Source organism: Streptomyces sp. NPDC008137, assembly GCF_042957035.1.
Lineage (GTDB): Bacteria > Actinomycetota > Actinomycetes > Streptomycetales > Streptomycetaceae > Streptomyces.
Map to the genome: position 1 here is coordinate 1 of NZ_JBIBHN010000040.1, position 55,104 is coordinate 55,104.

Genomic DNA, 55,104 nt, shown 5'->3' on the forward strand with positions numbered 1-55,104 from the left:
TCCGCCTTGCAGCTGCACGCACCAGGCCCCGCTCACCGGCGTCGAAGAAGTGCTGCCGATTCCCTGCGCCGTGATCCAAACGACAGGCCCTAGGCCGGGCAGAGTCGGGGAGGGGGCTGTGGGGGCCTTTCGGGGCCCCACCCTTTACTTTCATTTGGGCGGAACCGTCAGCGCCTCGATATCCTCCTAACCCTTACGGGGGCGTGTGCCCCGCTGTCCTGAACCTTGCGATGGGTGCGGAGCATGATCGAAGCAGTCGGCCTGACAAAGCGCTACGGCGACAAGACCGCTGTGTACAACCTTTCCTTCCAGGTGCGGCCCGGGGCCGTCACCGGCTTCCTCGGGCCGAACGGCTCGGGCAAGTCGACGACGATGCGGATGATCCTCGGGCTCGACAACCCGACGGCCGGGCAGGTGACGATCGGGGGCTATCCGTACCGCAAGCTGCCCAACGCCGCCCGCCAGGTCGGCGCCCTGCTGGACGCCAAGGCCGTGCACGGCGGCCGGGCCGCCCGCAACCACCTGCTCTGCCTGGCCCAGCTGTCCGGCATCCCGGCCCGGCGCGTGGACGAGGTGCTCGGGGTCGTCGGTCTGCAGGAGGTGGCCAAGAAGCGGTCCAAGGGCTTCTCCCTCGGCATGGGTCAGCGGCTCGGCATCGCCGCCGCGCTGCTCGGCGACCCCCAGGTGCTGCTGTTCGACGAGCCGGTCAACGGCCTCGACCCCGAGGGCATCCTCTGGGTGCGCAACCTGATGAAGGCGCTGGCGGCGGAGGGCCGTACGGTCTTCGTCTCCTCCCATCTGATGAGCGAGATGGCGCTGACCGCCGACCACCTCATCGTCATCGGGCGCGGACAGCTGCTCGCCGACATGAGCGTCACGGACTTCATCTCCGCGAACTCCGCGGACTTCGCGCGGGTCCGCACGCCCGACACCGAGCCGCAGCAGCGCGAGAAGCTGTCGGCCGCGCTCACCGAGTCGGGCGGGCACGTACTGCCCGAGCAGGACGGCGCGCTGCGGGTGACCGGGCTGCCGCTCCCCCGCATCAGCGACATCGCGCACACCGCCGACGTACGGCTGTGGGAGCTGTCGCCGCACCAGGCCTCGCTGGAGGAGGCGTACATGCGGATGACGCAGGGCGCCGTGGACTACCGCTCGACCATCGACCAGAAGGAAGGCCTCCAGCAGCCGCTGCCGCCCGGCGCGCAGCCGCCGATGCCGGTGCCGGGGCAGGGCCAGCCGGGCTGGTACGCCCCGCCGCCGCCCCAGCAGGGCGGGCAGCCGCTCCCGATGCCGCCGCAGGGCGCGCCGGTTCAGGCTCCGGCGGGCCCGTACGGCGCACCCGGGGCTCCCGGGGCCCCCAGCGCGCCCGGGTCCGCTCCGAGCGCCCCTGGCGCCTCCGGCGCGGGAGCACCCAACCCCTACGCCCAGCCCGCGCCGCAGGCCCCCGCCGCTCCGGCCCCGTCGGCGGCCGCCCAGCCGCCCGTGCCTCCGCAGGCCCCCGCCGCCCCGCCGGCTCCCGCCCCGACCTCCGACCTGACCAAGCCCGAGGACGCCCGATGAGCAGCCCCCAGTCCCAGACGCCACAGGCCGCGCCCACCTGGCAGGCGGCGGCCCCCGGATCTGCTTACCCCGCCTCCGGCTCGGCGGCCCCCGGCTACACCTCACCGATCCCGGTCGTGCGCACGCACCTCGGGCACGCCATCGCCTCCGAGTGGACGAAGATCAGGTCGGTGCGCTCCACCATGTGGACGCTCGGCGTGTTCGTCCTGCTCGTCGTCGGCATCGGCGTGCTGACCGGCGTCGTGGTGGCGAACTCCGACCCGGCCCTGGAGGGCGAGAGCCCGCTCGGCCTGGGCTTCTTCGGGCTGCTGCTGGGCAGCATGTGCCTCATCACGCTGGGCGTGCTGACCACGGCCTCGGAGTACGGCACCGGCATGGTCCGCACCACGATGGTCGCCTGCCCGAGCCGCGGCCGGGTGCTGGCGGCGAAGGCCATCGTGTTCTTCCTGGTCGCGTTCGTGGTGACGCTGGTGTCCTCGTCCCTCGTCGCCTCCCTGCACGTCAGCATGCTGGAGGGCGACGGCGCCAAGTCCCCCACCGGCGGGGAGTGGCTGAAGGCCACGGTCGGCATCTCGGCCTACGTCGCGCTGCTGGGCCTGCTCTCGCTCGCCGTCGGCTCGATCATCCGGCACTCGGCGGGCGCCATCACCATCATGATCGGCGCCGTGCTCGCCCCGCTGGTGATCGCGCTGTTCATGTTCTCGGAGTCGCTGGTGGCCGTGCGCGACGCGCTGTTCGAGTACTCCATCCCGAACCAGCTGAGCATCTTCTACGCCAACTCCCTCAGCGAGTCCGGCCCGTCCGGCTGGGACCCGCTGTGGATCATCCTCGGCGCGACGGCCGTCGCGTTCGCCGCCGCCTTCGCGCTGCTGGAGAAGCGGGACGTCTGAGTCCCCCTGAATCTCCGGGTTTCCTCAGAATCTGGGCGAGTTACGGGACCGCCGCACCCCCGGGGTGCGGCGGTCCCGCGCGTTCCAGCAGGCCTTGTGCCAGTGCCGGCGGTCGTCGACGCCCGTGTGCTCGGACCAGGCCACCACGTGCGGCACACCGTCGGGGATCATCTGGTCGCAGCCGGGGCAGCGGTACGACTTGCCCTGCGCGCTCGCGCCGGCCACATGCCGCACGCTCCAGTTCTCACCCTGCCAGTTCTCCGAGGACTGCCAGCCGCCGTAGCGGCCGGGGCTGTCGTCCTCGGCGCTCCGGCCGGACGAACCGGCATCCTTGGGTCGGTTACGACGCGGGGACACGGGACACCTCTCGGGGATATACAGGGAGCACGAGCCGTGTCCAGCCTACGCGGCGCGGACGAGGGTACGCGTACGGCACCAATCGCCACAAGTCCCTCTCCGGGCGAGGCGGGTGCTCCCCGGCCCCCAGCGGAACGCCCCATTCTGCAGACAATCCGCAAAATACTCCGCCCGGCCGTGTCCTCGGCACGTGTCAGACGGTTATGCCCTGTGGGGGAGCTCCGTGTCGGAGCCAAGGAAGCAGGAAAGCAATGCACGTTGGAAGTTTCGTGTTGGCGGCCCAGTTCCCCGGCCAGGGCGAGGGAGAGGCGCTGCACCGCGCGGTCCGCTCGGCAGAGGTGGCCGAGGAGTCGGGGCTCGACGCGGTCTGGCTGGCCGAGCACCACTTCGTGCCGTACGGCACATGTCCGTCGGCCATCACCCTGGCGGCGTTGCTGCTGGGCCGCACCCGCCGCATCCGGGTCGGTACGGCGGTGAGCGTCCTGCCCACCGCCCACCCCGTGGCCCTCGGCGAACAGGCCGCGCTGCTGCACCACACGAGCGGCGGCCGGTTCACTCTCGGTGTCGGGCGCGGCGGCCCGTGGGTCGACCTGGAGGTGTTCGGCGCGGGCCTGGAGGCGTACGAGAAGGGGTTCCCGGAGGCCCTGGACCTCCTGGAGCGCTGGCTGCGCGAACCATCCGTGGCCGCCGAGGGGGAGCGCTTCCGCTTCCGTGAAGTCCCGGTGGTCCCCAGGCCGTCGGAGGCACTGACGGACGTCCAGGGGCCCGAGCTGGTCGTCGCCTGCACGTCCCCGGCGAGCGTGCGGCTGGCCGCCGAGCGCGGTCTGTCCATGCTGCTCGGGATGCATGTGGGGGACGAGGAGAAGGCCGAGATGGTCGCGCTGTGGCGGCAGCACGCGCGGGCGTGCGGCCGGCCCGCCGAGGAGATCCACGGCGCGTCCCATGTGTCGGCGGGCGTCTGCCAGATCGCGGACCGGCGGGTCGACGCGGCGGAGACGCTGATGAAGGCGATGCCCGGCTGGCTGAAGCAGGGCCTGGAGGCGCATGTCACGGTCGACGGGCGTACGCGCCGGATGCGCGACCCACTGGCGTACACCGAACTGCTCTGCGGGCTGCACCCGGTGGGGACGCCGCGGCTGTGCGCCGACCGGCTGGCGGCGACCAGCGAGCGGACCGGCATCTCCCGCTTCGCCCTGCTGGTCGAGGGCTCCGGGGACCTGGCGGCGACCGAGGAGAACGTCCGGCGGCTGGGGACCGAGGTACTCCCCCAACTCGTCTGAGCCCGCGATGAATTCCTGGGGGCTTGCCGCTCCGGTACAAAAGCGCACCTCCCGCGTACGGAGCGGCAAGCAAGCGGCGCCGCGTCAGCAGTCCCGGAACTCGGGCGACTGGTTCAGCACCTGGCTGCGGACCGAGGTGAAGCGGTTCAGCTTCTCGTCGACCGAGGAGTCAAGCGGGAACACCGCTACCCGGTGGCAGTTCTGGAAAGCCAGCCGCACACCGAAGTGCCGTTGCAGCGCGCCGCGTATCGCGTCACTCGCAAGCGCACGCAGCAGCTGGCCGCGTGCCCGCTCGTCCGGCGGAGGCGTCTGGTTGTCGGCGAACGCACCGCCGTCCACCTTCAGCTGGGCCACCAGGGAGCTGATCATCTCCCACGCATAGGGCAGGGAGGTCCGGACGCAGTCGACGAATTCCGCTTCGTCGACCTCGCCTCGCTCGGCCTGTTCGAGTAGGGCCGGTGAGACGTCGAGCGACATGAGTTCTCCTCTCGCACCCCCGACGAGCGGGGGTTGCCGGACAGATGAGGGAGATTCGCGATACCGGACACGCTGCGTACACACCTCGCGACCTCCCGTTCATACCGTAAGCAACCGGCGGGGGCGGCACCAGGAGAATGCGCAGATGAGACACTCTCAATGAACACACCGTGCACACAATCGGCCATTACCGAACACGCGTTTTCCAGGGCGAATCGCGTCGGCAGGCGCCCGTCGAGTAGCGTTGCCGACCATGCGTCTCGTCATTGCCCGCTGTTCCGTGGACTACGCCGGGCGGCTCACCGCCCACCTTCCCTCGGCCCCGCGCCTGATCCTGGTGAAGGCGGACGGCAGCGTCTCGATCCACGCCGACGACCGGGCCTACAAGCCCCTGAACTGGATGTCGCCGCCCTGCACGCTGAAGGAGGGCACCGGGGAGGAAGAGGGCGTCTGGACCGTCATCAACAAGGCGGGCGAGAAGCTCATCATCACGATGGAGGAAGTCCTCCACGACTCCTCGCACGAACTGGGCGTGGACCCCGGCCTGATCAAGGACGGCGTGGAAGCGCACCTTCAGGAGCTGCTCGCCGACCGTATCGAGACACTCGGCGACGGCTACACCCTGATCCGCCGCGAGTACCCGACCGCCATCGGGCCGGTGGACATCCTGTGCCGGGACGCCGACGGCAAGACCGTCGCGGTGGAGATCAAGCGGCGCGGTGAGATCGACGGCGTGGAGCAGCTGACGCGCTATCTGGAGCTGCTGAACCGCGATCCCCATCTCGCGCCGGTCCGCGGTGTCTTCGCCGCCCAGGAGATCAAGCCCCAGGCCCGCGTCCTCGCCACGGACCGGGGCATCGGCTGCCAGGTCCTCGACTACGACGCGATGCGCGGCATCGAGGACGACAAGCTGCGGCTGTTCTGACCCACTCCCCGTCCGACGAATGAGGGCCGGGTCCGCGCATGCGGACCCGGCCCTGCTGTGTGTACGGGGTGTCAGATCACCTGGTCCGAACTGCCGGGCGTGCCCGGGCCACTGCTCTGCGGCGCGCTCGCGGTGGTGCTCGTGGGGGCGCTCGGTGCCGGACCGCTGGCCGTGTCGGAGGTGGTCGGGCTGGTCGTCGGCGGGGGCGTCGTCGGCGTGGGCTCCCCGCTGTCCGTCGGCGTAGGCGTCGGCGAGGGCGTGGAGCTCGACGGCGGCTTGGTCGATGAAGACGGCGGCTTGGTCGGGGTGGTCGGGGGCTTCGACGATGTCGGCGGCTTCGAGGTCGTCGGCGGCTTGGACGTAGCCGCCGGATCACTCGGGTCCTGCGAACCGCTCGGGTCGTCCGTCGGCGTCGGATCGTCCGATGTGCCGGGCGTGCCGTCCGGACCCGGGTCCGTCGGGCGGCTGGTGGCCGCGCCGGTGTCGCCGCCGCCCTCGTTCGCCGCCGGGTCGGCGCCCAGGCTGCCGTCGCCCACGCCCTGGCTGGCCGAGGGGTTGACGCCGACCTGGTCGGAGGGCGGGTTCCGGTCCTTGTCGGAGGTGGCGCCGAGGGTCACCACCGTGCCGAGCACGGCGACGAGCAGGGCACCGGCGCCCGCGGCGACGAGGTTGCGCCGGGCCAGGCCCTTGAGTCCGCCCCGGGCCTTGTGCGAGGCCGCGGTCGAGCTGTGGTGGGTGACCACGGTCGGCGAGGAGGGCTGCTGGAGCGTCGGGAAGGCCGCCGGGACACCGCCGGCCGGGGACGCCGACTCCTCGTACCGGGCGTCGGGCACCTCCTCCCCCGCGGTCGGGCCGAGCCCGATCGGGGTGCCCGAGCGGTCGGAGACCAGGGCGAGGGCGCGACGGCCGGCGACGGTGCCGCGCTTGTCGGCCAGGGCGCCGCGCAGGCCGATGGCGGCCTCCAGTTCGGCCCGGGCCCGGTCGAGCCGGCCGCCGCACAGGGCGAGGATGCCGAGCTCGTGGTGGAAGTAGGCCTCCTCGGCGACGTCCCCGGCGAGCCGGGCGGCCTCGGCGCCGGTCCGCAGCGCGCGTTCCCAGGCGCTCCACCGCAGTCCGGCGGCGAACGCGGGGGCGGCGGTGCGGGCCAGGTGGACGGCCGCGCTCTCCTCGCCCTCGGCGGGCGGCTCGGTGACCGGCCCGAGGACGGCCAGGGCGGCGAGGAGGGCGTCGGACTCGGCGGACACCCGCTCCGGGGTGACCGAGGGGTGGCCGGCCCACCAGGAGTAGTGCTGGGCGGCGCTGCGGGCCCCGGCCTCGGTCTCGTCGGCGTATCCGGCGGCCTCCAGCTGGGCCGGCACGCCCGCGGCGAGCCGGTAGCGGGAGCCGACCGGGGAGACCAGGCCGCAGGCGGCCAGTTCGCCGAGTGCGGCGTCCGCGTGGGTGTCGCCGACCAGGGCGGGCAGATGCGCCTGGTGCGGGACCTCGCCGCCGAGGGCGACGGCGAAGCGCAGGGTGGCGCGGGCGGAGGCGCTCAGCCGGGAGGCGAGCAGCGGGGCGGGGGCGGCGGCCTCGCCGAGCGAGGGCAGCGGTACGTCGTCCCCGTCGGCGGCGTCGTACGCCTCGGCCGGGGGCGCGTCCTCGAAGACGCCGAGCTCGTCGACGGCGCTCGTCCCGGCACGCAGCCGGTCGCGCTGCCGCAGCAGGGCGCCTGCCTGGACGAAGCGCAGCGGCAGGCCCTCGGACTCGAACCAGAGGTCACCCGCCCAGTTGGACTCCTCCTCGGTGAGGGACCGGCCGACGGCGTGCTCCAGCAGGTCGAGTCCGGCCGCGCGGTCCAAACCGCCGAGGACGACCTCCTCGACCGCGGAGTCGGCGGAGGGAGCGGGCACGTCCGGGGTGGCGCCGAGCAGGAAGGCGCACTCCGGGGTCGCCGCCAGCAGCTCGTCGAGCGCGGCGCCGCCGAACTCGATGTCGTCGAGGACGACGACCGCGCCGATCTCACGGAGGTGGGTGAGCAGTTCGTCCTGGTCGGGGCGGTACAGGGGGGCGTTGAAGACGGCGCGGAAGAGCTCGTGCCGCAGGTCGCCGGAGGTGCGGCCGTAGCCGTTGAGGCGGACGACGCCGTCGGGGGCGAGGTCCGAGCAGTCCTCGGCGACGAGGTCGAGGAGGCGGGTGCGGCCCGAGCCGGCGGGTCCGGTGAGGCGGACGGAGCGGCCGCGGGCGAGCAGGCGCACCAGTCGCTCGCGTTCGTCCTGGCGGGCCAGCAGCGGCAGGGCGGGACGCGCGGGGCCGGGCGGGACGGGCGGCCGGGCCGCGCGCTCGGCCTCGGCGCGTTCGGCCGGGGTGAGCTTCACGGGCCGGTCGGGCCGTTCGGCGGGCGGGCAGGCCTCTATCTCGCTGCCGTCTACGGGGTTGACGGTCAGCAGGAAGTCGCCGGCGACGAGCCGCACCGTGCGGGCGAGCGCGGGCGCGTGCTGCGCGAAGTCGGGTGTGAGGGAGTCCCGGGGCGGGCGCTGGCGCGGCCCCTGGCCGTCGCCCTCGTGGCCGTACTCCTCGGGTCCCCGGGTGTTCGGGTCCATAAGTCAAGCCCCCCAAAAGCGGGTGTGTGCTGTGAAAGCCCTTCCCGGCCTTGCTGCACACCGCGCTGTCGCTTCTGGTCCGGGCCCGCTCGAAGGGTGGCAAGGCAGCGGGCAGCCGAACCCTAAACCTTCGCACAGTATCTACGACAGTCCGGGGTACCGCGGCGTCCGAGACGTCACGGTCTCGTGAGGATTGTGCGCGTCGCACGATTCGACGGCGTCCGTCCGGGTCCTCCCCGGTCTCCCGGTTCTCACCCGTACGTCGGAGTCACACGCGCGGGAGTGTCTCCACCCCGATGCCCCCTTCGATCGCCAGGATCCGGTGCAGGCGGGTGGCCACCAGCAGGCGCTGCATCTGCGGCGGTACACCGCGCAGCACCAGGCGCCGGCCGCAGCGGCCGGCCCGCCGGTGGGCTCCCATGATCACGCCCAGTCCGGTGGCGTCCCAGGAGTCCAGTTCGGACAGGTCGAGCACGAGGTCGCCGACTCCGTCGTCGACGGCCGAGTGCAGGACCGTTCGGGCGTCCGCCGCGCTCCGGACGTCGAGGCGGCCCCCGACGACCAGCTCGGCGTGGTCGCCCCTGATGTGCATATGCGCTCCCCGTGCGTGCGAATCGTGCTCCGCGTTCTGATGTGGGTGATGCAACCTCTGACTGTGTGGAGGCGGCAGAGGTTGCTTCCTGTAAGCGAACCGATACCGAATTCACCCGGGGGTGTGATGCCCCCGGGGCATGTGCGGTTTCAGTGCTTGTAGAAGCCCTGCCCGCTCTTGCGTCCGATGTCACCGGCGTCAACCATCCGGCGCATCAGCTCGGGAGCCGCGAACTTCTCGTCCTGGGACTCGGTGTAGATGTTGTTCGTGGCGTGCAGCAGGATGTCGACGCCCGTCAGGTCCGCCGTCGCCAGCGGTCCCATGGCGTGGCCGAAGCCCAGCTTGCAGGCGAGGTCGATGTCCTCGGCGGTCGCCACGCCCGACTCCTGCAGCTTCGCGGCCTCGACGACCAGGGCGCAGATGAGACGGGTCGTCACGAAGCCGGCCACGTCGCGGTTGACGACGATGCAGGTCTTGCCGACCGACTCGGCGAACTCCCGGGCCTTGGCGAGGGTTTCGTCGCTGGTCTTGTAGCCGCGGACCAGTTCGCACAGCTGCATCATCGGCACCGGCGAGAAGAAGTGGGCGCCGACGACCCGCTCGGGGCGCTCCGTCGCGGCCGCGATCTTGGTGATCGGGATGGCGGAGGTGTTGGAGGCGAGGATCGCCTCGTCCTTCACGAGCTTGTCGAGCGCGCGGAAGATCTCGTGCTTGATCTCGAGCTTCTCGAAGACGGCCTCGACGACGACGTCCGCGTCGGCCACGGCGTCCAGGTCGGTGGTGGCGGTGATCCGGGCGAGGGCGGCGTCGGCGTCGTGCGCCTCCAGCTTGCCCTTGGCGACGAACTTGTCGTACGAGGCCTTGATTCCGTCGGTGCCCCGCTTCAGCGCTTCGTCGGTGACGTCGCGCAATACGACGTCCCAGCCCGCCTGCGCCGAGACCTGGGCGATACCGGCTCCCATGAGGCCGGCTCCGATGACGGCGAGCTTCCCTGCCACGTTACGACTCCCTGCTGACACGGCTCTTATGTATGCCTCTCGGGCGGACACTAGCGCCCGTGAGGCGCTGTGTGACCGCTAAGTAACGCGCGTCACGTCTCACATGACGGACATCACACCGGGCAGGGTCATGGGGCGGCTCGTACGGCGTAGTTGAGCACCTTCTCGCTCAACAGCTCCTCGATGTCGTCGAGGAGGACGAGCATCTCTCGTGATACTTCGTCCGGGTTGCGCCCCTTGACCATCTCGCGGCCGACGGCGACGAAGACGGTGCCGTGGATCCAGCAGATCTGACCGGCGATCAGCCCCGGCAGCGGGTCGCCGTCACCGGCGCCGGTCTCCTCGCGGAGGGTCGCCTCCAGGTTGTCCTGGACCTCCTGCTGGATGCTCCACAGCCGGGAGCGCAGCGGCGGCGCCTCGTCGATGCAGCGCATGAAGCGGTCGTAGCCCTCGATGAGGCCCATCCGGGGCGAGACGGCCTCGGTCTCGGCGCGCAGCTCGCGCAGCACCGCCCGCGCGGCCGACTCCCCCGCGTCCCGGCCGCGCACCCAGCGGGAGAGGCGGTCGACGACGCCCTGGGAGCGGTCGAAGAAGAGGTCTTCCTTGGCCGGGAAGTAGTTGTAGACGGTGTTCACGGAGACGTCGGCCGCCTCCGCCACCTCCGCGATCGTCACCGTCACGAACCCGTGCTCCAGGAACAGTCCGGTGGCGATGTCGGAGATGCGCTGCCTGGTCTCGCGCTTCTTCCGCTCCCTGAGCCCCTCAGCCATGTCCGAATCCTAGCTTCCGTGGACCCGATGAAAACTTGGGGTCATTGCAAACTTTAAGAGGCTCTGTTTTTCTATAGCCATGAAGAACAGGGGCATGGAGCAGAGGGGCATGGAGCAGAGGGGCATGGCAATCATCAGTACGGCCGGTCTGGCCCGTACCTTCCAGACGAAGCGGGGCCCGGTCCAAGCCGTGCGCGGCATCGACCTGACCGTCCGCGAGGGCGAGATCCTCGGCTTCCTCGGCCCGAACGGCGCCGGCAAGACGACGACCCTGCGGATGCTGACGACCCTGCTGGAACCGACCGGCGGGGCCGCCACCGTCGCGGGCCACGACCTGGCGACCGACCCGGCCGGGGTGCGGCGGGCCTGCGGCTACGTCGCGCAGTCCGGCGGGGTCGACCCGCAGATCACCGTGCGGGAGGAACTGGTCACCCAGGGGCGCCTGTACCGCCTGACCAGGGCGCGGGCCGCCGAGCGCGCCGAGGAACTCGCCCGAGACCTGGGCCTCACGGAACTGCTCGACCGCAAGTGCGCCGCGCTCTCCGGCGGGCAGCGACGGCGTCTGGATATCGCGATGGCGCTCACTCACCGCCCGAAGGTGCTGTTCCTCGACGAGCCGACGACCGGTCTCGACCCCGGCAGCCGTGCCGACCTGTGGGACCTGGTGCGCCGGCTGCGCGACGAGCACGGCACGACCGTCTTCCTGACCACCCACTACCTCGACGAGGCCGACGCGCTCTCCGACCGGCTGGTCGTCGTCGACCAGGGCGTGGTGGTCGCCGAGGGCACCCCGAGCGCGCTGAAGCTCCGGTACGGCGGCTCGCTCGACGCCTCACTCCAGGACACGTTCCTCGCCATCACCGGACGCAGCGCCACCCCGGCCGACGCCGAACCCGTAGCCGTATAGGAATCCCAGAGATGATCTTCCACGACACCGCGCTCGTCTACGGGCGCTATCTCCGCCAGTCCCTGCGCTCGCGCTTCGCGCTGCTCTTCGGTGTCCTGATGCCGCTGCTGTACCTGCTGTTCTTCGGTCCCCTGCTCACGGACCTGCCGCTCGGTGAGCAGGGCAGCTCCTGGCAGGTGCTCGTCCCCGGCCTGCTGCTCCAGCTGGGCCTGTTCGGGGCGTCGTTCGCCGGCTTCTCGATCATCATCGAGAAGGGGCACGGGGTGGTCGAACGCATGCGCGTCACCCCGGTCAGCCGACTGGCCCTGCTGCTCGGCCGGGTGCTGCGGGACGCCACGGTGTTCGTCTTCCAGGCGGTGCTGCTGGTGCTGGCGGCGCTGGCGATGGGGCTGCGGGCCCCGCTGGGCGGCATTCTGATCGGCTTCGGGTTCGTCGCCCTGCTCTCGCTCTCGCTGGCCTCGCTGTCGTACGCGCTGGCCATGAAGCTGAGCACCCCGCAGAGCTTCGGCCCGGCGGTCAACGCGCTGACCATGCCGTCCATGCTGCTGTCCGGCCTGATGCTCCCGATGACCCTGGGCCCGGCCTGGCTGGACGTCCTCTCGCACCTCATGCCGTTCCGCTATCTGGTGGACGCGGTGCGGGACGCGTACGTCGGCGGCTACGCGACGGCGCCCATGCTGTACGGCGTCCTGGTGGCCGTCGGCCTCACGGCTCTGTCCGTGACAGTGGGCACACGCGTGTTCCGAACCGCCGGAGCGTAACTACGCTGGCCACATGGTCAATCTGACGCGCATCTACACCAGGACCGGCGACCAGGGCACCACCGCCCTCGGCGACATGAGCCGGGTCGCCAAGACCGACCTCAGGATCTCCGCGTACGCCGACGCCAACGAGGCGAACGCGGCGATCGGCGCGGCCATCGCCCTGGGCGGCCTGGACGAGGAGGTCGTCAAGGTCCTCACCCGTGTGCAGAACGACCTGTTCGACGTGGGCGCGGACCTGTCGACGCCGGTGGTGGAGAACCCGGAGTTCCCGCCGCTGCGGGTCGAGCAGTTCTACATCGACAAGCTCGAAGCCGACTGCGACCGCTTCAACGAGCGGCTGGAGAAGCTGCGGTCCTTCATCCTGCCGGGCGGTACGCCGGGCGCGGCCCTGCTCCACCAGGCCTGCACGGTCGTACGCCGGGCGGAGCGCTCGACGTGGGCCGCCCTGGAGGTGCACGGCGAGACGATGAACCCCCTGACGGCGACCTACCTCAACCGCGCCTCCGACCTGCTGTTCATCCTCGCGAGGACGGCGAACAAGCAGGTCGGAGACGTGTTGTGGGTGCCGGGCGGAGAGCGCTAGGTTCTCCCCCGGGCGGCATGCCAGAGGCTGTTGGCGGAGAGGACCCCGCCGACGATCATCATCACGATGCCGACCTTGGTGAGGGTGACGACGGGGACGTCCACGTCTCCGGTGAACCGCCACAGCAGCAGGCCGATCAGGAAGGTGACGACGCCTTCTGTCAGGTACTGCTTCGCCTTGGTGGTCATGACTGGATCCTTTCCTTCGAGGTGACGACGGGGGTGTCCTGCTCCCCGGCGGAGGGCTTGCGCGGCCAGACGAAGTAGCTCAGCGCGATCAGGCCGTGGATGCCGGCCGCGCGCCAGGCGCCGTAGCGCCAGTTCTCCAGGGAGGTGACGCGGCTCGGGTCGTCCACGTACCAGATGGCGGCCTGGAGCAGCACGGTCGCGACGACCGCGCCGATCAGCGTGCCCAGCCAGATCCTGGCCTCGTGGCGGGCGCGGGCCATGCCGCCCCGCGGGGGCTTCTGCGGCGGCGGGGCACCGCCCAGCCGGTGGGCCGCGTGGCCGTCGAGCCACTTCACGGTGCGGTGTCCGTGCCCGACGGTGTAGCCGATGTACAGCGCGGCCAGGCCGTGCGTCCAGTTCGGGTCGGCACCGTTCTTCAGGTCCAGCGTGGTGGCGACCAGCAGGACGACCTCCAGCAGCGGCTCGCACAGCAGCAGCGCCAGGCCGGTGCGCGGCATCTTCAGCAGGTAGCGGGCGCCGAGTCCGGCGGCCAGCAGTACCCAGAAGCCGATCTCGCAGGCGGCGATCAGTGCGACGATCACGGTTCGCTCCTCTCGGTCACCTTCAAGGCTCCCGGCCGGGGCGGCCGGAATCGTCGTCGCGACTGACGAACCCGCCGTACATCGAAAGATGCAGCCAGGGACCCTACGCGCGGATCACGCGTGTGGCGCCGGGGCCGTGTTGGATGGAGCCATGGCCGAACGACTCCCCCGCCCACGCCGCTTCGACGTCTGCATCGCGACGGGCGGTCTGCTCGGTGGACTGCTGCTGTGGGGAGTCGGGCTGGCCACCCGGCCGCACACCGAGCCGATCGTGCTGCTGCCCGGCCGCTGGCCGGTGCTGCTGCCGCTCTTCGTCATGGCCGGCTGCGAGCTGCTGCGCCGGGCCGCCCCGCGTACCGCCCTGCTGACCGGCACGGCCGCGATCGTCCTGGACGTCTTCACTCAGGGCAACCTGGTCACGATCCTGATGTACACCGACCTGATGTACGCGGCCGTCCTGTACGGCACGCCCGCCTCGGCCCGCCGCATCCCGAGGATCACCGGGCTGCTCTCGGTGATCGGGGCCGTGGTGCCGTTCGCCCTGTGGCGCGAGCCCGAGGCGCTGCTGATCGGCGTGGTCACGGGCATCGTGGCCTTCGGCCCCGCCGCCACCGGCCTGATCGTCCGCAACCACCGCGACGCCGCCGAGTCCGCCCGGCTGCGCGCCGAACAGACCGCGCTGCTCGCCGAGATGGACCGCACCCAGGCGGTGACCGCCGAACGCGCCCGGATGGCCCGCGAGCTGCACGACATGGTCGCCAACCACCTGTCGGCGATCGCCATCCACTCCACCGCCGCGCTCTCCCTCGACGACCCCAGGACCTCGCAGGAGGCGATGGTGGTCATCCGTGAGAACAGCGTCGCGGGGCTCTCGGAGATGCGGCGGCTGATCGGCATCCTGCGCGACTCCAGCGGTGACACCGAGCCGGTCGCCGCCCCCACCCTCGACGGGCTCGGCGCCCTGGTCGAGGGGGCCCGCACCAACGGCCTCGACGTCACGCTCGACGCCTCCCACGGAACGGTCCCGGCGCCCGTCGAACTCGCCGCCTACCGCATCGTGCAGGAGTCCCTCACCAACGCCCTCAAGCACGCGGGCCCCGGCCGGGTCGCCGTGTCCCTCGCCCAGCGGGACGGGCTGCTGACCGTCGCGGTGACCAGCCCCTACGGCGACCGGGACGGGCCGAGCGCCCCCGGCTCGGGCGCCGGTCTGGTCGGCATGCGGGAACGCACGGCGCTGCTGGACGGCACGTTCGAAGCCGGCCCCGAGGACTCGCCGCAGGGCAAGATCTGGGTCGTACGCGCGACCCTGCCCGTCACCGAAGGAGAACCCGAATGATCCGCGTCCTGGTCGCCGAGGACCAGTCCGCCGTCCGCGCCGGCCTGGTCCTCATCCTGCGCAGCGCGCCCGACATCGAGGTGGCCGGCGAGGCGGCGGACGGCGAGCAGGCGGTGGCGCTGGCCCGCGAGCTGCGGCCGGACCTGGTGCTGATGGACGTTCAGATGCCACGCCTGGACGGCGTGTCGGCGACCCGGCAGGTCGTCACGGAAGGGCTCGCCGACGTACTGGTGCTGACCACTTTCGACCTCGACGAGTACGTCTTCGGGGCGCTGCGGGCGGGCGCGGCCGGCTTTCTGCTGAAGAACACCGAGGCGAGGCAGCTGCTGGAGGCCGTACGGACGGTCGCGCGCGGGGAGGGGCTGATCTCCCCGGCGGTCACGCGGCGGCTGATCGCGGAGTTCGCCGCGAAGCCGACCCGGGAGCCCACGGCCGACCCGGCCGTCCTTGACCGGCTGACCCGGCGTGAGCGCGAGGTGCTGTCCTGCCTCGGCGAGGGCCTGTCCAACGCGGACATCGCGGACCGGCTCGACATGGCCGAGGCGACCGTGAAGACCCATGTCAGCAGGCTGCTGGCGAAGCTGGAGCTGCGCAGCCGGGTGCAAGCGGCGGTACTCGCACAGGAGTTGGGTGTCTGACCCGACTCGGAGTGCGGTGGTCCAGACCTATTGACCGGTGGTCCAGACCTTTCTATTCTCACCGCACCATGAGGGGCGTGAGGCTCAGTCACGCCCCGACCACCCCACAAGGGAGGCGCAGCATGCGCTTCAGACACAGAGCCGCGGCAGGGTTCGCGACCCTGTTGCTCCCGCTGGCCGGTCTCGTCGGCCTCGCGAGCCCCGCCGAGGCCGCGACATCCGCGACCGCCACCTACGCCAAGACCCAGGACTGGGGCTCCGGCTTCGAGGGCAAGTGGACGGTGAAGAACACCGGCACGACCGCCCTCAGTTCCTGGACCGTCGAGTGGGACTTCCCCTCCGGTACCTCCGTCACCTCCGCCTGGGACGCCGACGTCACCTCCTCCGGCACCCACTGGACCGCCAAGAACAAGTCCTGGAACGGCACCCTCGCCCCCGGCGCCTCCGTCTCCTTCGGCTTCAACGGAAGCGGCTCCGGCTCCCCCTCCAACTGCAAGCTCAACGGCGGAAGCTGCGACGGCGGCAGCACTCCCGGAGACACGGCTCCGTCCGCCCCCGGCACCCCCAGCGCCTCGGACATCACCAACACCTCGGTGAAACTGTCCTGGAGCGCCGCCACCGACGACAAGGGCGTCAAGAACTACGACGTCCTGCGCGACGGCACCAAGGTCGCCACCGTGACGACGACGTCGTACTCGGACACCGGCCTGACCGCCGGCACCGACTACTCCTACACCGTCCGGGCCCGCGACACCGCCGACCAGACCGGCCCGGCCAGCGGCGCCCGCGCGGTGCGCACGACCGGCGGCGGCACCGACCCGGGACCCGGCCCCGGCTCGAAGGTCAACCTCGGCTACTTCGTCGAGTGGGGCGTCTACGGCCGCAACTACCACGTCAAGAACCTGGTGTCCTCAGGCTCTGCCTCGAAGATCACCCACATCAACTACGCGTTCGGCAACGTCAAGAACGGTCAGTGCACCGTCGACGACACCTACGCCGCCTACGACAAGGCCTACACCGCCGACCAGTCCGTCAGCGGCGCCGCCGACACCTGGGACCAGCCGCTGCGCGGCAACTTCAACCAGCTCCGCCAGCTGAAGGCCAAGTACCCGCACATCAAGGTGCTGTACTCGTTCGGCGGCTGGACCTACTCGGGCGGCTTCGGCCAGGCCGCGCAGAACGCCGCCGCGTTCGCCAAGTCCTGCAAGGCCGTCGTCGAGGACCCGCGCTGGGCCGACGTCTTCGACGGCATCGACATCGACTGGGAGTACCCGAACGCCTGCGGTCTGACCTGCGACACCTCAGGACCGGCGGCCTTCAGGAACCTGATGTCCGCGCTGCGCACCGAGTTCGGCTCGAACTACCTGGTCACCGCGGCCATCACCGCCGACGGTTCCTCCGGCGGCAAGATCGACGCGGCCGACTACGGCGGCGCCGCGCAGTACCTCGACTGGTACAACGTGATGACGTACGACTACTTCGGCGCCTTCGACAAGGACGGCCCGACCGCCCCGCACTCCCCGCTCACCTCGTACCCCGGCATCCCGCAGGCCGGCTTCAACTCGGCCGACGCGATCGCCAAGCTGAAGGCGAAGGGCGTCCCGTCCGCCAAGCTGCTGCTCGGCATCGGCTTCTACGGCCGCGGCTGGACCGGCGTCACCCAGTCGGCACCGGGCGGATCGGCGACCGGTGCGGCTCCCGGTACGTATGAGGCGGGCATCGAGGACTACAAGGTCCTGAAGAACTCCTGCCCGGCCACCGGCACCATCGCGGGCACGGCGTACGCCCACTGCGGCAGCAACTGGTGGTCCTACGACACCCCGTCGACCATCGCCGGAAAGATGAGCTGGGCCAAGAACCAGGGCCTCGGCGGCGCGTTCTTCTGGGAGTTCAGCGGTGACACCGGCAACGGAGAGCTGGTGACGGCGATCGACAACGGCCTGTCGTAGAAAAGTTCGGCGAGTTACGCCACATTGACGCTCCCCCAGACTTCGTCCGGGGGGGGACCCCCACCCAGCGAGTGAACGCGGCTACGCCACGTTCACTCGCTGTCCGGGCGGGGCTGCCTCAAGCCACGCGAGGAAACCGGTCAGCGCGTCTTCGCTCATCGCGAGTTCGAGACGCGCGCCCCGGTGCAGACAGGCCAGGATCACATGGTCGGAGAGGAGCGCCAGCTCCTCCTCGCCCTCCGGGACGCGGCGGCCGGCCACCTCGATCGCGGAGCGCTCCAGGGTGCGGCGCGGGCGCGGCGAGTACGAGAAGACGCGGTACCACTCGACACGGTCGCCGTTGTACCGGGCCACCCCGTACGCCCAGCCTTTGCCGTTGGCGTCACCCTGCGCGGGGGCGTCCCAGCGCAGGCTGGCGTCGAAGGTGCCGCCCGAACGCTGGATGAGCCGGCGGCGCAGACCGAAGACGAACAGCCCCACCACCACTAGAGCCACCACGATTCCGCACACAGTCAGAGCGAGGACCATCGACACCGACCTCCTCGTCTCCTAGGTAACGGAACGGAAAAATCTCCCACATCTGCCTCAGCCGCGACCGGGTCCGGATCTCTCCGGTACCCAGCCGCGGCTGAGTGACGACTTCACACGGCGGACGGGGTCAGCGCGCCGCCGTGGCCGCACGCAGACGGACGTCCGCGCGGCGCTGGGCGTCCGCGTCGTCCTCCGCCTTCGCGCGCTCCAGCTCCTGCTCCGCGCGCTGGACATCGATCTCGTCCGACAGCTCGGCGACCTCCGCCAGGAGGGAGAGCTTGTCGTCCGCGAACGAGATGAATCCGCCGTGGACGGCGGCGACGACCGTCCCGCCGTCGCTCGTACGGATGGTCACCGGGCCCGACTCCAGCACACCGAGCAGCGGCTGGTGACCGGGCATGACGCCGATGTCGCCGGACGTGGTGCGCGCGACGACCAGGGTGGCCTGGCCGGACCAGACCTCACGGTCGGCCGCGACCAGCGCGACGTGCAGCTCAGCAGCCAAGGTGGCTCCTCGGGTCACCACCCGGCGGTAGTGCCGGGTGTTGGTTACAAGTCTAGTAGGCGTGACAGAGGGGGCGGGACGAGCCCCGCCCCCTCATGATGACTCGAGCGCTGCCCGGGTCAGGAGACGCCCAGCTCCTTGGCGTTGTTCTTCAGGTCCTCGAGACCACCGCACATGAAGAACGCCTGCTCCGGGAAGTGGTCGTACTCGCCGTCGCAGATCGCGTTGAACGCGGCGATCGACTCGTCCAGCGGCACGTCCGAACCGTCCACGCCGGTGAACTGCTTGGCGGCGTGGGTGTTCTGGGACAGGAAGCGCTCCACGCGACGGGCACGGTGGACGACGAGCTTGTCCTCCTCGCCGAGCTCGTCGATACCGAGGATCGCGATGATGTCCTGCAGGTCCTTGTACTTCTGCAGGATGTTCTTCACGCGCATCGCGGCGTTGTAGTGCTCCGCCGTGATGTACCGCGGGTCGAGGATGCGGGACGTCGAGTCCAGCGGGTCCACGGCCGGGTAGATGCCCTTCTCGGAGATCGGACGGGAGAGCACCGTCGTCGCGTCGAGGTGGGCGAAGGTGGTGGCCGGGGCCGGGTCCGTCAGGTCGTCCGCGGGGACGTAGATCGCCTGCATCGAGGTGATCGAGTGACCACGGGTCGAGGTGATGCGCTCCTGGAGGGTGCCCATCTCGTCGGCCAGGTTCGGCTGGTAGCCCACCGCGGAGGGCATACGGCCGAGCAGGGTCGACACCTCGGAACCGGCCTGGGTGAAGCGGAAGATGTTGTCGATGAAGAACAGCACGTCCTGCTTCTGGACGTCACGGAAGTACTCCGCCATCGTCAGGCCGGCCAGGGCCACGCGCAGACGGGTGCCCGGGGGCTCGTCCATCTGGCCGAAGACCAGAGCGGTCTTGTCCAGAACTCCGGACTCTTCCATCTCCGCGATGAGGTCGTTGCCCTCACGGGTGCGCTCACCGACGCCCGCGAAGACGGAGACGCCCTCGTGGAGGTTGGCGACACGCATGATCATTTCCTGGATCAGCACGGTCTTGCCGACACCGGCACCACCGAACAGACCGATCTTGCCGCCCTTGACGTACGGGGTGAGCAGGTCGACGACCTTCAGACCCGTCTCGAACATCTCGGTCTTCGACTCGAGCTGGTCGAACGCGGGGGCCTTGCGGTGGATGGACCAGCGCTCGCCCTCGTGGACCTCGTCGGTGTTCAGCACCTCACCGAGGGTGTTGAACACCTTGCCCTTGGTGAAGTCGCCGACCGGGACGGTGATGCCCGCACCGGTGTCGGTCACCGGGGCCTGGCGGACCAGACCGTCGGTGGGCTGCATGGAGATGGCGCGGACCAGGCCGTCACCCAGGTGCTGGGCGACCTCGAGGGTCAGCGTCTTCTTCTCGCCCGCCAGCGCCGGGTCGGCGACCTCGACGTGAAGGGCGTTGTAGATCTCCGGCATCGCGTCGACGGGGAACTCCACGTCGACGACCGGGCCGATGACCCGCGCGACGCGGCCCGTCGCCGTGGCCGTCTCAACAGTGGTGGTCATTTGTCAGTCACTCCCCGCGGTCGCGTCGGCCAGGGCACTGGCGCCACCGACGATCTCGCTGATTTCCTGGGTGATTTCGGCCTGGCGGGCCTGGTTGGCAAGCCGGGTGAGGTTCTCGATGAGATCACCGGCGTTGTCGGTCGCCGACTTCATCGCGCGCCGCGTGGCGGCGTGCTTCGAGGCGGCCGACTGGAGCAGCGCGTTGTAGATGCGGCTCTCGACGTAGCGCGGCAGCAGGGCGTCCAGGACGTCCTCCGCCGAGGGCTCGAAGTCGAACAGCGGGAGGATCTCGCCCTTGCTCGGCTTCGCCTCCTCCGCGACCTCGTCGAGGCTGAGCGGCAGCAGCCGCGCCTCGACGGCCGTCTGCGTCATCATCGACACGAACTCGGTGTAGACGATGTGGAGCTCGTCCACGCCGCCCTCGGCCGTCTCCGTCTCGATCGCCTCGATCAGCGGGGCCGCGACCTTCTTGGCGTCCGCGTACGAGGGGTCGTCGGTGAAGCCCGTGAACGACTCCGCGACCTTGCGCTCGCGGAAGTTGTAGTGGGCGAGACCGCGGCGGCCGACGATGTAGTTGACGACCTCCTTGCCCTCACCCTCGAGCCGCTCGGTGAGCTTCTCCGCGGCCTTGATGGCGTTGGAGTTGAAGGCGCCGGCCAGCCCGCGGTCGCTCGTGAGGAGCAGGACCGCGACGCGGGTCGGGTTCTCCGCCTCCGTCGTCAGCGGGTGCTTGGTGTTCGACCCGGTGGCGACCGCGGTGACCGCGCGGGTGAGCTCGGTCGCATACGGGGTGGAGGCCGCCACCTTGCGCTGCGCCTTGACGACGCGCGAGGCGGCGATCATCTCCATCGCCTTCGTGATCTTCTTGGTCGCGGAGACGGATCGGATGCGACGCTTGTAGACCCGGAGCTGGGCTCCCATGAGTCAGGTCCCTTCCGTCGTCACTTACCGGCAGCCGGGGTGTCCTCGCCGAGCAGCTTGCCGTCGGAGGTCTCGAACTGCTTCTTGAACTCCGCGATGCCGTCGGCGACAGCCTGCAGGGTGTCGTCGGACATCTTGCCGCCCTCGCGGATGGAGGTCATCAGACCCTGCTCCTTGCGGTGCAGGTACTCCAGCAGCTCCTTCTCGAAGCGGCGGATGTCGGCGACGGGGACGTCGTCCATCTTGCCGGTGGTGCCGGCCCAGACGGAGACGACCTGGTCCTCGGTGGCCATCGGCTGGTACTGCGGCTGCTTCAGCAGCTCGACCATGCGCTGACCACGCTCCAGCTGCGACTTGGACGCGGCGTCCAGGTCGGAACCGAAGGCGGCGAACGCCTCCAGCTCGCGGAACTGGGCGAGGTCCACACGCAGACGGCCGGAGACCTGCTTCATCGCCTTGTGCTGCGCGGAACCACCGACTCGGGAGACGGAGATACCGACGTTCAGCGCGGGGCGCTGACCGGCGTTGAACAGGTCCGACTCCAGGAAGCACTGGCCGTCGGTGATGGAGATGACGTTGGTCGGGATGAACGCCGAGACGTCGTTGGCCTTGGTCTCGACGATCGGCAGACCGGTCATCGAGCCGGCACCCATCTCGTCGGAGAGCTTGGCGCAGCGCTCCAGCAGACGGGAGTGCAGGTAGAAGACGTCACCCGGGTAGGCCTCACGGCCCGGCGGGCGGCGCAGCAGCAGCGACACGGCGCGGTAGGCGTCGGCCTGCTTCGACAGGTCGTCGAAGATGATGAGGACGTGCTTGCCCTCGTACATCCACTGCTGACCGATGGCCGAACCGGTGTACGGCGCCAGGTACTTGAAGCCGGCCGGGTCGGACGCCGGGGCGGCGACGATGGTCGTGTACTCCAGCGCGCCGGCCTCCTCCAGAGCGCCGCGCACGCCGGCGATGGTGGAGCCCTTCTGGCCGATGGCGACGTAGATGCAGCGGACCTGCTTGTTCGGGTCGCCCGAGCGCCAGTTGTCGCGCTGGTTGATGATCGTGTCGACGGCCAGGGCGGTCTTGCCGGTCTGGCGGTCACCGATGATCAGCTGACGCTGGCCGCGGCCGACGGGGGTCATCGCGTCGACGGCCTTGTAGCCGGTCTCCATCGGCTCGTGCACCGACTTGCGCTGCATGACCGTGGGGGCCTGCAGTTCGAGGGCACGGCGGCCCTCGGACTCGATCTCGCCGAGGCCGTCGATCGGGTTGCCGAGGGGGTCGACCACACGGCCGAGGTAGCCCTCGCCGACCGCAACGGAGAGAACCTCGCCGGTACGCGAGACCGGCTGCCCCTCCTCGACGCCGCTGAACTCGCCGAGGACGATGGCACCGATCTCGCGCTCCTCGAGGTTGAGGGCGAGGCCGAGGGTGCCGTCCTCGAACTTCAGCAGCTCGTTGGCCATGGCCGAGGGCAGACCCTCGACCTTCGCGATGCCGTCGCCGGCAAAGGTGACCGTACCGACCTCCTCGCGCGAGGCCGCGTCCGGCTTGTACGCCTGGACGAAGTTCTCCAGCGCGTCCCGGATCTCCTCCGGCCGGATCGTGAGCTCCGCCATCTGGGTTCCCTGCTCTCCTTGTTGGGCCCGAAGTTTCTTTGGGGGTCTGGGGGCGACCCCCAGGATTCTTCTGCACGGCCCAACCAGGGCCGTCGTAAGTACGTGGTGCTATTGAGTTGCTGCTCAGCTCGCCAGGCGGCGGCTCGCGTCCTCCAGCCGGTCCGCGAGGGAGCCGTTGATGACCTCGTCGCCGACCTGCACCCGGATTCCGCCGAGGACCTCGGGGTCCACGTCCAGGTTGAGGTGCATCCGGCGGCCGTAGATCTTCGCGAGGGCGTCGCCCAGGCGCCGCTTCTGCGGGTCACTCAGCGGCACCGCCGAGGTGACGATGGCCACCATGCGGTCCCGGCGCTCGGCAGCGAGCTTGGACAGGGACTCCAGTCCCGACTCCAGGCTACGTCCCCGCGGCGCGGTCACAAGGCGCGTCACCAGACGCTCGGTGGCCGACTGCGCCCTGCCGCCGAGCAGGCTGCGCAGCAGCTCGCCCTTGGCCGAGGTGGTGGCCTTCCGGTCGGTCAGCGCGGCACGCAGCCCGGTGCTGCCGGAGACGATCCGGCCGAACCGGAACAGCTCGTCCTCGACGTCGTCGAGCTTGCCGGCCTTCTGCGCGGCGGTGAGGTCGGCGGTGTCGGCCAGCTGCTCCAGCGCGTCCACCAGGTCGCGCGACTGCGACCAGCGGGAGCGCACCATGCCGGCGACCAGGTCGGCGGCCGGGCCGCTGACCTGGGTGCCGAGCAGACGCTGGGCCAGCTCGGCCTTCGCCTCTCCGGCCTGCGCCGGGTCGGTGAGGACCCGACGCAGCGATACCTCGCGGTGGAGCAGAGCGGTGACGGCGGCCAGCTCGTCGGCGAGCGACACCGCGTCGACGGACGTGGAGTCCGTCAGCGCGTCGAGACGCTCTCGTGCGGCTGCCAGGGCCTCGCGGCTCGCTCCGTTCATCGCCCGGCCTCGGCCTTCTCCTCGAGGTCGTCGAGGAACCGGTCGATCACGCGGCTCTGGCGGGCGTGGTCCTCGAGGGACTCGCCGACCAGCTTGCCGGCCAGGTCGGTGGCGAGCTTGCCGACGTCCTGGCGCAGCGCGGACGCGGCGGCCTTGCGGTCGGCCTCGATCTGCGAGTGGCCGGCGGCGACGATCTCCTCGCGCTGACGCTGGCCCTCGGCCCGCATCTCGGCGATGAGCGTGGCGCCCTGCTCCTGCGCCTCCTGGCGCAGACGCGCGGCCTCGTGCCGGGCCTCGGCGAGCTGTGCCTTGTACTGCTCAAGGACGCTCTGGGCCTCGACCTTCATGGTCTCGGCCTCTTCGATACCGCCTTCGATCGCCGCGCGGCGCTCCTCCAGAACCTTGTTGATGTTCGGAAGCAGCTTCTTCCAGAAGAAGAAGAACACGATGGCGAAGGCGATGGTGCCGACGAGCAGCTCGGGGCCCGGAGGAACGAGCGGGTTCTGCTCTTCCTCGGCCGCCAGCTGCACCAGGTTGGCGATCACATCAGTGCCTTTCGTCGATGCCTGTCGGTAGGGATTTTTTAGTCAATACCGAAGACGAACGGCATGACGATGCCGATGAGGGCGAGCGCCTCACAGAAGGCGAAGCCCAGGATCTGGTTGGCACGGATCAGGCCGGCGGCCTCGGGCTGGCGGGCGAGGGCCTGGGTGCCGTTGCCGAAGATGATGCCGACGCCGATGCCGGGGCCGATAGCCGAGAGGCCGTAACCGACGGAACCGATGGAACCGGAGACAGCGGCGAGGGTCTCAGTGGCAGCCATGCTGAATCTTCCTTCTCTTAACGGACCGGTGGGGGTTGGCCACCGGACGACCGGGGGTGGGGTGGGGCTCAGTGATGCTCAGCGAGAGCGCCCTGGATGTACGTGCAGGCGAGGAGTACGAAGACGTACGCCTGGACGGCCTGCACGAAAAGCTCGAAGCCGATCATGGCGATGGTCATCACGAAGGAGACACCGGCCGCCGGGATCATCCAGCTGTTCAGCAGGTACCAGGACGCGACGGTGAACATGACCAGCATCAGGTGGCCGGCGAACATGTTGGCGAAGAGTCGCACCGCGTGCGTGAACGGCCGGACGAGCAGGTTCGAGAAGAACTCGATGACCATCACGAGCGGCAGCACTCCGCCGAGCGACTTGTCGTAGCCGGTGACGTTCTTGAAGAACCCGACGAAGCCGTGCCGCTTGAAGGTCAGCGAGACCCAGGTCACGTAGACGATCACGGCCAGGACGGCCGGGAACGCGATGATCGACGACACCGGGAACTGGGCCAGCGGGATCACGGACCAGATGTTCATGATCCAGATGAAGAAGAACAGCGAGACCATCAGAGGGACGTACTTCTCGCCCTCCTTCTTTCCGAGGGTCTCGTAGACGATGCCGCGGCGGACGAAGTCGTAGCCGGCCTCACCGACCATCTGCAGCTTGCCCGGCACCACCTTGGCCTTGCCGAAGGCCGCCCAGAAGAAGCCGATGACGAGGATGGTGGTGATGATGGCGAGCAGCATCACCTTGTTGAACTCGAACCCTCCAACCGTGGCAATCGGCTTGAAGAGGAACGAGTGCAGGCCCGGTGCCGGAAAACCACACCCGTCGGACATGATCCGACAGCTCCAGTCAAAGGCGAGCTGGGTCTGGTCAGCACTCACCGCGGGCTCCTTCGGCGTGACGCATGGGTACGGCAACCTCGTTGTGTCGGCGCGGCGCGCAGCCGCGGATCGGCACTGGACTGGTGTTACGGATGTGAGGGCGGCTTTGGGGCATCGAGCCTCGCGTTCGAGCAGGCGTCAGCTCAGATGCCCGCGCCCGCGATGCCGCAGTTGGCACCGGACGATAGCAGGAGTTCGAAGTGCTCTTTATCGCGCCCCTACTCGTCACGACGACGGCCCGGTCTTCTCCGGCTTCTCACTCTTCGCGGAGTCCGGGTCGATGTAGAAGAGCTTGGCCTTCATGTGCGCACGAGCCTGCGCAGCCATCCACACGACGGTCGCGACGATGATCCCGGCGGCGAACGCCTTCGGGTTGAAGAGGGAGGTGCCCTTGAAGAGAGCGACGAAGATGAGGAGCAGCAGGAGCTGGGCCATGTAGAGCATCAGCCCCATGGCCTGGAACAACTGCGGGAGCGTTTTTGCCGTCCACTGGAGAACGAAGAGGCCGATTCCCATGAAGAGGATGGCCAGCGCCGCGCCGACGGCCGCTCCGACGGCTCCCTTGCCTCCGGCCACCACGCCGCTGACGGCGACCGCGACCGCACCGGCAGCCGCTGTGGGCACAGCGCACTGCAAGAGGTTCCGGGCGTCATTGGACGGCATGGCGGCAACTCCGCTTTCGCAGGGGGCAGGGGTGTCGTCATGGACGAGCGTAGTCCCGGGCTGAGTGGAGTCCTCACGCCAATGGACCGTCGCACTGCGGTCCTTCGGCTCTATCCGGGGGTTCTCGTGAACCGTATCACAAACTATTTGATGCAGTCTTTACCTGGGGGTGTGCGAGCAGTCACACATGAGAGTGATGCTGCGCGTCTGTGCAAGAACAGCGCCGACTTGTCTGGTATTGGGGCGCTTCGCTCCCCCATCACAACCCCACGACTTGGCAATGCTCTAGTCAGATTCTTACCTTGTCCCGGCCTTGCGCCGGTCCGCCAGACGCGAACGGGGGCCGATCGCGGTCGCCCCGTTGACACCGGAGACCCCGGCCACCCCGGACACCCCTGGCGCCACAGCCGCCGACGCCGGCGTCGAGGCCTCGGGTGAGAGCGCCGGGACGGAGGCGCGGCGCCGGTAGCGCGGCGGCACGAAGCGCTCCATCCAGCGCGGGGCGCGCGGCGTGAAGCGCGGCAGCAGAAGCAGCAGCAGACCGATCGCGCTGAGGAAGACGACGCCGAGCACGATCCACATGGACGCCGAGTTGACCGAGTAGGCGAGCGCCCCGAAGGCGATCAGCGCCGACCAGAAGTACATGATCAGCACCGCGCGGCTGTGCGAGTGGCCGATCTCCAGGAGACGGTGGTGCAGGTGGCCGCGGTCGGCGGCGAACGGCGACTGGCCGCGCCAGGTGCGCCGCACGATGGCCAGGATCAGGTCGGCTGCCGGGATCGCGATGATCGTCAACGGCATCAGCAGGGGGATGAAGACGGGAAGCATCGCGTGGGTCGTCTCCCGGTCACCGCCGAGGTTGACGTTGAGTGCCTCAACGTCCAGCTGGCCGGTGACGGACACGGCGCTCGCCGCGAGGACCAAACCGATCAGCATGGAGCCGGAGTCCCCCATGAAGATCCGGGCGGGGTGCATGTTGTGCGGCAGGAAACCGAGGCACATCCCCATGAGCACGGCGGAGAACAGGGTCGCGGGGGCCGCCGCCTCGGCGCCGTAGCCGTACCAGATCCGGTAGCTGTAGAGGAAGAACGCCGCCGCGGCGATGCACACCATGCCCGCCGCCAGGCCGTCCAGGCCGTCCACGAAGTTGACCGCGTTGATGGTGATGACCACCAGGGCCACGGTGAGCAGGTTGCCCTGCCACGGGGTGACGGACACCGTTCCGACACCGGGGATGGGGAGCCACAGGATGGTCAGGCCCTGGAGGATCATGACGCCGGCCGCGATCATCTGGCCGCCCAGCTTGATCAGAGCGCCCAGCTCGAACTTGTCGTCCAGCACACCCATCAGCCAGATCAGCGCCGCCCCCGAGAGCAGCGCCCGGGGCTCGTTCGACGTCGTGAAGACCTGGTTGAGGTTGGTCAGATGGTCGGCGACCAGCAGACCCGCGCACAGGCCGAAGAACATCGCGATCCCGCCGAGCCGCGGAGTGGGTTCCCGGTGCACGTCACGTGCCCGGATCTCCGGCATCGCTCCGGCCACGATCGCGAATTTCCGTACCGGCCCTGTCAGCAGATACGTCACCGCGGCCGTGATGCAGAGCGTCAGCAGGTATTCACGCACGGGCTTCCCCACAGGTCTCGCTGGCCATCACAGCCCCACACCCTAGCGATGCGCGCATATGGGTGGGGACTTCCGGGTAGCGACGATGGTTGCACGAGTGGCTGTGCACCCTGGTGCGTCTACCCCCACTCAGTGCGGATACGGCGGAAATCCACCGGCCAGCTCCCGCACATCTTCACGGGCCCTCGCGGTCTCGGTCACGCCCCTGAGCACCCCCGCGAGCAGCTTGGCGATCCTCGCCATCTCCGCCTCCCCCATGCCCTGCGTGGTGACCGCGGCCGTGCCCAGCCTGAGGCCGCGGGCGTCGCCGTGAGGAAGCGCACAGCAGTCCAGGACCAGGCCGGCCGCGGCGAGACGGCCGCGGGCGGTGCGTCCGTCGATGCCCAGGGGTGACGGGTCGGCGGTGATGAGGTGGGTGTCGGTGCCGCCGGTGGTGACGACCAGGCCCTCGGCGGCCAGCCGCGCCGCGAGAACCCTCGCATTGGCGACCACCTGATGGGCGTACGCGACGAACGCCGGTGTTGCCGCCTCCCCGAACGCGACCGCCTTGGCGGCGACGGTGTGCATCTGCGCGCCGCCCTGTGTGAAAGGAAACACCGCCCGGTCGACCCGCTCGGCCAGCTCCGCGCGGCACAGGATCATGCCGCCGCGCGGGCCGCGCAGCACCTTGTGGGTGGTCGCGCAGACGATGTCCGCGTACGGCACCGGGTTCGGCGCCGCCCTCCCGGCGACGAGCCCGATGGGGTGCGCGGCGTCCGCGACGAGGTAGGCGCCCACCTCGTCGGCGACCTCGCGGAAGAAGGCGTAGTCGATGTGCCGGGGGTAGGCGATCGAACCGCACACGATCGCCTTGGGCCGGCGCGTGCGGGCCAGGGTGCGCACCTGCTCGTGGTCGATGAACCCGGACTCGGCCTCCACGCCGTAGCCGGCGAAGTCGAACCAGCGGCCGGAGAAGTTGGCGGGCGAGCCGTGGGTGAGATGGCCGCCGTGGGGCAGGCCGAGGGCGAGGACGGTGTCGCCGGGGCGGAGCAGCGCGGCGTAGGCGGCCAGCACCGCCGAAGAGCCCGAGTGCGGCTGGACGTTGGCGTGGTCGGCACCGAACAGGGCCCGGGCCCGGTCCACGGCGAGGCGCTCGGCGACGTCGACGATCTCGCACCCGCCGTGGTGCCTCGCGCCCGGGTAGCCCTCGGCGTACTTGTTGGCCAGCGGCGAACCGAGGGCGGCCAGCACGGCCGGCGAGGTGAAGTTCTCGGCGGCGATCAGCTGGAGCGTCGTCGACTGCCGTTCCCGCTCCGCGAGCAGGACGTCGGCGAGTTCGGGGTCCTGGTGGCGCAGGACGTCGGCCTCGATGGCAGGGGTGACCGTCATGATGGGCTCCGGGCGGCGTCGACGGTGACGTACGTCCAATGTAGGCCCGGTGCCCCCGGGGCGCTCGGCTGCTACGCCTTTGCGGGGACACCCGTGAGGGCCGTGACCACCGGATCGAGTGCCTGGTGTATCTCGTCCCCGATGGACCGGAAGAACGTCAGGGGCGCCCCGTACGGGTCGTACACCTCGTCGGCCTCGGCGTTCGGCGCCAGGAGCCACCCGCGTAGAGCCGCCGCGGCGCGCACCAGCGCACGCGCGCGGATGACCACGCCCTCCTCCAGGGGCGGCAGGGTCGCCGGGTCGATGGCCTTCACCAGACGGGTGAACTCCTTGAGCGTGAAGGTCCGCAGGCCCGCCGAGTGCCCCATCGAGATGACCTGGGCCCGGTGGTCCCGGGTGGCGGTCAGCACCAGGTCGGCGCGGATCACATGCTCGTCGAGGAGTTCACGCCCGGTGAAGCCGGAGGCGTCCGCGCCGAAGTCGGCCAGGACGGTCTCCGCGTGGGACTCCATGGGCGCGCCCTCGTGGCCCCAGGTGCCGGCGCTCTCCACGATCAGCCCGCCGCCCAGGATGCCCAGCCGCTCCCGCACGGCATGGCGGGTCAGCCGCTCGGTGATGGGCGAGCGGCACACATTGCCGGTACTGACGTGGAGGATGCGGAAGCTGTCACGCGGAAGCCCCACGAACGTCGTCGTGATCTCCGCCGCGCTTTCCCCGTTGCCTATGCCACGCCCCGCTCCAGGGGCCGTCAATTCGCCACCTCGAGGTCGGGTACGACCTTTCGGAGCTCGTCCGCCGAGAGAGCACCGGCACGCAGCAGCAGCGGCACCTCACGGGTCACGTCGACGATCGACGACGGCACGTTGCCGGGGGTCGGTCCGCCGTCGAGGTAGACGGAGACGGAGTCGCCGAGCATCTCCTGCGCGGCGTCGCAGTCCTCCGGCGCCGGGTGGCCGGTGAGGTTGGCGGACGACACGGCCATCGGGCCGACCTCGGTGAGCAGCTCGATGGCGACCGGGTGCAGCGGCATGCGCACGGCGACGGTGCCACGGGTGTCCCCCAGGTCCCACTGGAGGGACGGCTGGTGCTTGGCGACGAGGGTCAGCGCGCCCGGCCAGAAGGCGTCGACGAGCTCCCAGGCCAGCTCGGAGAAGTCCGTGACGAGCCCGTGCAGGGTGTTCGGGGAGCCGATGAGGACAGGGGTGGGCATGTTGCGGCCCCGGCCCTTGGCGTCCAGCAGGTCGGCGACGGCCTCCGAGGAGAACGCGTCGGCGCCGATGCCGTACACCGTGTCCGTCGGCAGCACCACGAGCTCGCCACGGCGGACGGCGGACCCTGCCTCACGCAGACCGGTCACACGGTCGGTCGCGTCGTTGGTGTCGTATCGCCGTGCCATCTTTAGCTGGCCTCCTCGTACACGTGCTGCTGGGATGAAGTCCACGAAGACTGCGGGGTGTCCGGTGTGCTCACGGCAGCGCCTTGCGGGCCGTGGCGAAACGCGGGCGCTTGTTGAGGTCCGGATGGTCGGCCGCGTCGGCCCAGCCCCGCTCCTCGGTGAAGATCCACGGCACCTGGCCGCCCTGGGTGTCGGCGTGCTCCACGACGACGACGCCGCCGGGGCGCAGCAGCCGGTGCGCGGTGCGTTCCAGGCCGCGGATGAGGTCGAGGCCGTCCTCGCCGGAGAAGAGGGCGAGGCCGGGGTCGTAGTCCCGGGCCTCGGGGGCGACGTACTCCCACTCGGTGAGCGGGATGTACGGCGGGTTGGTGATGACGAGGTCGACCTGGCCGTCGAGGTCCGGGAAGGCCGTCAGGGCGTCGCCCTGACGCAGCTCGACCCTGGACCCCTCCACGTTCTTGCGGGTCCACCTGAGGGCGTCCTCGGACAGCTCCACGGCGTGCACGCGGGAGCGCGGCACCTCCTGGGCGAGGGCGAGCGCGATGGCGCCGGAGCCGGTGCACAGGTCGACGATGCACGGCTCGACGACGTCCATGGCCCGCACGGCGTCTATGGCCCAGCCGACCACGGACTCGGTCTCGGGCCGCGGTACGAACACCCCGGGGCCGACCTGGAGTTCCAGGTACCGGAAGTAGGCCCGCCCGGTGATGTGCTGGAGCGGCTCGCGGGCCTCGCGGCGGGCGATGACCTCCCAGTAACGGGCGTCGAAGTCGGAGTCCTTGACGGAGTGCAGCTCGCCGCGCTTGACGCCGTGCACGAACGCGGCGAGTTCCTCCGCGTCGGTGCGCGGCGAGGGCACGCCGGCGTCGGCGAGCCGCTGGGTGGCCTGGGCCACCTCCGCGAGCAGCAGGTTCACGCAAGTCCTCCGGTACTCGTACTCCTACGTGTCTTACGCGGCCGCCAGCTTGGCCGCCGAGTCCGCGTCGACACAGGCCTGGATCACCGCTGCGAGGTCGCCGTCCAGGACCTGGTCCAGGTTGTAGGCCTTGAAGCCGACGCGGTGGTCCGAGATGCGGTTCTCCGGGAAGTTGTAGGTGCGGATCTTCTCGGAGCGGTCGACGGTGCGGACCTGGCTGCGGCGGGCGTCGGCGGCCTCCCTCTCCGCCTCCTCCTGCGCCGCTGCGAGCAGCCTCGAGCGCAGGATACGCAGTGCCTGCTCCTTGTTCTGCAGCTGGCTCTTCTCGTTCTGGCAGGAGGCGACGACTCCGGTGGGAATGTGCGTGATGCGCACGGCGGAGTCGGTGGTGTTGACGGACTGTCCGCCCGGCCCCGAGGAGCGGTAGACGTCGATGCGGAGGTCGTTGGGGTTGATCTCCACGTCGACCTCCTCGGCCTCCGGGGTGACCAGCACACCGGCGGCGGAGGTGTGGATACGGCCCTGGGACTCCGTGGCCGGCACCCGCTGCACGCGGTGGACTCCGCCCTCGTACTTCAGCCGCGCCCAGACGCCCTGACCGGGCTCGGTGGCTCCCTGGCCGCCCTTGGTCTTCACGGCGACCTGGACGTCCTTGTAGCCGCCAAGCTCGGACTCGGTGGCGTCGATGATCTCGGTCTTCCAGCCGACCCGCTCGGCGTAGCGCAGGTACATGCGCAGCAGGTCGCCGGCGAACAGCGCGGACTCGTCGCCGCCCGCGCCGGCCTTGATCTCGAGGATGACGTCCTTGTCGTCGCTGGGGTCGCGCGGGACGAGGAGGAGGCGCAGCTTCTCCGTGAGCTCCTCGCGCTGCCGCTCCAGGTCCTTGACCTCGGCCGCGAAGTCGGGGTCGTCGGCGGCCAGTTCGCGCGCGGTGTCGATGTCGTCGCCCGTCTGCGTCCAGGAGCGGTACGTGGCGACGATCGGGGTGAGCTCGGCGTAACGCTTGTTCAGCTTGCGCGCGTTGGCCTGGTCGGAGTGGACCGACGGGTCGGCGAGCTTCTTCTCCAGGTCGGCGTGCTCGGCGACGAGTTCCTCGACTGCCTCGAACATCTTGTGGCTCCTGTGTACGGACGGGGGTGAAGGGCGGGCGACCAAAAACGCCGGTCCCGGAGCGCCCTCGGTGGGGGCGCGTCCGTGGACCGGCGAATCGGAGCTCGCTACTTCTTGGAGCCGGCGGCCTTGCCGAAGCGGGCCTCGAAGCGGGCCACACGGCCACCGGTGTCGAGGATCTTCTGCTTGCCCGTGTAGAACGGGTGGCACTCGGAGCAGACGTCGGCACGGATGGTGCCGGACTCGATGGTGCTGCGAGTCGTGAACGACGCGCCGCAGGTGCAGCTGACCTGCGTCTCGACGTACTCGGGGTGGATGTCGCGCTTCAAGGTGTCTCCTAGGTTTCGGGAGGGCGCCGGGTCGCTGACGCGGGGTGCGGGAGCGTGAACCGGAGCCGACGTACCAGTCTGCCAGGACTGGGGCCATCCCCCAAAACCGGGGGTTGCTGTGATCTATTCCCCCGCGGGCCGGTGGGGGTTGTCGGCGCAGTTCCCCGCGCCCCTGAGGGACGTGCCCGTCAGGGCGCGCTGACGACGCCCTTGGCCTCGCCCGAGGCGTTGCCCTTTGTCGCGCTCTTCGGGATCGGCTTGTCGTGCTCCAGGGCCTTCCAGATCTGGTCGGCCTTCTTCTCCTGGAGGAGGACTCGGTTGGGGTCGGCGGGGTCGTAGGCGACCGGCATCGTGACCATGTTCATGTTCGCCGGGGTGATGCCCTTGAGGCCGTTCGCGAAGGAGACGAGCTTGTTGACCGAGCCGAGGTCGGAGTCGGCCGTCACGGTCTTGGTCGCGGTTTCCGCGAGGTCGTAGAGCTTCTTCGGGTTGGAGAAGACGCCGACGTCCTTGACCTGGTTGAGCAGGGCCTTGATGAAGGCCTGCTGGAGCTGGATGCGGCCCAGGTCGGAGCCGTCGCCCACGCCGTGCCGGGTGCGGACCAGGCCGAGGGCCTGCTCGCCGTCGAGTCTGTGGGTGCCGGCCTTGAGCTTCAGGTGGCTGTCGGGGTCGTCGATGGCCTTGCTCGTGGTCACCTCGACGCCGCCGAGATCGTCGATGAGCGTCTGGAAGCCGGCGAAGTCGACCTCCAGGTAGTGGTCCATGCGCAGGTCGGTGATCGACTCGACGGTCTTCACGGCGCAGGCGGCCCCGCCCGTGGAGTACGCGGAGTTGAACATCACGCCGTTCGCGGCGGGGTGCTGCTCGCCCTTGGTGTCCGTGCAGGAGGGCCGGTCGATGAGGGTGTCGCGCGGGATGGAGACCACGCTGGCCTTCTTGTGGCCCTTGTTGACGTGCACGATCATCGCCGTGTCGGAGCGGGCGCTGCCGTCGTCGGTACCGCCGCCGAGCTTCTTGTTGCCGCCGGCGCGGGTGTCGGAGCCGAGGACCAGGATGTTCTCGGAGCCGTTGTCGGCCTTCTTCGGCCGGTCGGTGCCGAGGGCCTGGTCGATGTCGACGCTCTTGAGGTTGCCGTTGAGCTTGAAGTACACGTACCCCGCCCCGGTCCCGCCCAGGACGACGATGCCGGCCGCGGTCCAGGCCGTGATCATCAGGCCCTTGTGACGCTTGCGGGGCTTACGGCGTCGACCCTTGGCGCGGTGTCGCGATCCGGTGGTGCCGGTATCGCCCGGTATGCCCGGACCCGGCGTGCTCTCGGCAGACATGTGCTCCTCGGCTCGTCTTCGGTCGATTACCCCCTGCTGTCGGTGCCAGGCGTTCTCGGTCGGGGGGACTACCCCCTGGCACCATCGTCGCTCCGCCTGGTCAGACGGGGAAACTCGGGAAAGGGTTGCACAACGGACTGTGCCCACCGCGTGGGGCGGTGGGCACAGTCCGTGTTCGTCACAGCGGGGTGTATCCCGCTCACCTGCGGGTTCAGCCGAAGATGTCGTACTGCTTGAAATCGGTACCTACGGACTTTCTTGTGGCAAAGATCTCGCTGGACGCCTTTCCGGTCCCCGGGTAGAGGTAGAGCGTGCCGCCGGGGGTGCGGGCCAGGAAGTCGGCCTTGCCGTCGCCGGTGATGTCGCCGGTCGCGTCGAAGGCGTTGTAGCCGCCCCAGGAGCGCACCTTGACCCGGGCCGAGAAGGCGCCGGAGCCGGACTTGCCGGTGCCCTTGTAAAGGTAGATGTCGCTGCCCGACTTGCTGCGGGCGATCAGGTCGGTCTTGCCGTCGCCGGTGAAGTCGCCCTTGCCGCGCACGGAGTTGTACTGGTTCCAGCCCGAGCCGACCTTCACGCGGGCCGCGAAGGTGCCGTTGCCCTTGCCCGGGTAGATCCACATGACGCCCGCCGAGTCGACCGAGAGCAGGTCGGGCAGGTAGTCGCCGGTGACGTCACCGGGGGTGATGACGCGGGTGCGGGTCTTCCAGTTGTCGGCGATCTGCTTGGTGGACCAGGTGCCGCTGGCGATGACGTAGTGGGTCCAGAAGAGGTCGCCGTCGCTGCTGCGCCGGTAGACCAGGTCCTGGTAGCCGTCGCGGTCGAGGTCGGTCTGCAGGACGACGTTGAAGCCGTTCCAGTTGCCCCAGGACTCACGGGCGGCGAACGACGTGCCCTTGGAGTCCTTGGAGTAGCCGGTCTTGGTGGAGGCGTTGCGCACCCACAGGTCGGCCTTGTGGTCCCCGCTGATGTTGGTGTCGTCGACGCGCGGGTAGGCGGCGCCGACGTACGTGCTGACCTTGCTGAAGACGCTGTAGGCGCCCTTGGCGACGCAGTCGGTCACGCCCCAGGACACGACGCCGACGATGCGGTCGTTGACGACCAGGGGGCCGCCGGAGTCGCCGTTGCAGGCGGAGGTGGTGCCGGTGTCGCTGCCGGTGGCGGGCTTGCCCGCGCAGACCATGTGGCCCTTGACGAAGTCCCTGCCGTACGCGCCTGAGCAGGTCGTGTCGGACTGCACGGGCAGCGTGGCGGTCTTGAGCGTCTCGGAGATGTCGTCGCTGGTGGAGCTGGTGCGGCCCCAGCCGTAGACCTTGGCGCTGGTGCCGGCCTTGTACGACGTGGTGTCACCGGACGTCGTCATGCGGATCGGCTTCGCCTTGACCGGGACCGGCAGGGTGAGCACCGCGATGTCGTTGTCGATGGTCGTGGCGTTGTACGACGGGTGGTTCCACTGCCGCCAGACGCCCGTGACGGTGCCGCCGTGCAGGTCGGTGCCGTCGGCCGAGGGCAGCTGGGAGGTGCCGGTGACGACGGCGCCGTTGGCATTCCAGTTGTAGCCCTTGACGCAGTGCGCGGCGGTGAGGATCTTCGTCGGCGCGACGACGGCACCGCCGCAGAAGAAGCCGATGTCGTCGCTGGTGCTGGACGTGCCCCGGTCGTCGAAGTAGTGGAGCTGCGTCATCCACGGGGCCGAGGTGATGGTGGTCTGGCTGCCCCCGATGATCTTCGGGTCGATGCGGCCCTCATTCGTACTCGCGCTCAGCGACGCCTTGCTCGTGCTGCCCGCCGTGTCGTCGCCGGCCATGGCGCCCGCGACGCGCTTCTCGAGCTCGGCGAGCGACGGCGAGCTGGTGACGGGCTTGACCGTCGGCTGCGGCAGCGGGGTGGCCGCCCCGGCGGACGTCGTCAGCAGCGCGGCGGCCACGGCAGCCGCGACACCGGCCGCGGCCACGGGCAGTGCGACGCGTATCCGGCGTCTGTGCCGTCCGCCCCCAGGCATGGATGTACCCACGTAGGTCCCCCCTCGGGATCACATGTTCGAAGAGAGCGTGATCCTACCTGCACATGAACACCACAAAGGGCCGCCCCCGTCCGTTTCCGGACGGGGGCGGCCCTTTGGCCAGAGGGTGCCTAGTCGCCGTTCCCAGGCATCGGCGTCGTCTTCTGGATCTGCATCAGGAACTCGGCGTTCGACTTCGTCTGCTTCATCTTGTCGAGAAGCAGCTCGATCGCCTGCTGCTGGTCGAGCGCGTGCAGCACGCGGCGCAGCTTCCAGGTGATGGCGAGCTCGTCGCTGCCGAGCAGGATCTCTTCCTTACGGGTGCCGGACGCGTCGACGTCCACCGCCGGGAAGATGCGCTTGTCGGCGAGCTTCCGGTCGAGCTTGAGCTCGGCGTTGCCGGTGCCCTTGAACTCCTCGAAGATCACCTCGTCCATGCGGGACCCGGTGTCGACGAGCGCGGTGGCCAGGATGGTGAGCGAGCCACCGTCCTCGATGTTGCGCGCGGCACCGAAGAAGCGCTTCGGCGGGTACAGCGCGGTCGAGTCGACACCACCGGACAGGATGCGGCCGGAGGCCGGGGCGGCGAGGTTGTACGCACGGCCCAGACGCGTGATCGAGTCGAGCAGCACGACCACGTCGTGGCCCAGCTCGACGAGCCGCTTCGCACGCTCGATGGCGAGCTCGGCGACGGTCGTGTGGTCCTCGGCCGGGCGGTCGAAGGTCGAGGAGATGACCTCGCCCTTGACCGACCGCTGCATGTCGGTGACCTCTTCCGGACGCTCGTCGACCAGGACGACCATCAGGTGGCACTCGGGGTTGTTGTGCGTGATCGCGTTGGCGATCGCCTGCATGATCATGGTCTTGCCGGTCTTCGGCGGGGCCACGATCAGACCGCGCTGGCCCTTACCGATCGGCGACACGAGGTCGATGATGCGGGTGGTCAGCACGCCCGGGTCGGTCTCCAGGCGGAGCCGGTCCTGCGGGTACAGCGGCGTCAGCTTGTTGAACTCCGGCCGCCCGCGCCCGGATTCGGGCGCCATGCCGTTGACGGAGTCCAGGCGGACCAGCGCGTTGAACTTCTCGCGGCGCTCGCCCTCCTTCGGCTGACGGACGGCACCGGTGATGTGGTCACCCTTGCGCAGGCCGTTCTTACGGACCTGGGCGAGGGAGACGTACACGTCGTTCGGGCCGGGCAGGTAGCCGGAGGTGCGGATGAAGGCGTAGTTGTCGAGGATGTCCAGGATGCCCGCGACGGGGATCAGGACGTCGTCCTCGGTGATCTGCGGCTCCTGCACGTCGTCGCGGCCACGGCGGCCACGACGGTCGCGGTAGCGCCCGCGACGGCCACGACGCCCGCCCTCGAAATCGTCGTCGTCCTGCTGCTGGCCGCGGTCCTGGCGGCCGCCACCGCCGCCCTGCTGCTGGTTCTGCTGCTGGCCGCGCTGGCCGCCCTGCTGGTCGTCGCCCTTGTTGCCCCGGCCGCCGCGGTCACGGTCCCCGCCGCGGTCACGGTCCCGACCGCGGTCACGACCGCGGTCACGGCGGCGGCCCTCGCCGCCGTCGCCGGAGTCCGACTTGGCGTCGTTCTGGGACTGCTGCTGCGACTGCTGGGCCGGGGCCTCGGCCTTGGCCTCGTTCTTCGCCTCGGCGGCGACCGTCTCAGGAGCGGAAGCCGGGGATCCGGCGTCGGCGGTGGCCCGGCGACGACGGCGCTCGGAGGGCTCGTCGTTGTTGGCGGGCTGGCCGGGGATCTCGATCTGCTGCTGGGCCACGGCCTTCTCGGCCTTGTCGGCCTTCTCGGCGGGGGCGTCGGAGGCCTGCTTCGCGTCCGCCTTCTTCTCCGCCTTCTCGGCGTTGTCCCCCGTACGGGTCCGGGAGGTGGCGCGGCGCTTCGGCTTGGTCTCGGCGGGGGCGTCGGCCTTCGCCGCCGGAGCGGCGCCGCCGGAGGCCTGCGCCTCCTTGATGACCTCGATCAGCTGGCTCTTGCGCATACGCGCCGTGCCCTTGATGCCGAGGCCGGATGCGACCTGCTGCAGCTCGGCCAGCACCATGCCGTCGAGGCCGGTACCGCGGCGCCGCCGGGAGCCGGCACCGCTGGCAGGCGCGGAGGCGTCCGTGGCGGGCGCGGCAGCGGTCTCCTCGACACGTGCGCCCATCAGATCGGTGGTGTCGCTCACGAAGGGTCCTTCCCTGGAGCGGACGTCGGCCTGTCTGGCTCGGCGACCGGTTGTGCTGTCCGACTTCGGTCCGTGTGGTGTGAACCGTGCCGGGGCGGTGGTCCGCCTAAGCGGCGGGGGAATCTGGTGATGGCGCTTCCTTGAGCCGTGGCACCCAGTGTCAGTGTCACGCGGCGTGGTCGCACCGGTTCCGGAGCGTGCCCTGCGCCCCGCTCAGTGTCCGCGTACGGCGTACGGTCCGACGTACGAAACACAGTGCGGCTTGGGGGGCTCCCGGAAGAATGTCTGTCCCGGACGGGGACACGAGGCACCTCGCCATGGTGGGGTCGGGTGCAGACTTGAGGTTAACACTACCGGATCCAACAAACATTCCCCCTCTCGAAATCCGGCAACCGTGTGCTTTCACAAGTCGCCGGGGGCGGTGAGCGGAAGAACGCTCGCGCCCTGTGCGTCGAGGCTCAGCCGGTTCGCGGCCCAGTCCGCGCCCGCCAGGGCCTCGACCTTGTCGGCGGTTCCCGCGTCGGTGAGCGCCATGACCGTCGGGCCGGCGCCGGAGATGACCGCGGGGACGCCCTCGGCCCGCAGCCGCTCCACCAGTGCCGCGCTCTCGGGCATGGCGGGCGCGCGGTACTCCTGGTGCAGGCGGTCCTCGGTGGCGGGCAGCAGCAGTTCGGGGCGCCGTGTCAGGGCCTCGACGAGCAGGGCGGCCCGGCCCGCGTTGACCGCGGCATCGACGTGCGGAACGGAGCGCGGGAGCAGGCCGCGCGCCGTCTCCGTCAGAACCGGCTTTCCGGGCACGAAAACCACCGGAACGATGGAATCGGCGGGCTCCATCCTGATCGCGCGGGCCGCGCCGCCCTCCATCCAGGACAGGGTGAAGCCGCCCAGCAGACACGCCGCGACATTGTCGGGGTGGCCCTCGATCTCGGTGGCGAGCTCGAGCAGCGCGGTGTCGTCGAGCTTCGCGTCTGCGCCTATGGTCACGGCGCGGGCGGCGACGATCCCGGCGCAGATGGCGGCCGAGGAGGAGCCCAGGCCCCGGCCGTGCGGAATGCGGTTGGCGCAGACGATCTCCAGGCCGCGCGGCTGTCCGCCGAGCAGGTCGAAGGCCGTGCGCAGGGAGCGGACGAGGAGGTGCTTCTCGTCGCGCGGGAGCGTCTCGCTGCCCTCACCCGCGATGTCGATGTGCAGCCCGGAGTCGGCCACCCGGACGACGACGTCGTCGTACAAGCCCAGCGCCAGGCCGAGGGCGTCGAAGCCCGGGCCGAGGTTGGCACTGGTGGCGGGGACGCGCACCCGGACGGCGGCGGCGCGGAACGCTGGACCGGCCATCGCTCGATGACTCTCCTTGAGCTGCGTGATTGTCGAATGACGTTCGATGGACATTCGATGCGTACGAGAACCCTGGGGGCCGCTGCCGACCGGGATGGCCGGCCGCTGTCCCGGCCGCGGAGACGGCGCGGCACCGCGCTCTATGCGGAGGCATATGCGGCGGGCGGGTTCAGTACAGCCTATCGAAAGAAGGTTCTGTGGCGACATAGGGCGCACAGGAGGCGCACGATGCGTGTCGTATGAGCCCTGTGCACCCACTGTAGGGAAGTTCCCCGGGCAAGCGCCGTCTTACGCCGGACCGTGCCGAGCGCTCCACCGGCGCTCGGCACGTCCGCGCAGGTCAGACGAGTCCGAGGCGCTCCGCCGCGGCCGCCGAGTCGACGGGGACGGTGACCGGCTGCGGGGCGCCGGCGACGGCCCAGTCGGGGTCCTTCAGGCCGTTGCCGGTGACGGTGCACACGATCCGCTGCCCCGGGTCGACCTTGCCCTGCTCGGCGGCCTTCAGCAGACCGGCGACGGACGCGGCGGACGCGGGCTCGACGAAGACGCCCTCCTGCGAGGCCAACAGCCGGTAGGCGCGCAGGATCTCACGGTCCGTCACCTCGTCGATGGAGCCGCCGGACTCGTCCCGCGCGGCGATCGCGTGGTTCCACGACGCCGGGTTGCCGATGCGGATGGCGGTGGCGACGGTCGACGGGTCCTTGACGATCTCGCCGCGCACGATCGGGGCGCTGCCGGAGGCCTGGAAGCCCCACATCCGGGGGGTCCGGGCGGAGACACCGTCGGCGGCGTACTCCTTGTAGCCCTTCCAATAGGCCGTGATGTTGCCCGCGTTGCCCACCGGCAGGACGTGGATGTCGGGCGCGTCGCCGAGCATGTCCACGATTTCGAAGGCCGCCGTCTTCTGGCCCTCGATACGTACCGGGTTGACCGAATTGACCAGCGCGACGGGGTAGTTGTCGCTCAGGGCGCGCGCGAGGGTGAGGCAGTCGTCGAAGTTGCCGTCGACCTGGAGGATCTTCGCGCCGTGCACGAGGGCCTGGCCCATCTTGCCGAGCGCGATCTTGCCCTGCGGCACGAGCACGGCGCAGACCATCCCGGCCCGCACGGCGTACGCGGCGGCGGAGGCCGACGTGTTGCCGGTGGAGGCGCAGATGACGGCCTTGGCCCCCTCCTCCTTGGCCCGGGTGATGGCCATGGTCATGCCGCGGTCCTTGAAGGACCCGGTGGGGTTCGCGCCCTCCACCTTCAGGTGGACCTCGCAGCCCGTGCGCTCGGAGAGCACCTGCGCGGGCACGAGCGGCGTGCCGCCCTCGCGGAGCGTCACGACCGGCGTGGTGTCGGATACCGGCAGCCGGTCCCGGTACTCCTCGATGATTCCGCGCCACTGGTGGGTCATTGCTGGTTACTCTCCTTCAACCCGCATGATGCTGGCGACACCACGCACGGTGTCGAGCTTGCGCAACGCCTCGACGGTCCCGGTGAGGGCGGCGTCGGACGCACGGTGCGTGACGACGACGAGGGAGGCCTCGCCGTCCTTCCCCGACTGGCGAACCGTGTCGATCGAGACTCCGTGCTCGGCGAACACGGTCGCGACCTGGGCGAGAACACCCGGTTTGTCGGCCACGTCGAGGCTGATGTGATAGCGCGTGACCACCTCGCCCATCGGCGACACCCGCAGGGCGGCGTAGGCGGACTCGCCCGGCCCGGTCGCGCCGTTGAGCCGGTTGCGGCAGACGGCGACGAGATCGCCGAGCACGGCGGAGGCGGTCGGGGAACCGCCGGCTCCGGGCCCGTAGAACATGAGCTGCCCGGCGGCGTCGGACTCGACGAACACGGCGTTGTAGGCGCCGCGGACGGAGGCCAGGGGGTGGCTCAGCGGGATCATGGCGGGGTGCACGCGCGCGGTGACGGAGGCGCCGTCCGCGGCCCGCTCGCAGATGGCGAGCAGCTTGATGGTGCAGCCCATCTCCCGGGCGGAGGCGAAGTCGGCCGCCGTCACCTCGGTCATGCCCTCGCGGTAGACGTCGTCGAGACGCACGCGCGTGTGGAAGGCGATACCGGCGAGGATGGCGGCCTTGGCGGCGGCGTCGAAGCCCTCGACGTCGGCGGTCGGGTCGGCCTCGGCGTATCCCAGGGCGGTGGCCTCGTCGAGGGCCTCCTGATACCCGGCGCCCGTCGAGTCCATCTTGTCGAGGATGAAGTTGGTGGTGCCGTTGACGATGCCCATCACCCGGTTGATCTTGTCGCCGGCGAGGGACTCGCGCAGCGGCCGGATCAGCGGGATGGCACCGGCGACGGCGGCCTCGTAGTAGAGGTCGGCGTCGTGGTCCCCGGCGGCGGCGTGCAGGGCCGCCCCGTCCTGGGCGAGCAGCGCCTTGTTGGCGGAGACGACGGAGGCGCCGTACTCGAACGCGGTGGTGATGAGGGTCCGGGCGGGCTCGATCCCGCCGATCACCTCGACGACGACGTCGATGTCGCCGCGCTTGACGAGGGCGGTGGCGTCGGTGGTGACGAGGGCCGGGTCGATGCCCTCCCTGACCCGGTCGGGCCTGCGTACGGCCACGCCCGCGAGCTCCACCGGGGCACCGATCCGGGCCGTGAGGTCGTCGGCGTGCGTCGTCATGATGCGCGCCACCTCTGAGCCGACCACTCCACAGCCCAGCAGCGCCACCTTCAGCGGACGCGTACGCATCATCCGACCTCGTTTCCTCATACCGTCTACGGTTTCACCAGTCTCACTCACCGGACGGGACTTTCTGCCCTTCGTCCGGATCGTGAGATATCTATTTCATTTGTACGGGGGTGGGAGACAGGAGATCTTCCACCCCACCCCTGGCGTGGCTCAGCCGACGTCGAGACGCAGCAGGTCCTCCTCGGTCTCCCGGCGGACGATCACCCGGGCCTCGCCGTCGTGCACGGTGACGACCGGCGGCCGCAGCACGTGGTTGTAGTTGCTGGCCATGGACCTGCAGTAGGCGCCCGTCGCCGGTACGGCGATGAGGTCACCCGGTGCCAGGTCGGCCGGCAGGAACGCGTCCTTGACCACGATGTCCCCGCTCTCGCAGTGCTTGCCGACGACACGGGCGAGCATCGGCTCGGCGTCGGAGGTGCGGGAGACCAGCGAGACGCTGTACTCGGCGTCGTACAGCGCGGTGCGGATGTTGTCCGACATGCCGCCGTCGACGGAGACGTACGTCCGCAGCCCGTCGAGCGGCTTGATGGTGCCGACCTCGTAGAGCGTGAAGGCGGTCGGGCCGACGATGGCGCGCCCGGGCTCGACGGAGATGCGCGGCGTGCGCAGCTTGGCGGCCTCGCACTCCCTGGTGACGATCTCGGTGAGCGCCTTGGCGATCTCATGCGGCTCACGCGGGTCGTCGTCGCTGGTGTAGGCGATACCGAGCCCGCCGCCGAGGTCGATCTCCGGCAGCTCGACGCCGTGCTCGTCGCGGACGTCCTTGAGCAGCGAGACGACCCGGTGGGCGGCGACCTCGAACCCGGACATGTCGAAGATCTGCGAGCCGATGTGGCTGTGGATGCCGACGAGTTCGAGCCCGTCGAGCTGCAGGGCACGGCGTACGGCCTCGGCGGCGTGCCCGCCGGCCAGCGGAATCCCGAACTTCTGGTCCTCGTGGGCGGTGGCGATGAACTCGTGCGTGTGGGCTTCCACACCGACGGTGATCCGGATCAGTGCCTTCTGCCGCTTCCCGAGGCTCTGCGCGATGTGGGCGACCCGGGCGATCTCCTGGAAGGAGTCGAGCACGATGTGGCCCACGCCGGCCTCGACGGCCCTGGTGATCTCGTCGACGGACTTGTTGTTGCCGTGGAAGGCGATGCGGTCGGCGGGCATGCCGGCGGAGAGGGCGGTGGCCAGCTCGCCGCCGGAGCAGACGTCGACGTTCAGCCCTTCCTCGTGCAGCCAGCGCACCACGGCACGGGAGAGGAACGCCTTGCCGGCGTAGAACACGTCGGCGCCCTGGCCGAAGGCGGTGCGCCAGGCCCGGGCCCGGGAGCGGAAGTCGGACTCGTCGAGGACGTAGGCGGGGGTACCGAACTCCTCGGCGAGCTCCGTGACGGTGATGCCGCCGACGGTGACGACACCGTCCTCGTCCCGTGTGACGGTCTCGGCCCACACCTTGGGGTCCAGGGCGTTGAGGTCGGCGGGCGGGGCGGAGTAGTGGCCCTCGGGGTAGACATCGGCGTGACGGGGCCCGGCGGGGTGTGCGGAACGGCTCATGTCTCGTGTCTTTCAGAGGTGATCGGGTGCGTCGATGCCGAGCAGGGACAGGCCGCCTGCCAGCACCGTCCCGGCGGCTTCGGCGAGCGCGAGCCGGGCACGGTGGGCGGCCGAGGGTTTCTCCTCGCCGAGGGGCAGTACGGCGGGGAGCAGCGGCAGCGTGGCATCGGCGACGGTGACGAGGTGCCGGGCCAGGCGGTCGGGGGCGTGGTCGGTGGCGGCGGCCGTGAGGATACGGGGGTGGTCGCCGAGTGCGGCGACCAGCGGTGCCGTGTCGGGTGTGTGCGCGGGGCCGGGCTCGGGCCGGAAGCCGAGGTCGTCGGCGTTGCGCAACAGGGCCCGGGTGCGGGCGTGGGTGTACCGGACGCGGAAGAGGGGGTTGGTCTCCCGCTGGACCAGATGATCGCCGGTGATCCTGGGCCGGTCGTGCGCGGCGGGGTGCAGCAGGGCCCAGCGGGCGGCGTCCTTGCCGAGGGGGAGGGGGTCGGCGGGGGCGGGGAGGGGGACGGCGGGGACGGGAACGGGAACGGGAACGGGGCGGATGGTGACGTCGTCCGCGCCGTCGGTGTCCACGCCCTGGGTGTCCACGCCCTTGAGCTCCACGCCCAGGACGGATTCCCACTCCGGCGCGGGCCGGCCGTCGTACGTGATCCGGACGGAGTCGCCCTGGCTGCGCAGCAGTCGGGCCGTGGCATCCGCGACCACGACGGCACGGACCTCCGCCGGACACCGGAGCTCGACCACGTTCCCGCTGAGCCCGGCGGCGTGGCCGTACCGCCGTCCGCGCCGCAGGATCTCGTCGACGAGCGCGGCGGACGCGGCGCTTTCCAGGCTGAGGTTGAGGAACCCGGCCCCGGTGACGACGACGTCGGTGATGCGGTGGTCGTCGAGGAGACGCACCCGAAGAACCTCGGCCACACGCCGGGGCGGCTGCTCCGCCGCGCGGGCCAGCTGGAGGGCGATGTTGGTGGCGTAGTCGCCGCAGCCCCCGGGGCCCGGCGGGGTGACCACGGCCCGCTCCGGCACGGTCACGCTGAGCTCACCCTCGTCGACAGCGCGACGCACGGCGTGCAGCACGGTGCGGGAGAGCTCGACGGGGGTCACGGGCACAAGCGTATGGGAGGAGGGGGGTGGGCATGCGAGCCGGTTTGCGGAGGGTCCGGGATGTGGACGCGGCTTCGCTCAGGAGGCCGAGCGGCCGCCCGTCACCTACGGTACGGCCGGCTGATCGACGGTCTGTGCCTGGGCACCATCGCCCCCTACGTCGGGGCCACCACCGCCCTGCCTTTCCCGGCGCCGCGCGCGCTCCATCAACTGCCGGACGATCCCCACCAGTTCGGCGGGCTCGAAGGGCTTGGCGAGGAAGGCGTCGACGCCGACGTCGAGTCCGGCCTCGACCTCGGCTTGCGTGCAGGCGCTGATGATGGCGAGGGGCAGGTCACGGGTCCGCGGATCGGTCCGCAGTCGAGCGGCGGTCCTGATTCCGTCCAGCCGGGGCATGACGACGTCGAGCGTCACGAGATCGGGCCGCACCTGATGAATGACGTCAAGGCACTCGGCACCATCGGCCGCGGTCACGACCTCCAGCCCCTCAAGCTCGAGGTTGACCCTGATCAACTGCCGGATGACCTTGTTGTCGTCGACAACAAGCACCCGACCCGACGCGCCTGGCACAACTCGAGAGTAGGTCGGCCCCGGCCACCGCGTCCGGGTTTTCCCCACTTCCACCCCGCACGGACGACCGGCACACCCGCCCCCGGCAGCGGAAACCCGTTGATGACCACCCCGAGGGAGCTGGTAGTGTTCTACCCGTCGCCGCGAGCAATCGCGCCGGACACGCCCCCGTAGCTCAGGGGATAGAGCAACGGCCTCCGGAGCCGTGTGCGCAGGTTCGAATCCTGCCGGGGGCACCTTGTATGAGGTGCCCAAAGACCCCGCCATCAGCGATCTCGCTGGGACGGGGTCTTCGTGTGTGTGCAGGGGTGTGCGGCTCGGAGCGGCTGATCAGTCGCGCGTGGGCCAGGTCGGGCCCTGGTCGGTCCAGATGACGCCCTTGTTGCGGCACAGGCAGAAGGGGTGGCCGATCGGGTCGGTGTAGACCTGCCAGCCGTAGCCGTTGGGGCCGATGAAGTCCTGCTTCAGCGTCGCGCCGAGGTCGAGGACGCGGCGCTGCTCGGACTCGATCTCGTCCACTTCGAAGTCGAGGTGGAACTGCTTGGGGTGCTCGCTGTCGGGCCACTGCGGAGCGCGGTAGTCGTCCACCCGGATGAATGCCAACTCGATCTCGCCGAACTGGATGCCGGCCCAGTCCTCGGAGCTGCCTTCCTTGATCGGACGGCCCGTCACCTCGGAGTAGAACGCCGCCAGCTTCATCGTGTCCGGGCAGTCGATGATGAAATCGGTGAGTCGCAGCATCCCGCGATCCTGCCACGAGGTCACACCCGACTGCGAGACATGCCCCGGATAGCTCCGCTGAAGAAAATCTCGCTTCATTCCAGGCGAGTTGCGCGATGCGGATGGGGGCGGCATGGCGGCGCCGTGACGGGTGGTGACGGTGGGCCATTTTCATCACTTTCGCCCCATTCACACCATTGTTCTACCGTGGATAGGAGCGACGCTGCTCATACCCCCGCACCCAGTCATCGAGGTGACGGTCATGACGGAGACCACACAGCGCAGAAGCACCGCTCCCGGTACCAGGCCGGGAAAGCAGGACGGGGCCACGGCACCGCAGGGCGGACGGGGGAGCGGAGCTTCCCCCGAGACCCGTGGGAGCACCGCGATCGCGGACACGGTCGTGGCGAAGATCGCGGGTATGGCCGCCCGGGAGATACCGGAGGTGCACAACCTCGGCGGAGGGATGACCAGGGCCTTCGGGGCCGTGCGCCAGCGGGTGCCCGGTGGGGGCAGTGGGGTCACCCAGGGGGTGAAGGTGGAGGTCGGCGAGCGTCAGGCCGCCGTCGATCTGGATCTCGTCGTCGAGTACGGCGCCGCCATCGCCGACACCGCAGCGGATGTCCGGACCAACGTCGTAAATGCCGTGGAGCGGATGACCGGGCTGGAGGTCGTGGAGGTCAACATCGCCGTCGACGACGTACATCTGCCGGATGAGGAGGAGGGCGAGTCCGAGCGGGAGGAGGGGCAGCGGCGCGTGGCCTGAGGAGCGCGGCTCCTCCCGGTTCAGTTCCTTCTCCGGGGCGCCGTCGGGTACGCGCCCTGGGGAGGGTCAGGCCGTGCGCTTGCGTGAGGTCGACTTCTTCGCCGCCGTCTTCTTCGCGGTGCTCTTCGCCGTTGTTTTCTTCGTGCGCTGGCCCGACTGACCCGACTTCGCCGTGGACTTCTTGGCCGCTGTCGTCTTCTTGGCGGCCGTCTTCTTCGCCGTCGATGTCGACTTCTTGCCGCCGGTCTGCTTGGGGGCAGCGCGGGCGGTCTTGCGCTGTTGGAGCGGCTTGACCTCGGCGTGGTCGTCGGGCTCCTCGCCGCGGGACTCGCGGGCCGCGCGGACGCTGCTCTCCAGGGCCGCCATCAGGTCCAGGACCTTGCCGCCCTGGGCCGGTTCCGGGGCCTGGCGCGGGGTCTCGCCGGCGGCCTTCGCGGCGATGACCTCCTCCACGGCCTCGCGGTACTCGTCGTGCAGATCCTCCAGGTCGACCTCGCCGAGGGTGTCCATCAGGGCGTCCGCCAGGTCCAGTTCCTGGTCGCGGACCGTGACGTTCGTGTCGGGGGCGACGCCCTCGGGGGCGCGGACCTCGTCCGGCCACAGCAGGCCGTGCATCGCGATGGCCTCTCCGACGACCCGGAGCATGCCCAGGCGTTCCCGGCCGCGCAGGGCGAACTTCGCGATCGCCACCTTGTTGCTGCGCTTCAGGGCCTCGCGGAGGAGGGTGTACGGCTTCGCGGCCGGGGCGCCGCTGGCTTGGAGGTAGTACGCGGCGTCCATCTGGAGCGGATCGATCCGGTCGCCCGGGACGAAGGCGACGATCTCGATCGTCTTGGCCGTGGGGATGGGCAGACTGGAGAGGTCCTCCTCGGTGATCGGGATGATCGTGCCGTCCGCGTCCTCGTAGCCCTTGCCGATCTCCCCCTGGGTGACCTCGCGGTCCTCCAGCTCGCAGAACTTGCGATAGCGGATGCGGCCGCCGTCCTCGGTGTGGATCTGGCGGAAGGAGATCGAGTGGCTCTCGGTGGCGTTCACCAGCTTGATCGGGATGCTGACCAGCCCGAACGAGATGGCGCCGTTCCAGATGGATCTCACGTGCAGCACCCTTCCGGTCACTCTCGGGAGTGTTCGTCCTGGTTCGCGTGGGATTCTTATCGTATGGCGCCTATCACAGTGGTGGAGGGGCGACGGCTCGCGCTCAGCAATCTGGAGAAGGTGCTGTATCCCGCCACCGGCTTCACCAAGGGCGAGGTGCTGCACTACTACGCGACCGTCGCCGAGGTCCTGCTGCCCCATCTGCGTGATCGGGCGGTGTCCTTCCTGCGGTATCCGGACGGGCCGGACGGGCAGGTCTTCTTCACGAAGAACGTGCCGCCGGGTACGCCCGAGTGGGTCACCACCGCCGAGGTGCCGCGGGTCGAGGGGCCCTCGCGGATGGTCCTGGTGCAGGACCTGCCGAGCCTGATGTGGGCGGCCAACCTCGTCACGGAGTTTCACACCCACCAGTGGCTCGTGGGCACACCGGATGTGGCCGACCGGATCGTCTTCGACCTCGATCCGGGGGCACCGGCGAGCATCGTGCAGTGCTGCGAGGTCGCGCTGTGGCTGCGGGAACGGCTCGCCGGCGACGGCATCGAGGCCTACGCCAAGACCTCCGGCTCGAAGGGGCTGCATCTGCTCGCCGCCGTGCGCGGGGCCTCCTCCGAGCGGGTGTCCGAGTACGCCAAGGAGCTGGCGGTCGAGGCGGAGAAGGCCATGCCGCGCCTGGCCCTCCACCGGATGACCCGGAGTCTGCGCCCCGGGAAGGTCTTCGTCGACTGGAGCCAGAACGCCGCGCGCAAGACCACAGCGACGCCCTACACCCTCCGGGCCCGCCCCGAGCCGACCGTCTCGGCGCCCGTGACCTGGGAGGAGGTCGAGCAGTGCGCGGCGCCTGGTCGGCTGGACTTCGAGGCGGGGGATCTTGCGTCACGGGTGCGGGAATTCGGCGATCTGCTGGCGCCGCTGCTGGATCCGAAGCGGGCCGGGTCGCTGCCGTAGCCCGCCGGGGGCTCGTTACTGACGGGGGGCTCGGGAGCGGGCGGGAGCTGCCTGTCGCCCGGGTGGGCGGCCGGGGCGGACGTGGCCCGCCTCGGACTTGCCGGGGGCTCTGGAGCGGGCGGGCGGGAGCTGCCTGCCGCCCGGGCGGGCGGCCGGGGCGGACGTAGCCCGCCTCGGACTTGCCGGGGGCTCGGTACCGGCCAGCGGCTCGGTACTGGCCGGGCGGGAGCGGCCTGTCCCCCCGGGCGGGCGGGAGCGGGCTGCCGCCCGGGCGGGCAGCCGGGGCGGACGTAGCCCGCCTCGGACTTTCCGGGGGCTCGGTACCGGCCAGCGGCTCGGTACTGGCCGGGCGGGAGCGGCCTGTCCCCCCGGGCGGGCAGCCGGGGCGGACGTGGCCGGCGTACGTCGGTCGGGCCGGGCGACACGGTGGTCTCGGGGCGCGGTCGCGCCCGGTCAGGGCATCCGCAGCCTCACACCCTCGCCCACGTCTTCCGGTCCCGGGCGGCCGCGTGCAAGGCCTCCACCTCCGCCGGTTTCAGGACCGCGCCCTGGCCGGTCAGGGTCCGGATGTCCGTGTCCGTCAGGATGCGGAGGTCGCGCGGCGGGGGCTGGACCGACACCGTCGTGGGGGCCAGCAGGGCGAGTGCGGGGTGGACCTCGGCGGTCAGGGCGTAGGAGGCGCGGTCGGCGTCGGTGCGGATGCGGCGGAGCAGGGGGTGGGGATCGCGGCGGCTCAGGGTGACCAGGGGGTCGGCGATCGTCACGCGGTGCTTGCGGGCGTAGAGGGTGTGCACGGCGTACAGGCCGCCGGGGCCGATCAGCAAGTGGTGGATGCGGCTGCCGCCGGGGAGCGGGACGGAGTGCAGGGTGTGCCAGCCCGCGCCGTCGAGGCGGTCGAGGGCGTCCCCGACGGTCTGCTCGGCCGTCAGGGCCCGGCGGCGCGGGTCGGGGCGGAGCCGGTGCACCGGGCCGGGGTCGCGGTCGAGGGCGACGATGAGGGCCTCGCCGGGGCGGTTGGGGGCCAGGTCGTCGTCGGGGTGGAGCGCGAGACGGGCGAGGTCGGAGGGGGTCGGCACCGGGGGCGGGCCGATCGTCACCGGGCCGGTGATGAAGGGCCCGAGGGCCCGGAGCACGTCGTCCTCGCGGTCCGCGCCGAGCAGGTTGACCCGGGCCGTCTCGCGGTCGTACCAGGCGATGTTCCTGCCGTCCGGGAGGCAGACGTACAGCCGTTCCTGGCCGTGTCGCCTGGTCGGTATGACGCGCAGTCCGTCCATGCACCATCACCCCCGACCATGGGAACAGGCGGGGTGCTGCGGGGGCAAGAACCCGGTTACCTTGGAGAGCAGTTGGGCAGGCCCACGGGCGGTGATGGTGGGGAGGCTTTGTTGCGTACCCGCAGGAAACCCGATGTGCCGGCTCCGGAGAGTCCGTGGAGCGAGGTGGTCCCCGGCCTGTGGATGGGCGGCCACGAGTACGCGGGCGCCCCGGGCCGTCTGGAGTTCGCCGTCGTACGGGACGAGTTCGACCTCGTGCAGACGCTGCTGCGGCTGCCCGGACACGGGCCCGATCCGGGCGTCCGGCATCACGTCTGGCCCATTCCAGACGGCCCGCTCGACGGGACGCAGCTCGCCGGGGTGATCCGACTGGCCGAGGCGGCGTGCGAGGCACTGGACGAGGGCCGCAGGGTCCTCGTTCGCTGTTACCACGGGTACAACCGCTCTGGACTCGTCGTCGCGCACGCGCTGATGCGCCGGGGCGACTCCGCCGAGACGGCGATCCGGCTGATCCGGGACCGCCGCTCGCCCTGGGCGCTGCACAACGAGCTGTTCGTCGAGTACCTCCGGGCCGGCCTGGCCACCGCCAGGCTGCTGGAGGAACTCACGGACTGACAGGGCACAGAACCAGCACAGCACCCGGCCGGTGTGTCGGCAAACGGGCTCCCTCGCGCGCAAATGGGACTTCCGCGCGAATAAGGTGTACCGGGTCGGCGGAGTCGTGCCCGAGCCGCGTGATCACCCCCGAACCGCAGGAGTGCAGTGCCCCTCAGCCGCCGCCCCGGAGGCCTTCTCGGAAGCCGACCCGGCCACGCCCCCTGCCGACCCGGCCACGCCCCCTGCCGACCCGGCCACGCCCCCTGCCGTCCCGGCCAAGCCGCCCGCCAACCCCGTCAGGCCGTCCGCCGCGCCGCCGTCGTGGCCCGTCGCGCCGTCGTCGTCGCCCGCCGCGCCGCCGTCGTGGCCCGTCGCGCCGTCGTCGTCGCCCACCGCGCCGTCGTCGTGGCCCGTCGCGCCGTCGTCGTCTCCCTCCTGCTGGCGACCGCCGCGGGCTGCGGGGACACCGGAGGACTCGAGGGTGCCGGGGCGACGCCGACGGCGGTCGGTCCGGCCCGGCTCTGGCCTGAGCAGACGCCCGCGTCCAGCCCGGCCTTCGAGATCGGTGAGGTCAACACCGAGGTGGTCAAGGGCGTCAAGGTCCCCGCCGGTGACGACATCCGCGGCGTGGACCCGGTCGCGATCGTCCGGGCCGAGATCGCCGCGAGCCCGGGCGACTACGACGGCGGCAAGGCGCCGTACCGCGACACGGCCGGCCGGATGACCGGCTGCGGCAAGGGCCCGGGGCACGGAAGGTGCCCGGTCCTCAGGCCGTACTACCGGGACCTGACCGGCGACGGGCACGACGACCTGACGCTGGGCTTCCGGCTGCTGCCTGGCAAGACGACCGCGGTGCGCGTCTACACCGTCGAGAAGCACCGGCTCGTGCAGGTGATGGCGTGGGAGGACGCGCTGAGCGGCGTGGAGCTGGCCGGACGTTCCCTGGTCATCCGCTCGCCGTCCGAGGTGGCGGGCTACGAGTACCGCCTCCAGTGGACCTGGGACCGGGACCAGCGGGCGATGCTCCTCACCCACGACGAGATGCTGCGCACCGGCCCGCGCAAGCACTCCCGCCACCCGTCCGCCTCCCCCTCCGCCTCTCCCTCGGCCTCTCCCTCGGCCTCTCCCTCTGCCTCTCCCTCTGCGAGCACCGGATGAGACCCGTGCTCCCCCGGTGGTCGGGGACCCTCGCCGTGAAGGCCGCCGCCTTCATCACGGTGATGTGCTGCGCGCTGGCCGCCCTGCTCGGCGTCCTGGTGCATGTGCAGGTGACCGACCAGACCGTCGGCCAGGCCCGCGACCAGGCGTTGCAGCGGCTGGAGCAGGCGACGGAGCGGTACGAGGCCGGGGACCCTCTACGTCGGGGCGTCGCGCTGGATCCCCCGGAGCTGCCCCGGGAGCTGCGGGAGCTCGCGGTGGCCGGTGACCGGGGCACGATGGTGGCCGACCGCGAGGGGCGCCCCACCATGTGGGCGGCGGGGCCGGCCGACGGCGGACGGGCGCTGGCCGTGGCGGTGGACTACTCGCAGCAGGCCCGGACCATCGCGGGCCTGGACCGGGCGATCCTGTGGTCGTCGGGCCTGGCGATCGGGGCGACGCTGCTGGTCGGCGCCTTCGCCGTGACGCGGGTGACGCGGCGGCTGCACACCACGGCGCGGGTGGCCCGGCGGATCAGCGCGGGCGACCTGGACGCCCGCGTGAACGACCCCCGTACGGTCCCGCGAACGGACCCGCCCGCCAAGGTTCCGGCGCGCCCGCAGGACGAGGTGGCCGCGGTCGCCGCCGCGCTGGACTCCATGGCGTCGTCGCTGCAGGGCAAGCTGCTGGCCGAGCAGCGGTTCACGGCGGATGTGGCCCATGAGCTGCGCACGCCGCTCACCGGGCTGCACGCCGCCGCCGAACTGCTGCCGCCGGGCCGCCCGACGGAACTGGTGCGGGACCGGGTCGCGGCGCTGCGCACGCTCACCGAGGACCTGCTGGAGATCTCCCGGCTGGACACCGGGCGGGAGTTGCTCGAGCTGGACACGGAGCAGTTGGGGCCGTTGGCCGAGCGGGCGGTGCGGGCCGCGGGGAACGGCACGGAGGTCAGGGTCGTACGGGACGTGTCCGTGGAGACGGACCGGCGGCGGCTGGAGCGGGTGCTCGGGAATCTCGTGGCCAACGCGCACAAGCACGGCCGGGGGCCGGTCGTACTGACCGTGGACGGGCCGGTGGTGACGGTTCGCGACCACGGGGACGGTTTTCCGGAGTACCTGGTGGCGCACGGTCCGCAGCGGTTCCGTACGGAGGGCGGGACCAGGGGGCACGGGCTGGGGCTGACCATCGCGCTGGGGCAGGCCGAGGTGCTGGGTGCGCGGCTGGGGTTCGCGAACGCGCCGGACGGCGGGGCGGTGGCGACGCTGAGACTGGCGGCAGAGGCGCACTAAAGCTCTGGGCCCGGGGGCTCCGGGCCCAGAGCTCGAGGCCCAGCGGCTGCGCCACATCACGCTGCCCGCGATCCGCCCCGCCCTGGGCCCGGAGCTCGAGGCCCGGAGCTCGAGGCCCGGAGCTCGAGGCCCGGAGCCCGGAGCCCGGAGCCCGGGACTGCGGATCGTCCGCGTCCGCGCGTCACGTGTGGCTGGTCGCGCAGTTCCCCGCGCCCCTTCCGGGCGCGCCCCGGCCGCCTTCCTCCTATGGCCCAGCGTGACGGGCGGGGCCCAGGGGGCGCTCCTAATGTGGCGATTAGTCAGCTTCGGTCTTTCCGCCCCCACATGGAGGTACTCCCCATGTCTCTGCGCTCCCGCCTCTCCATAGCCACCGCCGCCGCGCTCCTCGCCGCCGCTGCCGCCGTCACGCCCGCCGTCGCGGACGACGAGTGGGACACATCCGGCGCCGGCTCGATGAGCGCCGACACGATGGACGCCACCACGATGGGCGGCGACGGTCACCACCGCCCAGACGACCGGCGCTTCTACCGGGGCGTCGTCACGGCGAACACGCTGGCGCTGCGCAGCGCCCCGAACCGCGGCTCGCGGATCATCCGGTTCGCCCACCGGGGCGACATCGTCAAGATCTTCTGCAAGGCCCCCGGCCAGACGGTGCAGGGCAACCCGCTCTGGTACCTCCTGGCGGACGGCACCTGGGCCTGGGGCGCGGCTCGCTTCATCGACAACATCGGCCCCGCGCCACGCTGGTGCTGACACTCGGTCACCCAAACACACACAAGGCCCTGCATTTGGGTAGGTTCCGGACATGAGCAAGGCCGGAATCACCGTGGCGACGGCGGAGCCGCCCGCGCCCGCCGTCCGCCCCCTCCCCCGGCGCCGTGGCATCGAACTCGCCCTCATCGTCGTGGCCGTACTGCTGTCCGTGTACGGCTACTGCGCCGTGGGCCTCGCCCAGCACGGCACCCTCCCGCCCGGTGCCGTCGGCTACGGCGCCGGGCTCGGGGTGCTCGCGCTGCTGGCGCATATGGCGGTGCGGCTGCGGGCCCCGCACGCCGACCCCCTCCTCCTCCCCATCGGCGTGCTGCTCAACGGGCTCGGCCTGGTGCTCATCTACCGGCTCGACCTGGAGACCCCGGGCGACCGGGCGGCACCGGCGCAACTGGTCTGGTCGACGCTGGGCGTGACGCTGTTCATCCTGGTCGTCCTGCTCCTGCGCGACCACCGGGTGCTCCAGCGCTACACCTACGTCTGTGTCGTCGCCGTGCTGGTCCTGCTCACCCTGCCGATCCTGTTCCCCGCGGTGAACGGGGCCCGTATCTGGATCCGGATCGCCGGGTTCTCGATCCAGCCGGGTGAGTTCGCGAAGGTGCTGCTGGCGGTGTTCTTCGCCGCGTACCTGGCCGCGAACCGCAACGCCCTCGCGTACACCGGCCGCCGCGTCTGGAAGTTCCAGTTCCCCACCGGCCGGGTGCTCGGCCCGATCGTCGCCGTCTGGCTGGTGAGCGTCGGTGTGCTGATCCTGGAGCGGGACCTCGGGACGTCGCTGCTCTTCTTCGGCCTGTTCGTCGTCCTCCTCTACGTCGCCACGGGCCGCACCGGCTGGATCGCCGTGGGACTGCTGCTGGCGGCGCTGGGCGCGATCGCCGTCGGCCGGCTCGAACCGCATGTGCACAGCAGGATCGAGACGTGGCTGCATCCGTTCGCCTCGGTCGAGGCGGGCGAGGGCCCGAACCAGCTCGCCCAGTCCCTGTTCGCCTTCGCGGAGGGCGGCTTTCTCGGCACGGGCCTGGGCCTCGGCCACTCGGTCCTCATCGGCTTCGCCGTGAAGTCGGACTTCATCCTGGCCACGGCGGGCGAGGAACTGGGACTGGCGGGTCTGTCGGCCATCTTCGTCCTCTACGGCCTGCTGGTGGAGCGCGGCTACCGGGCGGGCCTCGCGCTGCGCGAGCCCTTCGGCCGGCTGCTCGCGGTGGGCCTCGCCTCGCT

At 70.6% G+C, this 55,104-nt stretch carries 54 protein-coding genes and 1 tRNA gene (1 of these 55 only partly in view); 18 read left to right on the top strand and 37 right to left on the bottom strand.

Annotated features, from left to right (window positions below; all coding sequences use genetic code 11):
- Nucleotides 1-243: 243 nt before the first annotated feature.
- Both ACFZBT_RS36925 and ACFZBT_RS36930 read left to right on the top strand, forming a co-directional pair.
- A complete protein-coding gene (locus ACFZBT_RS36925) occupies nucleotides 244-1,560 on the top strand; it encodes an ATP-binding cassette domain-containing protein (protein WP_391113596.1) in 1,317 nt (438 codons plus the stop codon).
- Entirely contained in the window at nucleotides 1,557-2,450 is an 894-nt protein-coding gene (locus tag ACFZBT_RS36930; protein ID WP_391113599.1) for an ABC transporter permease, read from the top strand. Before ACFZBT_RS36925 ends, ACFZBT_RS36930 begins: the two co-directional genes overlap by 4 nt.
- A 24-nt stretch (nucleotides 2,451-2,474) precedes the next feature.
- Here ACFZBT_RS36930 and ACFZBT_RS36935 read toward each other — a convergent pair whose 3' ends face one another.
- Complete coding sequence (locus ACFZBT_RS36935) at nucleotides 2,475-2,807, bottom strand: ATP/GTP-binding protein (protein ID WP_391113602.1); 333 nt, start codon at nucleotides 2,805-2,807, stop codon at nucleotides 2,475-2,477.
- Nucleotides 2,808-3,058: 251 nt separating this feature from the next.
- Between ACFZBT_RS36935 and ACFZBT_RS36940 the strand changes: the two genes are divergently transcribed.
- Nucleotides 3,059-4,087: an LLM class flavin-dependent oxidoreductase gene (locus tag ACFZBT_RS36940; RefSeq protein ID WP_391113604.1), complete on the top strand. Its 1,029-nt coding sequence runs from the start codon at nucleotides 3,059-3,061 to the stop codon at nucleotides 4,085-4,087.
- Nucleotides 4,088-4,171: 84 nt separating this feature from the next.
- Here ACFZBT_RS36940 and ACFZBT_RS36945 read toward each other — a convergent pair whose 3' ends face one another.
- A complete protein-coding gene (locus ACFZBT_RS36945) occupies nucleotides 4,172-4,564 on the bottom strand; it encodes an SCO5389 family protein (RefSeq protein ID WP_382497300.1) in 393 nt (130 codons plus the stop codon).
- A 253-nt stretch (nucleotides 4,565-4,817) separates the two neighbouring features.
- Between ACFZBT_RS36945 and nucS the strand changes: the two genes are divergently transcribed.
- Nucleotides 4,818-5,489: an endonuclease NucS gene (nucS, locus tag ACFZBT_RS36950; protein ID WP_184590411.1), complete on the top strand. Its 672-nt coding sequence runs from the start codon at nucleotides 4,818-4,820 to the stop codon at nucleotides 5,487-5,489.
- Between the two features lie 71 nt (nucleotides 5,490-5,560).
- Here nucS and ACFZBT_RS36955 read toward each other — a convergent pair whose 3' ends face one another.
- From ACFZBT_RS36955 to ACFZBT_RS36970, 4 genes are all read right to left on the bottom strand, one after another.
- Nucleotides 5,561-8,068 carry an ATP-binding protein gene (locus ACFZBT_RS36955; RefSeq protein ID WP_391113609.1) on the bottom strand — a complete coding sequence of 836 codons (2,508 nt, stop codon included), beginning with the start codon at nucleotides 8,066-8,068 and terminating at the stop codon, nucleotides 5,561-5,563.
- 268 nt (nucleotides 8,069-8,336) lie between these two features.
- Nucleotides 8,337-8,660, bottom strand: coding sequence for an STAS domain-containing protein (locus tag ACFZBT_RS36960; protein WP_003993003.1), 324 nt, complete (start codon nucleotides 8,658-8,660; stop codon nucleotides 8,337-8,339).
- A gap of 149 nt (nucleotides 8,661-8,809) precedes the next feature.
- On the bottom strand, nucleotides 8,810-9,658 hold the full coding sequence (locus ACFZBT_RS36965) for a 3-hydroxybutyryl-CoA dehydrogenase (protein WP_391113613.1): 849 nt from the start codon (nucleotides 9,656-9,658) through the stop codon (nucleotides 8,810-8,812).
- Nucleotides 9,659-9,786: 128 nt separating this feature from the next.
- On the bottom strand, nucleotides 9,787-10,428 hold the full coding sequence (locus ACFZBT_RS36970; RefSeq protein ID WP_391113616.1) for a TetR family transcriptional regulator: 642 nt from the start codon (nucleotides 10,426-10,428) through the stop codon (nucleotides 9,787-9,789).
- 124 nt (nucleotides 10,429-10,552) lie between these two features.
- On the opposite strand from ACFZBT_RS36970, the gene ACFZBT_RS36975 reads away from it, so the two are divergent.
- The 3 genes from ACFZBT_RS36975 to ACFZBT_RS36985 are packed head-to-tail and all read left to right on the top strand — an operon-like array spanning nucleotide 10,553 to nucleotide 12,682.
- The gene (locus ACFZBT_RS36975; protein WP_391113619.1) at nucleotides 10,553-11,335 is read left to right on the top strand and encodes an ATP-binding cassette domain-containing protein; all 783 of its coding nucleotides are present in this window, start codon (nucleotides 10,553-10,555) and stop codon (nucleotides 11,333-11,335) included.
- 11 nt (nucleotides 11,336-11,346) lie between these two features.
- Nucleotides 11,347-12,096, top strand: a complete 750-nt coding sequence (locus ACFZBT_RS36980) for an ABC transporter permease (protein ID WP_391113623.1) — start codon at nucleotides 11,347-11,349, stop codon at nucleotides 12,094-12,096.
- 13 nt (nucleotides 12,097-12,109) lie between these two features.
- Nucleotides 12,110-12,682, top strand: a complete 573-nt coding sequence (locus tag ACFZBT_RS36985) for a cob(I)yrinic acid a,c-diamide adenosyltransferase (protein WP_382497312.1) — start codon at nucleotides 12,110-12,112, stop codon at nucleotides 12,680-12,682.
- Here the strand turns inward: ACFZBT_RS36985 and ACFZBT_RS36990 are convergent.
- Together ACFZBT_RS36990 and ACFZBT_RS36995 are read right to left on the bottom strand one after the other, a co-directional pair.
- Entirely contained in the window at nucleotides 12,679-12,870 is a 192-nt protein-coding gene (locus tag ACFZBT_RS36990; RefSeq protein ID WP_391113628.1) for a DUF5708 family protein, read from the bottom strand. The genes ACFZBT_RS36985 and ACFZBT_RS36990 overlap by 4 nt on opposite strands.
- Nucleotides 12,867-13,451 (bottom strand): hypothetical protein, encoded by a 585-nt coding sequence (locus ACFZBT_RS36995; protein ID WP_391113631.1) that lies wholly within the window; start codon nucleotides 13,449-13,451, stop codon nucleotides 12,867-12,869. Before ACFZBT_RS36995 ends, ACFZBT_RS36990 begins: the two co-directional genes overlap by 4 nt.
- A gap of 151 nt (nucleotides 13,452-13,602) precedes the next feature.
- Here ACFZBT_RS36995 and ACFZBT_RS37000 point away from each other — a divergent pair, with 151 nt between their 5' ends.
- From ACFZBT_RS37000 to ACFZBT_RS37010, 3 genes are all read left to right on the top strand, one after another.
- Nucleotides 13,603-14,787: a histidine kinase gene (locus ACFZBT_RS37000; RefSeq protein WP_391113634.1), complete on the top strand. Its 1,185-nt coding sequence runs from the start codon at nucleotides 13,603-13,605 to the stop codon at nucleotides 14,785-14,787.
- Nucleotides 14,784-15,425 (top strand): response regulator, encoded by a 642-nt coding sequence (locus ACFZBT_RS37005; protein ID WP_391113637.1) that lies wholly within the window; start codon nucleotides 14,784-14,786, stop codon nucleotides 15,423-15,425. The genes ACFZBT_RS37000 and ACFZBT_RS37005 overlap by 4 nt, the downstream gene beginning before the upstream one ends.
- Before the next feature lie 122 nt (nucleotides 15,426-15,547).
- Nucleotides 15,548-17,374: a glycosyl hydrolase family 18 protein gene (locus ACFZBT_RS37010; protein WP_391113641.1), complete on the top strand. Its 1,827-nt coding sequence runs from the start codon at nucleotides 15,548-15,550 to the stop codon at nucleotides 17,372-17,374.
- An 81-nt stretch (nucleotides 17,375-17,455) separates the two neighbouring features.
- On the opposite strand, the gene ACFZBT_RS37015 is transcribed toward ACFZBT_RS37010, so the two are convergent.
- From ACFZBT_RS37015 to ACFZBT_RS37140, 26 genes are all read right to left on the bottom strand, one after another.
- Nucleotides 17,456-17,902, bottom strand: a complete 447-nt coding sequence (locus tag ACFZBT_RS37015) for a DUF2550 family protein (RefSeq protein ID WP_391113643.1) — start codon at nucleotides 17,900-17,902, stop codon at nucleotides 17,456-17,458.
- 130 nt (nucleotides 17,903-18,032) lie between these two features.
- Nucleotides 18,033-18,410: a F0F1 ATP synthase subunit epsilon gene (locus ACFZBT_RS37020; protein WP_184590438.1), complete on the bottom strand. Its 378-nt coding sequence runs from the start codon at nucleotides 18,408-18,410 to the stop codon at nucleotides 18,033-18,035.
- 119 nt (nucleotides 18,411-18,529) lie between these two features.
- A complete protein-coding gene (gene atpD, locus ACFZBT_RS37025; RefSeq protein WP_391113647.1) occupies nucleotides 18,530-19,966 on the bottom strand; it encodes a F0F1 ATP synthase subunit beta in 1,437 nt (478 codons plus the stop codon).
- 3 nt (nucleotides 19,967-19,969) lie between these two features.
- Nucleotides 19,970-20,887 (bottom strand): F0F1 ATP synthase subunit gamma, encoded by a 918-nt coding sequence (locus tag ACFZBT_RS37030; RefSeq protein WP_391113650.1) that lies wholly within the window; start codon nucleotides 20,885-20,887, stop codon nucleotides 19,970-19,972.
- A 20-nt stretch (nucleotides 20,888-20,907) separates the two neighbouring features.
- A complete protein-coding gene (atpA, locus tag ACFZBT_RS37035) occupies nucleotides 20,908-22,497 on the bottom strand; it encodes a F0F1 ATP synthase subunit alpha (protein ID WP_391113653.1) in 1,590 nt (529 codons plus the stop codon).
- Between the two features lie 123 nt (nucleotides 22,498-22,620).
- A complete protein-coding gene (locus tag ACFZBT_RS37040) occupies nucleotides 22,621-23,436 on the bottom strand; it encodes a F0F1 ATP synthase subunit delta (protein ID WP_391113656.1) in 816 nt (271 codons plus the stop codon).
- Nucleotides 23,433-23,981, bottom strand: coding sequence for a F0F1 ATP synthase subunit B (locus tag ACFZBT_RS37045; RefSeq protein WP_391113658.1), 549 nt, complete (start codon nucleotides 23,979-23,981; stop codon nucleotides 23,433-23,435). Before ACFZBT_RS37045 ends, ACFZBT_RS37040 begins: the two co-directional genes overlap by 4 nt.
- A gap of 38 nt (nucleotides 23,982-24,019) precedes the next feature.
- Nucleotides 24,020-24,259 carry an ATP synthase subunit C gene (locus tag ACFZBT_RS37050; RefSeq protein ID WP_030246434.1) on the bottom strand — a complete coding sequence of 80 codons (240 nt, stop codon included), beginning with the start codon at nucleotides 24,257-24,259 and terminating at the stop codon, nucleotides 24,020-24,022.
- A 68-nt stretch (nucleotides 24,260-24,327) separates the two neighbouring features.
- Complete coding sequence (gene atpB / locus ACFZBT_RS37055; protein WP_030246430.1) at nucleotides 24,328-25,095, bottom strand: F0F1 ATP synthase subunit A; 768 nt, start codon at nucleotides 25,093-25,095, stop codon at nucleotides 24,328-24,330.
- Nucleotides 25,096-25,368: 273 nt separating this feature from the next.
- Nucleotides 25,369-25,806 (bottom strand): hypothetical protein, encoded by a 438-nt coding sequence (locus ACFZBT_RS37060; RefSeq protein ID WP_391113661.1) that lies wholly within the window; start codon nucleotides 25,804-25,806, stop codon nucleotides 25,369-25,371.
- A gap of 297 nt (nucleotides 25,807-26,103) precedes the next feature.
- Entirely contained in the window at nucleotides 26,104-27,429 is a 1,326-nt protein-coding gene (locus ACFZBT_RS37065; RefSeq protein ID WP_391113664.1) for an MraY family glycosyltransferase, read from the bottom strand.
- A gap of 129 nt (nucleotides 27,430-27,558) precedes the next feature.
- Nucleotides 27,559-28,797 (bottom strand): serine hydroxymethyltransferase, encoded by a 1,239-nt coding sequence (gene glyA / locus ACFZBT_RS37070; protein WP_391113667.1) that lies wholly within the window; start codon nucleotides 28,795-28,797, stop codon nucleotides 27,559-27,561.
- 71 nt (nucleotides 28,798-28,868) lie between these two features.
- Nucleotides 28,869-29,549, bottom strand: a complete 681-nt coding sequence (locus ACFZBT_RS37075; RefSeq protein ID WP_382497342.1) for a protein-tyrosine-phosphatase — start codon at nucleotides 29,547-29,549, stop codon at nucleotides 28,869-28,871.
- The gene (locus ACFZBT_RS37080) at nucleotides 29,546-30,193 is read right to left on the bottom strand and encodes an L-threonylcarbamoyladenylate synthase (RefSeq protein WP_391113671.1); all 648 of its coding nucleotides are present in this window, start codon (nucleotides 30,191-30,193) and stop codon (nucleotides 29,546-29,548) included. The genes ACFZBT_RS37075 and ACFZBT_RS37080 overlap by 4 nt, the downstream gene beginning before the upstream one ends.
- A 70-nt stretch (nucleotides 30,194-30,263) precedes the next feature.
- Nucleotides 30,264-31,109: a peptide chain release factor N(5)-glutamine methyltransferase gene (gene prmC, locus ACFZBT_RS37085; RefSeq protein WP_391113674.1), complete on the bottom strand. Its 846-nt coding sequence runs from the start codon at nucleotides 31,107-31,109 to the stop codon at nucleotides 30,264-30,266.
- Between the two features lie 33 nt (nucleotides 31,110-31,142).
- A complete protein-coding gene (prfA, locus tag ACFZBT_RS37090) occupies nucleotides 31,143-32,219 on the bottom strand; it encodes a peptide chain release factor 1 (protein ID WP_391113677.1) in 1,077 nt (358 codons plus the stop codon).
- A 107-nt stretch (nucleotides 32,220-32,326) separates the two neighbouring features.
- Nucleotides 32,327-32,548: a 50S ribosomal protein L31 gene (rpmE, locus tag ACFZBT_RS37095; protein ID WP_003992975.1), complete on the bottom strand. Its 222-nt coding sequence runs from the start codon at nucleotides 32,546-32,548 to the stop codon at nucleotides 32,327-32,329.
- Between the two features lie 188 nt (nucleotides 32,549-32,736).
- Nucleotides 32,737-33,873 (bottom strand): LCP family protein, encoded by a 1,137-nt coding sequence (locus ACFZBT_RS37100; RefSeq protein ID WP_391113680.1) that lies wholly within the window; start codon nucleotides 33,871-33,873, stop codon nucleotides 32,737-32,739.
- 211 nt (nucleotides 33,874-34,084) lie between these two features.
- Nucleotides 34,085-35,872, bottom strand: a complete 1,788-nt coding sequence (locus tag ACFZBT_RS37105) for a trypsin-like serine protease (RefSeq protein WP_391113735.1) — start codon at nucleotides 35,870-35,872, stop codon at nucleotides 34,085-34,087.
- 131 nt (nucleotides 35,873-36,003) lie between these two features.
- Nucleotides 36,004-38,052, bottom strand: a complete 2,049-nt coding sequence (gene rho / locus ACFZBT_RS37110) for a transcription termination factor Rho (protein ID WP_391113683.1) — start codon at nucleotides 38,050-38,052, stop codon at nucleotides 36,004-36,006.
- A gap of 402 nt (nucleotides 38,053-38,454) precedes the next feature.
- Entirely contained in the window at nucleotides 38,455-39,384 is a 930-nt protein-coding gene (thrB, locus tag ACFZBT_RS37115; RefSeq protein ID WP_391113686.1) for a homoserine kinase, read from the bottom strand.
- Nucleotides 39,385-39,724: 340 nt separating this feature from the next.
- Nucleotides 39,725-40,783: a threonine synthase gene (gene thrC, locus ACFZBT_RS37120; protein WP_215118533.1), complete on the bottom strand. Its 1,059-nt coding sequence runs from the start codon at nucleotides 40,781-40,783 to the stop codon at nucleotides 39,725-39,727.
- A gap of 6 nt (nucleotides 40,784-40,789) precedes the next feature.
- On the bottom strand, nucleotides 40,790-42,082 hold the full coding sequence (locus ACFZBT_RS37125) for a homoserine dehydrogenase (RefSeq protein ID WP_391113691.1): 1,293 nt from the start codon (nucleotides 42,080-42,082) through the stop codon (nucleotides 40,790-40,792).
- 147 nt (nucleotides 42,083-42,229) lie between these two features.
- The gene (lysA, locus tag ACFZBT_RS37130) at nucleotides 42,230-43,621 is read right to left on the bottom strand and encodes a diaminopimelate decarboxylase (protein WP_391113694.1); all 1,392 of its coding nucleotides are present in this window, start codon (nucleotides 43,619-43,621) and stop codon (nucleotides 42,230-42,232) included.
- Between the two features lie 12 nt (nucleotides 43,622-43,633).
- Nucleotides 43,634-44,725 (bottom strand): ArgS-related anticodon-binding protein NrtL, encoded by a 1,092-nt coding sequence (gene nrtL, locus ACFZBT_RS37135; protein WP_391113697.1) that lies wholly within the window; start codon nucleotides 44,723-44,725, stop codon nucleotides 43,634-43,636.
- Nucleotides 44,726-44,830: 105 nt separating this feature from the next.
- A complete protein-coding gene (locus tag ACFZBT_RS37140; protein WP_391113699.1) occupies nucleotides 44,831-45,343 on the bottom strand; it encodes a response regulator in 513 nt (170 codons plus the stop codon).
- 116 nt (nucleotides 45,344-45,459) lie between these two features.
- Here ACFZBT_RS37140 and ACFZBT_RS37145 point away from each other — a divergent pair.
- Nucleotides 45,460-45,531: transfer RNA gene (locus tag ACFZBT_RS37145), tRNA-Arg, on the top strand.
- Nucleotides 45,532-45,625: 94 nt separating this feature from the next.
- Here ACFZBT_RS37145 and ACFZBT_RS37150 read toward each other — a convergent pair.
- Nucleotides 45,626-46,036, bottom strand: coding sequence for a VOC family protein (locus ACFZBT_RS37150; protein WP_389037601.1), 411 nt, complete (start codon nucleotides 46,034-46,036; stop codon nucleotides 45,626-45,628).
- A 241-nt stretch (nucleotides 46,037-46,277) separates the two neighbouring features.
- Between ACFZBT_RS37150 and ACFZBT_RS37155 the strand changes: the two genes are divergently transcribed.
- On the top strand, nucleotides 46,278-46,781 hold the full coding sequence (locus tag ACFZBT_RS37155; RefSeq protein ID WP_391113702.1) for an Asp23/Gls24 family envelope stress response protein: 504 nt from the start codon (nucleotides 46,278-46,280) through the stop codon (nucleotides 46,779-46,781).
- A 66-nt stretch (nucleotides 46,782-46,847) separates the two neighbouring features.
- On the opposite strand, the gene ACFZBT_RS37160 is transcribed toward ACFZBT_RS37155, so the two are convergent.
- Nucleotides 46,848-47,885: a Ku protein gene (locus ACFZBT_RS37160; RefSeq protein WP_391113737.1), complete on the bottom strand. Its 1,038-nt coding sequence runs from the start codon at nucleotides 47,883-47,885 to the stop codon at nucleotides 46,848-46,850.
- A gap of 54 nt (nucleotides 47,886-47,939) precedes the next feature.
- Here ACFZBT_RS37160 and ligD point away from each other — a divergent pair, with 54 nt between their 5' ends.
- Nucleotides 47,940-48,821 (top strand): non-homologous end-joining DNA ligase, encoded by an 882-nt coding sequence (gene ligD, locus ACFZBT_RS37165; RefSeq protein WP_391113704.1) that lies wholly within the window; start codon nucleotides 47,940-47,942, stop codon nucleotides 48,819-48,821.
- Nucleotides 48,822-49,291: 470 nt separating this feature from the next.
- Here the strand turns inward: ligD and ACFZBT_RS37170 are convergent, their stop codons facing one another.
- A complete protein-coding gene (locus ACFZBT_RS37170; protein WP_391113707.1) occupies nucleotides 49,292-50,095 on the bottom strand; it encodes an NERD domain-containing protein in 804 nt (267 codons plus the stop codon).
- A gap of 135 nt (nucleotides 50,096-50,230) precedes the next feature.
- Here ACFZBT_RS37170 and ACFZBT_RS37175 point away from each other — a divergent pair, with 135 nt between their 5' ends.
- The 5 genes from ACFZBT_RS37175 to ACFZBT_RS37195 all read left to right on the top strand — a co-directional run.
- The gene (locus ACFZBT_RS37175) at nucleotides 50,231-50,710 is read left to right on the top strand and encodes a dual specificity protein phosphatase family protein (protein ID WP_391113709.1); all 480 of its coding nucleotides are present in this window, start codon (nucleotides 50,231-50,233) and stop codon (nucleotides 50,708-50,710) included.
- Between the two features lie 387 nt (nucleotides 50,711-51,097).
- The gene (locus ACFZBT_RS37180; protein ID WP_391113740.1) at nucleotides 51,098-51,850 is read left to right on the top strand and encodes a hypothetical protein; all 753 of its coding nucleotides are present in this window, start codon (nucleotides 51,098-51,100) and stop codon (nucleotides 51,848-51,850) included.
- On the top strand, nucleotides 51,847-53,118 hold the full coding sequence (locus tag ACFZBT_RS37185; protein ID WP_391113712.1) for an ATP-binding protein: 1,272 nt from the start codon (nucleotides 51,847-51,849) through the stop codon (nucleotides 53,116-53,118). The genes ACFZBT_RS37180 and ACFZBT_RS37185 overlap by 4 nt, the downstream gene beginning before the upstream one ends.
- A 339-nt stretch (nucleotides 53,119-53,457) precedes the next feature.
- Entirely contained in the window at nucleotides 53,458-53,871 is a 414-nt protein-coding gene (locus ACFZBT_RS37190) for an SH3 domain-containing protein (RefSeq protein WP_391113715.1), read from the top strand.
- A gap of 52 nt (nucleotides 53,872-53,923) precedes the next feature.
- Nucleotides 53,924-55,104: the 5' portion of an FtsW/RodA/SpoVE family cell cycle protein gene (locus ACFZBT_RS37195; RefSeq protein ID WP_391113717.1), read on the top strand. The gene runs 184 nt beyond the window's last position; only the first 1,181 of its 1,365 coding nucleotides appear in the window; its start codon is at nucleotides 53,924-53,926; its stop codon lies beyond the right edge, outside the window.

What these genes read in the sequence shown, in the direction of transcription:
- ACFZBT_RS36975 (WP_391113619.1), top strand. Translation starts at nt 10,553, where the DNA reads ATGGCAATCATCAGTACGGCCGGTCTGGCCCGTACCTTCCAGACGAAG.
- ACFZBT_RS37060 (WP_391113661.1), bottom strand. Translation starts at nt 25,806, where the DNA reads ATGCCGTCCAATGACGCCCGGAACCTCTTGCAGTGCGCTGTGCCCACA.
- thrC (WP_215118533.1), bottom strand. Translation starts at nt 40,783, where the DNA reads ATGACCCACCAGTGGCGCGGAATCATCGAGGAGTACCGGGACCGGCTG.
- ACFZBT_RS36955 (WP_391113609.1), bottom strand. Translation starts at nt 8,068, where the DNA reads ATGGACCCGAACACCCGGGGACCCGAGGAGTACGGCCACGAGGGCGAC.
- ACFZBT_RS37040 (WP_391113656.1), bottom strand. Translation starts at nt 23,436, where the DNA reads ATGAACGGAGCGAGCCGCGAGGCCCTGGCAGCCGCACGAGAGCGTCTC.
- ACFZBT_RS36970 (WP_391113616.1), bottom strand. Translation starts at nt 10,428, where the DNA reads ATGGCTGAGGGGCTCAGGGAGCGGAAGAAGCGCGAGACCAGGCAGCGC.
- ACFZBT_RS37010 (WP_391113641.1), top strand. Translation starts at nt 15,548, where the DNA reads ATGCGCTTCAGACACAGAGCCGCGGCAGGGTTCGCGACCCTGTTGCTC.
- lysA (WP_391113694.1), bottom strand. Translation starts at nt 43,621, where the DNA reads ATGAGCCGTTCCGCACACCCCGCCGGGCCCCGTCACGCCGATGTCTAC.
- ACFZBT_RS36925 (WP_391113596.1), top strand. Translation starts at nt 244, where the DNA reads ATGATCGAAGCAGTCGGCCTGACAAAGCGCTACGGCGACAAGACCGCT.
- ACFZBT_RS36960 (WP_003993003.1), bottom strand. Translation starts at nt 8,660, where the DNA reads ATGCACATCAGGGGCGACCACGCCGAGCTGGTCGTCGGGGGCCGCCTC.
- ACFZBT_RS36985 (WP_382497312.1), top strand. Translation starts at nt 12,110, where the DNA reads ATGGTCAATCTGACGCGCATCTACACCAGGACCGGCGACCAGGGCACC.
- atpA (WP_391113653.1), bottom strand. Translation starts at nt 22,497, where the DNA reads ATGGCGGAGCTCACGATCCGGCCGGAGGAGATCCGGGACGCGCTGGAG.
- ACFZBT_RS36980 (WP_391113623.1), top strand. Translation starts at nt 11,347, where the DNA reads ATGATCTTCCACGACACCGCGCTCGTCTACGGGCGCTATCTCCGCCAG.
- ACFZBT_RS37190 (WP_391113715.1), top strand. Translation starts at nt 53,458, where the DNA reads ATGTCTCTGCGCTCCCGCCTCTCCATAGCCACCGCCGCCGCGCTCCTC.
- ACFZBT_RS36930 (WP_391113599.1), top strand. Translation starts at nt 1,557, where the DNA reads ATGAGCAGCCCCCAGTCCCAGACGCCACAGGCCGCGCCCACCTGGCAG.
- ACFZBT_RS36940 (WP_391113604.1), top strand. Translation starts at nt 3,059, where the DNA reads ATGCACGTTGGAAGTTTCGTGTTGGCGGCCCAGTTCCCCGGCCAGGGC.
- ACFZBT_RS37105 (WP_391113735.1), bottom strand. Translation starts at nt 35,872, where the DNA reads ATGCCTGGGGGCGGACGGCACAGACGCCGGATACGCGTCGCACTGCCC.
- ligD (WP_391113704.1), top strand. Translation starts at nt 47,940, where the DNA reads ATGGCGCCTATCACAGTGGTGGAGGGGCGACGGCTCGCGCTCAGCAAT.
- atpD (WP_391113647.1), bottom strand. Translation starts at nt 19,966, where the DNA reads ATGACCACCACTGTTGAGACGGCCACGGCGACGGGCCGCGTCGCGCGG.
- atpB (WP_030246430.1), bottom strand. Translation starts at nt 25,095, where the DNA reads ATGTCCGACGGGTGTGGTTTTCCGGCACCGGGCCTGCACTCGTTCCTC.
- ACFZBT_RS37030 (WP_391113650.1), bottom strand. Translation starts at nt 20,887, where the DNA reads ATGGGAGCCCAGCTCCGGGTCTACAAGCGTCGCATCCGATCCGTCTCC.
- nucS (WP_184590411.1), top strand. Translation starts at nt 4,818, where the DNA reads ATGCGTCTCGTCATTGCCCGCTGTTCCGTGGACTACGCCGGGCGGCTC.
- ACFZBT_RS37005 (WP_391113637.1), top strand. Translation starts at nt 14,784, where the DNA reads ATGATCCGCGTCCTGGTCGCCGAGGACCAGTCCGCCGTCCGCGCCGGC.
- ACFZBT_RS37125 (WP_391113691.1), bottom strand. Translation starts at nt 42,082, where the DNA reads ATGATGCGTACGCGTCCGCTGAAGGTGGCGCTGCTGGGCTGTGGAGTG.
- ACFZBT_RS37100 (WP_391113680.1), bottom strand. Translation starts at nt 33,873, where the DNA reads ATGTCTGCCGAGAGCACGCCGGGTCCGGGCATACCGGGCGATACCGGC.
- ACFZBT_RS37150 (WP_389037601.1), bottom strand. Translation starts at nt 46,036, where the DNA reads ATGCTGCGACTCACCGATTTCATCATCGACTGCCCGGACACGATGAAG.
- glyA (WP_391113667.1), bottom strand. Translation starts at nt 28,797, where the DNA reads ATGACGGTCACCCCTGCCATCGAGGCCGACGTCCTGCGCCACCAGGAC.
- ACFZBT_RS36990 (WP_391113628.1), bottom strand. Translation starts at nt 12,870, where the DNA reads ATGACCACCAAGGCGAAGCAGTACCTGACAGAAGGCGTCGTCACCTTC.
- ACFZBT_RS37000 (WP_391113634.1), top strand. Translation starts at nt 13,603, where the DNA reads ATGGCCGAACGACTCCCCCGCCCACGCCGCTTCGACGTCTGCATCGCG.
- ACFZBT_RS37015 (WP_391113643.1), bottom strand. Translation starts at nt 17,902, where the DNA reads ATGGTCCTCGCTCTGACTGTGTGCGGAATCGTGGTGGCTCTAGTGGTG.
- ACFZBT_RS37080 (WP_391113671.1), bottom strand. Translation starts at nt 30,193, where the DNA reads ATGGCACGGCGATACGACACCAACGACGCGACCGACCGTGTGACCGGT.
- prfA (WP_391113677.1), bottom strand. Translation starts at nt 32,219, where the DNA reads ATGTTCGAGGCAGTCGAGGAACTCGTCGCCGAGCACGCCGACCTGGAG.
- ACFZBT_RS37155 (WP_391113702.1), top strand. Translation starts at nt 46,278, where the DNA reads ATGACGGAGACCACACAGCGCAGAAGCACCGCTCCCGGTACCAGGCCG.
- ACFZBT_RS37185 (WP_391113712.1), top strand. Translation starts at nt 51,847, where the DNA reads ATGAGACCCGTGCTCCCCCGGTGGTCGGGGACCCTCGCCGTGAAGGCC.
- ACFZBT_RS37170 (WP_391113707.1), bottom strand. Translation starts at nt 50,095, where the DNA reads ATGGACGGACTGCGCGTCATACCGACCAGGCGACACGGCCAGGAACGG.
- ACFZBT_RS36945 (WP_382497300.1), bottom strand. Translation starts at nt 4,564, where the DNA reads ATGTCGCTCGACGTCTCACCGGCCCTACTCGAACAGGCCGAGCGAGGC.
- ACFZBT_RS37050 (WP_030246434.1), bottom strand. Translation starts at nt 24,259, where the DNA reads ATGGCTGCCACTGAGACCCTCGCCGCTGTCTCCGGTTCCATCGGTTCC.
- thrB (WP_391113686.1), bottom strand. Translation starts at nt 39,384, where the DNA reads ATGGCCGGTCCAGCGTTCCGCGCCGCCGCCGTCCGGGTGCGCGTCCCC.